Annotated in this window: 55 protein-coding genes (2 of these 55 cut by a window edge); 29 read left to right on the top strand and 26 right to left on the bottom strand. The window is 67.7% G+C overall.

From position 1 onward, the window contains the following. Positions 1–542 carry the 5' portion of an MOSC domain-containing protein gene (locus tag ACJ7IV_RS04745; RefSeq protein WP_483866003.1) on the bottom strand. It extends 307 nt beyond the left edge of the window, so 542 of the gene's 849 nt are visible here — the first part of the coding sequence; the start codon lies at positions 540–542; the stop codon falls past the left edge of the window. Between the two features lie 51 nt (positions 543–593). Beyond that, positions 594–944: a hypothetical protein gene (locus tag ACJ7IV_RS04740; protein ID WP_161432549.1), complete on the bottom strand. Its 351-nt coding sequence runs from the start codon at positions 942–944 to the stop codon at positions 594–596. 272 nt (positions 945–1,216) lie between these two features. On the opposite strand from ACJ7IV_RS04740, the gene ACJ7IV_RS04735 reads away from it, so the two are divergent. The 3 genes from ACJ7IV_RS04735 to ACJ7IV_RS04725 are packed head-to-tail and all read left to right on the top strand — an operon-like array spanning position 1,217 to position 3,253. After that, the gene (locus tag ACJ7IV_RS04735; protein ID WP_483866002.1) at positions 1,217–1,693 is read left to right on the top strand and encodes a redoxin family protein; all 477 of its coding nucleotides are present in this window, start codon (positions 1,217–1,219) and stop codon (positions 1,691–1,693) included. A gap of 27 nt (positions 1,694–1,720) precedes the next feature. Beyond that, positions 1,721–2,146 (top strand): VOC family protein, encoded by a 426-nt coding sequence (locus tag ACJ7IV_RS04730; protein WP_483866001.1) that lies wholly within the window; start codon positions 1,721–1,723, stop codon positions 2,144–2,146. Positions 2,147–2,200: 54 nt separating this feature from the next. Next, a complete protein-coding gene (locus ACJ7IV_RS04725) occupies positions 2,201–3,253 on the top strand; it encodes an NAD(P)-dependent alcohol dehydrogenase (protein ID WP_483866000.1) in 1,053 nt (350 codons plus the stop codon). A 57-nt stretch (positions 3,254–3,310) separates the two neighbouring features. Here ACJ7IV_RS04725 and ACJ7IV_RS04720 read toward each other — a convergent pair whose 3' ends face one another. From ACJ7IV_RS04720 to ACJ7IV_RS04690, 7 genes are all read right to left on the bottom strand, one after another. Continuing rightward, the gene (locus tag ACJ7IV_RS04720) at positions 3,311–4,126 is read right to left on the bottom strand and encodes a ZIP family metal transporter (RefSeq protein WP_483865999.1); all 816 of its coding nucleotides are present in this window, start codon (positions 4,124–4,126) and stop codon (positions 3,311–3,313) included. A gap of 76 nt (positions 4,127–4,202) precedes the next feature. Beyond that, positions 4,203–4,976, bottom strand: a complete 774-nt coding sequence (locus tag ACJ7IV_RS04715) for an enoyl-CoA hydratase-related protein (RefSeq protein WP_483865998.1) — start codon at positions 4,974–4,976, stop codon at positions 4,203–4,205. A gap of 176 nt (positions 4,977–5,152) precedes the next feature. After that, positions 5,153–6,001, bottom strand: coding sequence for a 3-hydroxybutyryl-CoA dehydrogenase (locus ACJ7IV_RS04710; RefSeq protein WP_483865997.1), 849 nt, complete (start codon positions 5,999–6,001; stop codon positions 5,153–5,155). A gap of 211 nt (positions 6,002–6,212) precedes the next feature. After that, a complete protein-coding gene (locus ACJ7IV_RS04705) occupies positions 6,213–7,844 on the bottom strand; it encodes an acyl-CoA synthetase (RefSeq protein ID WP_483865996.1) in 1,632 nt (543 codons plus the stop codon). A gap of 77 nt (positions 7,845–7,921) precedes the next feature. Continuing rightward, positions 7,922–9,715, bottom strand: a complete 1,794-nt coding sequence (locus ACJ7IV_RS04700; protein WP_483865995.1) for an acyl-CoA dehydrogenase — start codon at positions 9,713–9,715, stop codon at positions 7,922–7,924. A 98-nt stretch (positions 9,716–9,813) separates the two neighbouring features. Continuing rightward, positions 9,814–11,235: an MFS transporter gene (locus ACJ7IV_RS04695; RefSeq protein WP_483865994.1), complete on the bottom strand. Its 1,422-nt coding sequence runs from the start codon at positions 11,233–11,235 to the stop codon at positions 9,814–9,816. A 212-nt stretch (positions 11,236–11,447) separates the two neighbouring features. Further along, the gene (locus ACJ7IV_RS04690; protein ID WP_483865993.1) at positions 11,448–12,092 is read right to left on the bottom strand and encodes a class I SAM-dependent methyltransferase; all 645 of its coding nucleotides are present in this window, start codon (positions 12,090–12,092) and stop codon (positions 11,448–11,450) included. A gap of 55 nt (positions 12,093–12,147) precedes the next feature. Between ACJ7IV_RS04690 and ACJ7IV_RS04685 the strand changes: the two genes are divergently transcribed. The 4 genes from ACJ7IV_RS04685 (at position 12,148) to tenA (ending at position 14,634) form a co-directional block, all read left to right on the top strand. Next, a complete protein-coding gene (locus ACJ7IV_RS04685; protein WP_161432562.1) occupies positions 12,148–12,546 on the top strand; it encodes a VOC family protein in 399 nt (132 codons plus the stop codon). Positions 12,547–12,630: 84 nt separating this feature from the next. Then, positions 12,631–13,008 carry a magnetosome magnetite crystal formation protein family gene (locus ACJ7IV_RS04680; protein WP_213311225.1) on the top strand — a complete coding sequence of 126 codons (378 nt, stop codon included), beginning with the start codon at positions 12,631–12,633 and terminating at the stop codon, positions 13,006–13,008. A gap of 4 nt (positions 13,009–13,012) precedes the next feature. Then, positions 13,013–13,942, top strand: a complete 930-nt coding sequence (locus ACJ7IV_RS04675) for a lysophospholipid acyltransferase family protein (protein WP_483865992.1) — start codon at positions 13,013–13,015, stop codon at positions 13,940–13,942. Positions 13,943–13,965: 23 nt separating this feature from the next. Then, positions 13,966–14,634 (top strand): thiaminase II, encoded by a 669-nt coding sequence (tenA, locus tag ACJ7IV_RS04670; RefSeq protein WP_483865991.1) that lies wholly within the window; start codon positions 13,966–13,968, stop codon positions 14,632–14,634. Positions 14,635–14,753: 119 nt separating this feature from the next. Here tenA and ACJ7IV_RS04665 read toward each other — a convergent pair whose 3' ends face one another. After that, the gene (locus tag ACJ7IV_RS04665) at positions 14,754–15,254 is read right to left on the bottom strand and encodes an outer membrane beta-barrel protein (protein ID WP_213311074.1); all 501 of its coding nucleotides are present in this window, start codon (positions 15,252–15,254) and stop codon (positions 14,754–14,756) included. Between the two features lie 176 nt (positions 15,255–15,430). Here ACJ7IV_RS04665 and ACJ7IV_RS04660 point away from each other — a divergent pair, with 176 nt between their 5' ends. After that, on the top strand, positions 15,431–16,300 hold the full coding sequence (locus tag ACJ7IV_RS04660) for a diacylglycerol/lipid kinase family protein (RefSeq protein ID WP_483865990.1): 870 nt from the start codon (positions 15,431–15,433) through the stop codon (positions 16,298–16,300). Between the two features lie 7 nt (positions 16,301–16,307). Here the strand turns inward: ACJ7IV_RS04660 and ACJ7IV_RS04655 are convergent, their stop codons facing one another. After that, the gene (locus tag ACJ7IV_RS04655; protein WP_483865989.1) at positions 16,308–17,219 is read right to left on the bottom strand and encodes a DMT family transporter; all 912 of its coding nucleotides are present in this window, start codon (positions 17,217–17,219) and stop codon (positions 16,308–16,310) included. A gap of 133 nt (positions 17,220–17,352) precedes the next feature. Between ACJ7IV_RS04655 and ACJ7IV_RS04650 the strand changes: the two genes are divergently transcribed. The 3 genes from ACJ7IV_RS04650 (at position 17,353) to ACJ7IV_RS04640 (ending at position 21,962) form a co-directional block, all read left to right on the top strand. Continuing rightward, complete coding sequence (locus tag ACJ7IV_RS04650; protein ID WP_483865988.1) at positions 17,353–18,537, top strand: acetate/propionate family kinase; 1,185 nt, start codon at positions 17,353–17,355, stop codon at positions 18,535–18,537. Continuing rightward, complete coding sequence (pta, locus tag ACJ7IV_RS04645) at positions 18,534–20,699, top strand: phosphate acetyltransferase (RefSeq protein ID WP_483865987.1); 2,166 nt, start codon at positions 18,534–18,536, stop codon at positions 20,697–20,699. The genes ACJ7IV_RS04650 and pta overlap by 4 nt, the downstream gene beginning before the upstream one ends. 108 nt (positions 20,700–20,807) lie before the next feature. Then, on the top strand, positions 20,808–21,962 hold the full coding sequence (locus ACJ7IV_RS04640) for an aminotransferase class V-fold PLP-dependent enzyme (RefSeq protein WP_483865986.1): 1,155 nt from the start codon (positions 20,808–20,810) through the stop codon (positions 21,960–21,962). Between the two features lie 106 nt (positions 21,963–22,068). Here ACJ7IV_RS04640 and ACJ7IV_RS04635 read toward each other — a convergent pair whose 3' ends face one another. Then, positions 22,069–22,749 carry a CBS domain-containing protein gene (locus ACJ7IV_RS04635; RefSeq protein ID WP_483865985.1) on the bottom strand — a complete coding sequence of 227 codons (681 nt, stop codon included), beginning with the start codon at positions 22,747–22,749 and terminating at the stop codon, positions 22,069–22,071. A gap of 196 nt (positions 22,750–22,945) precedes the next feature. Here ACJ7IV_RS04635 and ACJ7IV_RS04630 point away from each other — a divergent pair, with 196 nt between their 5' ends. The 3 genes from ACJ7IV_RS04630 (at position 22,946) to cdd (ending at position 25,483) form a co-directional block, all read left to right on the top strand. Continuing rightward, positions 22,946–24,220 (top strand): NupC/NupG family nucleoside CNT transporter, encoded by a 1,275-nt coding sequence (locus ACJ7IV_RS04630; RefSeq protein ID WP_483865984.1) that lies wholly within the window; start codon positions 22,946–22,948, stop codon positions 24,218–24,220. 70 nt (positions 24,221–24,290) lie between these two features. After that, positions 24,291–25,076: a deoxyribose-phosphate aldolase gene (gene deoC, locus ACJ7IV_RS04625; RefSeq protein WP_483865983.1), complete on the top strand. Its 786-nt coding sequence runs from the start codon at positions 24,291–24,293 to the stop codon at positions 25,074–25,076. Then, entirely contained in the window at positions 25,073–25,483 is a 411-nt protein-coding gene (gene cdd / locus ACJ7IV_RS04620; protein ID WP_483865982.1) for a cytidine deaminase, read from the top strand. The genes deoC and cdd overlap by 4 nt, the downstream gene beginning before the upstream one ends. 20 nt (positions 25,484–25,503) lie before the next feature. Here cdd and ACJ7IV_RS04615 read toward each other — a convergent pair whose 3' ends face one another. Continuing rightward, entirely contained in the window at positions 25,504–27,009 is a 1,506-nt protein-coding gene (locus ACJ7IV_RS04615; RefSeq protein WP_483865981.1) for a hypothetical protein, read from the bottom strand. A gap of 38 nt (positions 27,010–27,047) precedes the next feature. Further along, entirely contained in the window at positions 27,048–29,405 is a 2,358-nt protein-coding gene (locus ACJ7IV_RS04610) for a mechanosensitive ion channel domain-containing protein (protein WP_483865980.1), read from the bottom strand. Positions 29,406–29,514: 109 nt separating this feature from the next. Here ACJ7IV_RS04610 and ACJ7IV_RS04605 point away from each other — a divergent pair, with 109 nt between their 5' ends. Together ACJ7IV_RS04605 and ACJ7IV_RS04600 are read left to right on the top strand one after the other, a co-directional pair. Then, entirely contained in the window at positions 29,515–30,522 is a 1,008-nt protein-coding gene (locus tag ACJ7IV_RS04605; protein WP_483865979.1) for an amidoligase family protein, read from the top strand. Further along, a complete protein-coding gene (locus ACJ7IV_RS04600; protein ID WP_483865978.1) occupies positions 30,519–31,187 on the top strand; it encodes a gamma-glutamyl-gamma-aminobutyrate hydrolase family protein in 669 nt (222 codons plus the stop codon). The genes ACJ7IV_RS04605 and ACJ7IV_RS04600 overlap by 4 nt, the downstream gene beginning before the upstream one ends. Positions 31,188–31,284: 97 nt before the next feature. On the opposite strand, the gene ACJ7IV_RS04595 is transcribed toward ACJ7IV_RS04600, so the two are convergent. Further along, positions 31,285–31,710 (bottom strand): OsmC family protein, encoded by a 426-nt coding sequence (locus ACJ7IV_RS04595; protein ID WP_205743471.1) that lies wholly within the window; start codon positions 31,708–31,710, stop codon positions 31,285–31,287. 155 nt (positions 31,711–31,865) lie between these two features. On the opposite strand from ACJ7IV_RS04595, the gene ACJ7IV_RS04590 reads away from it, so the two are divergent. Beyond that, positions 31,866–32,750 carry an aldo/keto reductase gene (locus ACJ7IV_RS04590; RefSeq protein ID WP_483865977.1) on the top strand — a complete coding sequence of 295 codons (885 nt, stop codon included), beginning with the start codon at positions 31,866–31,868 and terminating at the stop codon, positions 32,748–32,750. A gap of 11 nt (positions 32,751–32,761) precedes the next feature. Here the strand turns inward: ACJ7IV_RS04590 and ACJ7IV_RS04585 are convergent, their stop codons facing one another. Beyond that, on the bottom strand, positions 32,762–33,313 hold the full coding sequence (locus tag ACJ7IV_RS04585) for a DUF1415 domain-containing protein (protein WP_483865976.1): 552 nt from the start codon (positions 33,311–33,313) through the stop codon (positions 32,762–32,764). 72 nt (positions 33,314–33,385) lie between these two features. Continuing rightward, entirely contained in the window at positions 33,386–34,084 is a 699-nt protein-coding gene (gene nfi, locus ACJ7IV_RS04580) for a deoxyribonuclease V (RefSeq protein ID WP_483865975.1), read from the bottom strand. Positions 34,085–34,305: 221 nt separating this feature from the next. Here nfi and ACJ7IV_RS04575 point away from each other — a divergent pair, with 221 nt between their 5' ends. Then, complete coding sequence (locus ACJ7IV_RS04575) at positions 34,306–35,577, top strand: exonuclease SbcCD subunit D (RefSeq protein ID WP_483865974.1); 1,272 nt, start codon at positions 34,306–34,308, stop codon at positions 35,575–35,577. Next, positions 35,574–38,876: an AAA family ATPase gene (locus ACJ7IV_RS04570; protein WP_483865973.1), complete on the top strand. Its 3,303-nt coding sequence runs from the start codon at positions 35,574–35,576 to the stop codon at positions 38,874–38,876. The genes ACJ7IV_RS04575 and ACJ7IV_RS04570 overlap by 4 nt, the downstream gene beginning before the upstream one ends. Here the strand turns inward: ACJ7IV_RS04570 and ACJ7IV_RS04565 are convergent. From ACJ7IV_RS04565 to ACJ7IV_RS04550, 4 genes are all read right to left on the bottom strand, one after another. Beyond that, the gene (locus tag ACJ7IV_RS04565; RefSeq protein ID WP_483865972.1) at positions 38,866–40,119 is read right to left on the bottom strand and encodes an MFS transporter; all 1,254 of its coding nucleotides are present in this window, start codon (positions 40,117–40,119) and stop codon (positions 38,866–38,868) included. The two genes, ACJ7IV_RS04570 and ACJ7IV_RS04565, sit on opposite strands and share 11 nt — an antisense overlap. A gap of 55 nt (positions 40,120–40,174) precedes the next feature. Next, positions 40,175–40,849: an SDR family oxidoreductase gene (locus ACJ7IV_RS04560; protein ID WP_483865971.1), complete on the bottom strand. Its 675-nt coding sequence runs from the start codon at positions 40,847–40,849 to the stop codon at positions 40,175–40,177. 17 nt (positions 40,850–40,866) lie between these two features. Further along, positions 40,867–42,192: an IS200/IS605 family accessory protein TnpB-related protein gene (locus ACJ7IV_RS04555; protein WP_483865970.1), complete on the bottom strand. Its 1,326-nt coding sequence runs from the start codon at positions 42,190–42,192 to the stop codon at positions 40,867–40,869. 213 nt (positions 42,193–42,405) lie between these two features. After that, on the bottom strand, positions 42,406–43,770 hold the full coding sequence (locus tag ACJ7IV_RS04550; RefSeq protein WP_483865969.1) for a CHAD domain-containing protein: 1,365 nt from the start codon (positions 43,768–43,770) through the stop codon (positions 42,406–42,408). Between the two features lie 148 nt (positions 43,771–43,918). Here ACJ7IV_RS04550 and ACJ7IV_RS04545 point away from each other — a divergent pair, with 148 nt between their 5' ends. Further along, positions 43,919–45,202 carry a sensor domain-containing diguanylate cyclase gene (locus ACJ7IV_RS04545; RefSeq protein ID WP_483865968.1) on the top strand — a complete coding sequence of 428 codons (1,284 nt, stop codon included), beginning with the start codon at positions 43,919–43,921 and terminating at the stop codon, positions 45,200–45,202. On the opposite strand, the gene ACJ7IV_RS04540 is transcribed toward ACJ7IV_RS04545, so the two are convergent. After that, positions 45,196–46,293: a YkvI family membrane protein gene (locus ACJ7IV_RS04540; protein ID WP_483865967.1), complete on the bottom strand. Its 1,098-nt coding sequence runs from the start codon at positions 46,291–46,293 to the stop codon at positions 45,196–45,198. The genes ACJ7IV_RS04545 and ACJ7IV_RS04540 overlap by 7 nt on opposite strands. A gap of 327 nt (positions 46,294–46,620) precedes the next feature. On the opposite strand from ACJ7IV_RS04540, the gene ACJ7IV_RS04535 reads away from it, so the two are divergent. From ACJ7IV_RS04535 to ACJ7IV_RS04515, 5 genes are all read left to right on the top strand, one after another. Continuing rightward, a complete protein-coding gene (locus ACJ7IV_RS04535) occupies positions 46,621–47,028 on the top strand; it encodes a hypothetical protein (protein WP_483865966.1) in 408 nt (135 codons plus the stop codon). A 114-nt stretch (positions 47,029–47,142) separates the two neighbouring features. Further along, positions 47,143–47,490 (top strand): putative quinol monooxygenase, encoded by a 348-nt coding sequence (locus ACJ7IV_RS04530; protein ID WP_483865965.1) that lies wholly within the window; start codon positions 47,143–47,145, stop codon positions 47,488–47,490. Between the two features lie 64 nt (positions 47,491–47,554). Further along, positions 47,555–47,947 carry a gamma-glutamylcyclotransferase family protein gene (locus tag ACJ7IV_RS04525; protein ID WP_483865964.1) on the top strand — a complete coding sequence of 131 codons (393 nt, stop codon included), beginning with the start codon at positions 47,555–47,557 and terminating at the stop codon, positions 47,945–47,947. 37 nt (positions 47,948–47,984) lie between these two features. Beyond that, positions 47,985–48,734: a dienelactone hydrolase family protein gene (locus ACJ7IV_RS04520; RefSeq protein WP_483865963.1), complete on the top strand. Its 750-nt coding sequence runs from the start codon at positions 47,985–47,987 to the stop codon at positions 48,732–48,734. Then, the gene (locus ACJ7IV_RS04515; RefSeq protein WP_483865962.1) at positions 48,725–49,006 is read left to right on the top strand and encodes a DUF503 domain-containing protein; all 282 of its coding nucleotides are present in this window, start codon (positions 48,725–48,727) and stop codon (positions 49,004–49,006) included. The genes ACJ7IV_RS04520 and ACJ7IV_RS04515 overlap by 10 nt, the downstream gene beginning before the upstream one ends. A gap of 27 nt (positions 49,007–49,033) precedes the next feature. Here ACJ7IV_RS04515 and ACJ7IV_RS04510 read toward each other — a convergent pair whose 3' ends face one another. Then, entirely contained in the window at positions 49,034–50,365 is a 1,332-nt protein-coding gene (locus tag ACJ7IV_RS04510) for a carboxypeptidase-like regulatory domain-containing protein (RefSeq protein WP_483865961.1), read from the bottom strand. A 141-nt stretch (positions 50,366–50,506) separates the two neighbouring features. Here ACJ7IV_RS04510 and ACJ7IV_RS04505 point away from each other — a divergent pair, with 141 nt between their 5' ends. The 4 genes from ACJ7IV_RS04505 to ACJ7IV_RS04490 all read left to right on the top strand — a co-directional run bounded on the left by ACJ7IV_RS04505 (position 50,507) and on the right by ACJ7IV_RS04490 (position 52,744). Continuing rightward, positions 50,507–51,370: an SDR family oxidoreductase gene (locus ACJ7IV_RS04505; RefSeq protein WP_483865960.1), complete on the top strand. Its 864-nt coding sequence runs from the start codon at positions 50,507–50,509 to the stop codon at positions 51,368–51,370. A gap of 94 nt (positions 51,371–51,464) precedes the next feature. Next, positions 51,465–51,710, top strand: a complete 246-nt coding sequence (locus ACJ7IV_RS04500) for a type II toxin-antitoxin system CcdA family antitoxin (protein WP_161431127.1) — start codon at positions 51,465–51,467, stop codon at positions 51,708–51,710. Next, complete coding sequence (locus ACJ7IV_RS04495; protein WP_213311332.1) at positions 51,710–52,027, top strand: CcdB family protein; 318 nt, start codon at positions 51,710–51,712, stop codon at positions 52,025–52,027. Before ACJ7IV_RS04500 ends, ACJ7IV_RS04495 begins: the two co-directional genes overlap by 1 nt. A gap of 129 nt (positions 52,028–52,156) precedes the next feature. After that, positions 52,157–52,744 carry an NAD(P)H-dependent oxidoreductase gene (locus ACJ7IV_RS04490; RefSeq protein WP_483865959.1) on the top strand — a complete coding sequence of 196 codons (588 nt, stop codon included), beginning with the start codon at positions 52,157–52,159 and terminating at the stop codon, positions 52,742–52,744. 22 nt (positions 52,745–52,766) lie between these two features. Here ACJ7IV_RS04490 and ACJ7IV_RS04485 read toward each other — a convergent pair whose 3' ends face one another. The 3 genes in view from ACJ7IV_RS04485 to ACJ7IV_RS04475 are tightly spaced (each overlapping or abutting the next) and all read right to left on the bottom strand, a layout consistent with a single transcriptional unit that may run on beyond the window. Next, on the bottom strand, positions 52,767–53,231 hold the full coding sequence (locus tag ACJ7IV_RS04485; RefSeq protein WP_483865958.1) for a hypothetical protein: 465 nt from the start codon (positions 53,229–53,231) through the stop codon (positions 52,767–52,769). Next, positions 53,228–54,124 carry a PhzF family phenazine biosynthesis protein gene (locus ACJ7IV_RS04480; RefSeq protein WP_483865957.1) on the bottom strand — a complete coding sequence of 299 codons (897 nt, stop codon included), beginning with the start codon at positions 54,122–54,124 and terminating at the stop codon, positions 53,228–53,230. Before ACJ7IV_RS04480 ends, ACJ7IV_RS04485 begins: the two co-directional genes overlap by 4 nt. Further along, positions 54,121–54,251: the 3' portion of a virulence RhuM family protein/type II toxin-antitoxin system death-on-curing family toxin gene (locus tag ACJ7IV_RS04475; protein ID WP_483865956.1), read on the bottom strand. The gene runs 886 nt beyond the window's last position; 131 of the gene's 1,017 nt are visible here — the last part of the coding sequence; its start codon lies off the right edge, out of view — the gene reads right to left on this strand; its stop codon occupies positions 54,121–54,123. The genes ACJ7IV_RS04480 and ACJ7IV_RS04475 overlap by 4 nt, the downstream gene beginning before the upstream one ends.

Raw genomic sequence — 54,251 nt, 5'->3', positions numbered from 1 at the left:
CTCATGGGCACCGGATCGAGCCCCTTGGCGGCCAGGCGGTAGTTCACCTCGTCAAGCGAACCCTCGCTCACCACCAGCAGGGGGTAGCCGTCGGCGAATCCGGTATGGGCCCGCTCGCCGGGCGCCAGGTAGTGAGGCTCGACGGCGCGACGCTGTTCGGGAGCGAAGCGCACCAGGCGCAGCCCGCTGCCGCGCCAGTCGCCCAGTACCGCACCCAGCCAGTCGCGCGCCTCGGCGCCCTCGTCCAGGGCCTCACAGCGGTCCTCCCACACGTACACCGGGATCCGGGGAAGCGCCCCCACCGCCAGCGGCACGTGCAGCGACGCCGCCTCGGGATGGCTGAGCACCAGAGCATCGGCTTCGAGATGCACGCGGATGCGTGCCATCGCCGGCAGCTGACGCTGGGTCACGAAACGCCCCACGTCGTCCACCACCATCCAGCGGCGATCCCAGGCGAGACCCTCGGCGGTAAGCTCGGCCGCGTCCAGGGCGATGCCGCCCAACGACTTGACCGGATAGATGTTGAGCTGGGTGATCTTCACGGCGGGCTCCTGGCAGGGCGATGCCCAAAGCCTATCCCAGCCGAGGGGGGATTACAGCCGGCTGGTTTCGATCACATAACCGATGATGGGGTAGCCGGCCTTGCGCGCGGCCTTCTCGGCTTCCAGCTGGGCCTCGACCTTGGAGATGCTGGAGGAGACATGCTCGAACACGGTGTCCATCTCGAGCTGCTTGGTACGCACGGCCAGCTTCACCAGATGGCCGGTCTTCGGCGCTCCTTCGGGCTTGCTGCGCGGCGCCTTGGCCTTGGGCTCTTCGCCGGCTTCCCTGGGCCACTCGGGGGGCGCGGTAGCCGCCTTGCGCCGCGTTTCCTGCGCGTTGTCCATGAAGGCGTTGATGTCGCGGCGCATCTGCCGCTCGAACTCGCTCAATTCCGTTTCCATCGTGTCTCCGTCTACTTCAATGGTCGCGCGATTGTACCAGAACTCGTGCAGATGCCACCCGCCACGGTCTATACCTCAGGGTTATCGCAGTTAGCCATACGGCGATAGCAAAAGGCGCCGAGGAAGGCTGGGGCGGTATTTCCCTCTGCAACAGCCCTGCTCTACACCTGAGCAAACGTGAATTGGCCAGTTTGGTGTTAGCCGCACGACACAGGCAGACTGGCGAGGCAATGGTTTCCATCGACCTTTCCATCAGAAGAAGGAAGTACCCCATGACGATTGCCACCGGCGACCGGTTCCCCGACGTCACCATCAAGACAAACGGCCCGGAGGGCCCCGAGGACATCAACACCGGCGACTTCCTCGCCGGCAGGAAGGTGGTGCTGTTCGCCGTGCCCGGCGCCTTCACCCCCGGCTGCTCCAACACCCATATGCCAGGCTTCGTGGTCAATGCCGACAAGATCCTCGCCAAGGGGGTCGACGCCATCGCCTGTCTGGCGGTGAACGACGCCTTCGTGATGGGCGCCTGGCAGCGCGACCAGAATGCCGAGGCCATCACCATGCTGGCCGATGGCAACGCCGAGCTGACCCAGGCGCTGGGGCTCGAGAAGGACGCCAGCAGCGCCGGCATGGGCGTACGCTGCCAGCGCTTCGCCATGATCGTCGACGACGGCGTGGTGAAGTACCTGGGCATCGATGCCAAGGGTGTCGAGCAGAGCAGCGCCGAGACGGTGCTGGCCCAGTTGTAAGCGTTCCCCCTGCTTGAGGAGAGTTTCATGAGCCTTTCCCCCTTCCACCTGGCGATTCCCGTCCATGACCTGCCCGCAGCCCGCGCCTTCTATGGCGAGGTGTTCGGCCTCGAGGAGGGTCGCTCCAGCGAGCACTGGGTCGACTTCGACTTCTTCGGCCACCAGCTGGTGATCCACGAGCACCCGAAGATGCCCTACCAGGACAACGCCCATACCAACGCCGTGGACGGCCACGACGTGCCGGTGCCCCACTTCGGTGTGGTGCTCGGCTGGGACGACTGGGAGGCACTCGCCGAGCGGCTGCGCGGGCGCGGCACCGAGTTCGTGATTGAACCCTATGTGCGTTTTCAGGGTCAGGTAGGCGAGCAGGCCACCATGTTCCTGCTCGACCCCTGCGGAAACGCCCTGGAGTTCAAGGCGTTCAAGGACATGGGCCAGCTGTTCGCCAAGTGAGGCGGGCGACCCGCCACGCCTCACGAATCCGACGACCCGAGGAGAATCACTGACATGAGCCAGACCCGCGCCTATGCGGCCTTCGCCGAAGACAAGCCCCTGGCACCCTTCTCCTTTGAGCGCCGCCAGCCGCGCCCGGATGATGTATCCATCGAGATCCTCTACTGCGGCGTGTGTCACAGCGACCTGCACTTCGCCTACAACGACTGGGGCATGACCCGCTACCCCATCGTGCCCGGCCACGAGATCGTCGGTCGCGTCACCGCCGTGGGCGACGCGGTGAGCCACTTCAAGGAGGGCGACCTGGTGGGGGTCGGCTGCATGGTCGACTCCTGCCGCGACTGTCAGCCCTGCCGCGAAGGCGTCGAGCAGTACTGCGAGAACGGCTTCACCATGACCTACGGCAGCGATGACCGCCACGACGGCAGCCTCACCCAGGGCGGCTACTCCGACCGCATCGTGGTCAGCGAGCACTTCGTGCTGCGCATGCCGGAGGGCATCGACCTCCCCTCCGCTGCGCCCATTCTGTGCGCCGGCATCACCACCTACTCGCCGCTCAAGCACTACGGCGTGAAGGCCGGCCACAAGGTCGGGGTGATCGGCATGGGCGGCCTCGGTCACATGGGGGTCAAGCTGGCCAAGGCGTTGGGTGCCGAGGTGACGGTGTTCACCCGCTCCGAGGCCAAGGTGGAGGAGGCCAAGCGCCACGGCGCCGACCATGTGGTCGTCTCCAGCGACGAGGCGCAGATGGCGGCCGTGGCCGAGACCTTCGACTTCATGCTCGACACCGTGCCGGTGCAGCATGACCTCAATCCCTACCTGGCCACGCTGCGCTACGACGGCACCCATATCCTGGTGGGCCTGATGGACCCCATCGAGCCAGCAGTGGAAGGCTTCAACCTGATCTTCAAGCGTCGCGTGCTGGCCGGTTCGCTGATCGGTGGCATCCCCGAGACCCAGGAGCTGCTCGACCTGTGCGCCGAGCAGGGCATCACCTGCGACGTGGAGATGATCAACATCGACGAGATCAACACCGCCTTCGAGCGCATGCAGAAGGGTGACGTCCGCTACCGCTTCGTCATCGATATGCAGTCGTTGAAGAGGTGACAACGACGCGGCCGTGGCAGGAGTGCCACGGCCGCGTCGTTTCTGGGCATACGCCGATCAACCCAGTGAGACGTCCAGCATCATCATGATCGTGAAGCCGCTCATCGTGGCCATGGTCACCAGGTCGATGTTCTCGTTCTTGCGCTGGGATTCGGGAATCAGCTCCTCCACCACCACGAAGATCATGGCGCCGGCGGCGAAGCAGAGGGCATAGGGCAGGATCCCCTGCATCTTCATCACGAACAGCGCACCGATGACCGCGGCCAGCGGTTCGACGGCGCCTGACGCCTGCCCCATCAGGAAGCTCTTGCGCCGGCTCATGCCCTCACGCCTGAGCGGCATGGCGACGGCCGTTCCCTCCGGGAAGTTCTGGATACCGATGCCGATCGCCAGTGCCAGGGCGCCGCCCAGGGTGGCCGAAGGCAGGTCGGCGGCCACCGCACCGAAGGCCACCCCTACGGCGAGCCCCTCGGGGATGTTGTGAAGGGTGATCGCCAGCACCAGGAGCGTGCTGCGTTGCCAGGTCGTCTTGATGCCTTCGCTCTTGTCCAGGCCAAGGTCGGGATGCAGGTGGGGCAGCAGCCGGTCGGCCAGCCGCATGAAGATACCCCCGCCCATGAAGCCGATCACGGCCGTGAGCCAGGCGGTGTGTCCCAGCTGCTCGGCCATCTCGATTCCCGGCGCTAGCAGCGACCAGAAGCTCGCGGCAATCATGACGCCGGCGGCGAAGCCGAGCATGGCGTCCATGAACCGGCGATTGACCGCGCTGGTGAAGAACACCAGAGCCGCACCGGCCGCCGTGACGCCCCAGGTGAAGAGGGTAGCGAGCAGCGCCTGCAGGACGGGATCCAGTTGCACCAGGAAGTCGATCACGTGTTACCCCACAGATGCCACTCCGTGCAGAGAGCCCCCGCAGCCATGAAGGCCGCAGGGGATCGTGATGGAGGGCTCAGAAGTTCGGCTTGCGCTTCTCGACGAAGGCGCTCATGCCCTCGGTCTGCTCGTCGCCCGCGAAGCAGAAGGCAAACAGGGCGTTCTCCAGCGCCAGCGCGCTGTCGAGGTCCTGGTCCATGCCGTCGTGGATCGCCTGCTTGGCGGCGCGCACCGATTGCGGGCCATTGCCGCCCAGCTGCTTGGTGAGCTCCTCAACGTAGCTCTCGAGCTCGGCCTGGGGCATCACCCGGTTGACCAGGCCGATGCGCAGGGCCTCATTGGCATCGATCTTGCGCCCGGTGGTGCACAGGTCGATGGCCATGGCCGGGCCAACGCGGCGAGGCAGGCGCTGGGTGCCGCCAAAACCGGGGATCACGCCGAGCAGCACTTCGGGCTGGCCGAAGATGGCGTTATCGCTGGCCACCGCCCAGTCGCAGGCCAGCGCCAGCTCGCAGCCGCCGCCCAGGCAGAAACCGTTGACCAGCGCCACGGTGGGCACCGGCAGGGTCTCCAGGCGCTTGAAGGTATCCAGCGCCTGGCGGGCGAAGTCGCGGGCCTCTTCCGGGGTCTTCTCGCGCATCTCGGCGATATCGGCGCCGGCCACGAAGGACTTCTCTCCGGCGCCGGTGATCACCACCGCGCGCAGGTCGGCACGGCCCTCGAGCCCGGCCAGCACGCGCTCCAGCTCCGCCAGCACGGCCGTGTTCAGGGCGTTGAGTGCCTTGGGACGGCTGATGGTCAGGCGCACGATGCCGGCGTTGTCGACGACGTCGATCATGTTCTCGCTCATGGGGGCACTCCTCGGGTTGTTGTTGAATCGGTGTTGGGACGGTATTGGACGATACCGCCCAACCCTAGCGAACGCTTGGTTGGGCGGCAATGCTTCCTTGGTGGATCCAGTCCGGGCATGAGGCTCCCCGGGGGCGCCGGCCTCCCACAGGAGATACCGGCCCTCCAGGAGAGTGATCAGGAGTAGACGTGGAAGCCGCGTCCTGTCTTCCGCCCCAGATAGCCGGCGTCGACCATGCGCTTGAGAAGCGGGCAGGGGCGGTACTTGGGATCGCCGAAGCCCTCCTGCAGCACCTCCATGATGGAGAGGCAAACGTCCAGGCCGATCAGGTCGGCCAGGGCCAGCGGGCCCAGCGGGTGGGCGGCGCCCAGCTTCATGGCCGCATCGATGTCCTCGGCGCTGGCTACCCCCTCCTGGAGCAGGAAGGCGGCCTCGTTGATCATCGGCACCAGCAGGCGGTTGACGGCGAAGCCGGGGGAGTCACCGATGGCCACGGCGGTCTTGCCCAGGGACTCGGTGAGCGCCTCGATACGCGCCACGGTGGCGTCACTGGTCTGCTCGGCACGGATCACCTCGACCAGCTTGAGCACCGGCACCGGGTTGAAGAAGTGCATGCCCACCACCCGCTCTGGGCGCTCGCAGACGGCGGCCAGGCGGGTCAGCGACAGCGACGAGGTGTTGGAGGCCAGTATCGCTTCGTGGGTCAGGCGGCTCAGGTCGCGGAACAGCTTCTCCTTGAGGGCCGGCTGCTCGGGCGCGGCCTCGATGATCACCTCGCAGTCGCGCAGGGCATCCAGGGCCGTGGAAGTATCCAGGCGCTGCATGGCGGCGTCCTTGTCGGCCTCACCCAGCTTCTCCTTGGCCACCAGCTTTCCCAGCCCCTTGTCGATGGCAGCACTGGCGCGCTGCAGTTGCTCGTCGGCGACGTCGTAGAGCTTGACGGCGAAGCCGCTCTGAACCAGCACCTGGGCGATGCCCTGCCCCATGGTGCCGGCGCCCACCACGCCGATCACTTGCTCACTCATTGCACTCTCCTGATGCTCTGCCTTGATCTGCCATGGACTGTCGCTCGAAGCTTTTTCCGGCGACAAGCCCCGGAGCGCCGGACCGTCGAGGAGGCGCTGTGAACCCTTCCTTGGGCGCTACCGACGCCATCCCTGGCGTAGGACCTCACCTTTGGCTTGCCCCCGGACGCTCCTCGCTTGAGTCAAAGACGATTAGATTTGTGATCTGCTGTTACTGCTTGCGCGCTTCGTCGCGCAGCACGAATTTCTGGATCTTGCCGGTGGAGGTCTTGGGCAGCTCGGTGAAGACCACCGTCTTCGGCGCCTTGAAGTGGGCCAGGTGTTCACGGCAGTGCTTGATGATGTCCTGCTCGGTGATCTCGCCGTAGCCGATCTTCAACTTGACGAAGGCACAGGGGGTCTCGCCCCACTTCTCGTCGGGCTTGGCCACTACCGCGGCCTCCTCCACCGCCGGGTGCGAGTAGATGCAATCCTCCACCTCGATGGTGGAGATGTTCTCGCCGCCGGAGATGATGATGTCCTTGGAGCGGTCCTTGATCTCGATGTAGCCGTCCGGGTGCCAAACGGCCAGGTCGCCGGTATGGTACCAACCGCCTTCGAGCGCCTGTTCGGTGGCCGCCTCATTCTTGAGATAGCCCTTCATCACGTTGTTGCCGCGCATCAGGATCTCGCCGATGGTCTGGCCATCCTTGGGCACCGGCTCCAAGGTGTTGGGATCGGCCACGCAGAGCGCCTCCAGCATGTGGTAGCGCACCCCCTGACGAGACTTGAGCTTGGCTCGCTCCTCCATGGGCAGCTCGTTCCATGCCTCGCGCCAGGCGCAGGAGGTGACCGGACCATAGACCTCGGTAAGGCCGTAGACGTGGGTCACGTCGATGCCGAGCTTCTCGACGCCGGCGATCACCGAGGCGGGCGGTGCCGCACCCGCGGTGGTGACCTTCACCGGGTGATCGAAGTCGCGCTTCTCCTCGGCGGGCAGGTTGACCAGGCCGTTGAGAACGATAGGCGCGCCGCTGAAGTGGGTCACACCCTCGTCGGCGATCAGGTCCATCACCCGCTTCGGCTCCACCTTGCGCAGGCAGACATTGGTGCCGGCAGCGGCGGCGATGGTCCAGGGGAAGCACCAGCCATTGCAGTGGAACATCGGCAGGGTCCACAGGTAAACCGGATGGTGGGGCATCGCCCACACCAGGATGTTGCTGGTGGCGTTCAGGTAGGCACCACGGTGATGGTAGACCACCCCCTTGGGCTTGCCGGTGGTCCCGGAGGTGTAGTTCAGCGAGATCGCCTGCCACTCGTCCTCGGGCAGCCGGTAAGGGTGGGCCGGGTCACCCTCGGCGAGCAGCGCCTCGTACTCCAGCTCGCCGATGGCACGCCCCTCGGGCATGAATTCGGGGTCCGCCACATCGATGATCAGCGGCTTGTCGTCCAGCTTCGCCACCGCCTCCTCGATGACATCACTGAACTCGGGGTCAACCAGGATTGCCTTCGCCTCGCCGTGCTCCAGCATGTAGGCGATCGCCTCGGCATCCAGGCGGATATTCAGGGTATTGAGCACGCAGCCGGCCAGTGGCACGCCGAAGTGGGCCTCAAACATCGCCGGCACGTTGGGCAGCATGGCGGCCACCGTCTCGCCCGGCTGGATGCCGCGCTTCGCAAGCGCCGAGGCGAGCCGGCGGCAGCGCTCCCAGGTGGTACCCCAGTCGCGGCGGATCTCGCCGTGGACCACCGCCGGGTAGTCCGGATAGACCGAGGCGGTACGCTCGATAAAGGTCAGCGGCGAGAGCGCCACGAAGTTGGCGGGGGTCCTGGGCAGGCCCTGTTCGAAGATGCTCTGGCTCATGGTCGGCTCCGTGATAGAGATTACGTGTTCGGAAAGCGAGCCGCCGGCACGGGGCCGGCGGCGGATCATCTAGCAGTTCAGTCGGTGCTGGCGTCGAAGGCAGCCAGGCTCGCCATGCCGGCCTCGATCACCGCACGCTGGGCGCGGCCCACCGGCAGCCACTGGCGGATAGCATAGTCGGCACTCTGGCGCTTGGCCGAGTAGAACGGCTCCTCGCTGCCGCTGGCCTGGGCGGCACTGGCCTTGAGGGCCGCCCGGCCCATCTGCCAGGCACACAGCACGTGACCAGCCAGGCTGAGGAAGGGGGTGGCATAGGCCTGGACGGCATCGGCGCCGCTCTCGGGGTCGGCACCCGCCTCCAGCACCGCCGCCATGGCGGCACGCAGGTCGGCGGCACCCCCGGCCAGGCTCCTGCCGAGCTCGACGTGCTCGGCGCTCGCCTCGAGCTCCGCGGCGGTGGCTTCCACTTCACCGATCAGGCCCTCGAGGGCCGCCCCACCGTCACGCTGCAGCTTGCGCCCCGCCAGGTCCAGCGCCTGGATGCCGTTGGTGCCCTCGTAGATCGGCGCGATTCGCGCATCGCGCAGCAGCTGGGCGGCACCAGTCTCCTCGATGAAGCCCATGCCGCCGTGGACCTGCACGCCCAGCGAGGCGATCTCCACCGCCTGGTCGGTGGAGAAGGCCTTGACCACCGGGATCAGCACGTCGACCCGCGCCTGGGCTGCCTTGCGCTCGGCGTCGTCCCCGGCGTGGCGAGCCACGTCGAGCTGGGCGGCGCAGTAGAGGGCGAGCGCCCGCAGGGCATCGGTACGAGCCCGCATGGAGAGCAGCATGCGGCGCACATCCAGGTGGTCGCTGATGGTGCAGTCGCTGCGACCGGAGCGCGGGCTGCGCCCCTGGGTACGATCCAGGGCGTAGGCGAAGGCGTGCTGGCAGGCGCGTTCGGCCACGCCGATGCCCTGGATCCCCACCTTGTGGCGCGCCTCGTTCATCATGGTGAACATGTGGTTGAGGCCGCGCCCCTCCTCGCCCACCAGGTAGCCGATGGCGCCGTCGTTCTCGCCGAAGGCGAGGGTACAGGTGGGCGAGCCGTGAATACCCAGCTTGTGCTCGATGGAGGCGCAGGTGACGTCGTTGCGACTGCCCAGCGAGCCGTCCTCGTTGACCAGGAACTTGGGCACCAGGAACAGCGAAATGCCCTTGTTGCCCTCGGGGGCATCGGGCTTGCGTGCCAGCACCAGGTGGATGATGTTCTCGGCAGCGTCGTGCTCGCCCCAGGTGATGAAGATCTTCTGGCCGAAGAGCCGGTAGCTGCCATCCTCCTGGGGCACGGCGCGGGTGCGCACCTTGGAGAGGTCCGAGCCGGCCTGGGGCTCGGTGAGGTTCATGGTGCCGGTCCAGGTGCCCTCGACCAGCTTCGGCAGGTAGGTCGCCTGCTGCGCGTCGCTACCGTGGTGGGCCAGCGCCTCGATGGCACCGGCGGTCAGCATGGGGCACAGCCCCAGCGCCATGTTGGCGCCGTGGAGCATCTCCTGGACCGAGCTTGCCACCACCTCGGGCAGCCCCTGGCCACCCAGCGCCTCGGAGACGCCGATGCCGTTCCAGCCACCCTCGGCGTAGGCCTGATAGGCCTCGATAAAGCCGTCGGGTACGCTGACGCCACCATCGTCGCGCCGGGCGCACCCCTGGCGGTCGCCGCTGGCATTGAGCGGCGCCCACACCTCGCCGGCGAGCCTGGCGGCCTCTTCCAGCACGGCCTCCACCAGGTCGGGACTGGCCTCCTCGAAGCCGGGCAGCGCGAGCGAGCCGTGATCGAGCAGCTCCTCCAGCACGAAGCGGAGGTCACGGACGGGAGCGGCAAAGGAAATCATCAAAGCACCTCGGGAAAAATGATAACGCCGATAGTAGATTCACTACTTTTCGTCGACCATTATCCCAAGGTCTTAACCGCTGCCGCGCTCCTCCCGCATCAGGCGTGCCCCGCCGCGGGCTCGATGCCGGGCAGTTCCGCCTGGGCGGGCTCGTCACCTTCCACGCTTGAGGTTTCGTCGAAGTAGGCAACACGCGACTCATCGGCAGGGGGCGGGCCGACCAACGGCTCGGCCACCTCCACCTCGGGCACCACGTCGGAGAGGTCCTCCATGTGCTCGTGCTCGATGGCACCCTGCACCAGCTCCTCGGTTACCGCCAGCTCGGCACCGGCGGCCGACATCGGGGTGCTGGGCGAGAACGGCGCCACGGGAACCGGCGCCGGACGCACGCTGCGCCGCCAGCCGAAGAAGAGCACCAGGAAGACACCCATGCCACCGAAGCTCCAGAACAGGCCGGCATCGCCCAGCACCGCCATCACAGGCGAGATCAGCGGCGGGCTGAGTGCCGAACCGATGGCGTTGATCAGCAGCAGGCCCTGGCTCATGCGCACCAGGGCGCCCGCCGGGGCGCGGTCAGCGGCGTGGCCCACCGCCACCGGGTAGAGCGAGAAGACCCCGCCCCCCAGCAGGAACAGCAGCCCGGCCAGCGTCCAGGTCGTCATCGGCAGCCACAGCACGGCCGCGGAGATCAAGGTGCAGAAGGACCCGATCAGGATCAGCACCAGCTGGCGGTCATGGCGATCGGACCAGCGCCCCACCGGGTACTGCAGCAGCAGCGCCCCGAGCACCACCACCGCCATCATCTGGCCGATGCGATCCACCGGCAGGCCGGTGCGCTGCAGGTAGAGCGGCAGCAGGGAGTAGACCGCCGCCACGGCGAGTCCCGAACCGAAACTACCCATCACTCCGGTGGGGGTCAGGGTGATCAGGCGCAGCGGCGAGAGCGGTTCGGCCTTCTCGATCAACGGCGAGACCCGCGGGATCATCGCCATGGGTAGCACCGAGAGCGAGGCCAGCATGCCGATCACCATGAACGACGCCGCCCCGCCCATGGCCTCGGTGACACCCAGCAGCAGCTGGCCCAGTACCCCGGCGGCGTAGAGCGCGATCATGTAGAGCGCCAGCAGGCGGCCGCGGACCCCGGCATCGCCGGAGGCCAGCAGCCAGCTCTCGATCACCAGGTAGACTCCCACCGTGGCCCAGCCCCCGACCAGGCGCAGGGCGAACCAGGCCCAGGGGTGCTCCACCAGGCCCTGCAGCAGCACGGTGACCGCCACCAGCGAGGCGAAGCTGCCGTAGGCGCGGATATGACCGATGCGCAGTAGCAGCCGGTCGTTGAGCATGGCACCCAGCGCCAGGCCGATGAAGTAGGCCGAGGAGACCCAGCCGATCACCACCGCCGACTCGCCGGCAGCATCCAGGCGCAGGGTGATCAGCGTGGCCAGGAAGCCGTTGCCGATACCGAGGATGAAGAGCCCCAGCAGGGGAGCGAGGGCCATGGCCAGCAGTTGCCGCGACATTGCATGCCTCACACGGGAAGGAGGTCGAAGAGAAGGGTGGCAGATTCGCCGCAAAGGCGCCTGGCAGGCGGCATCGAGACGCTCTCGCCCGCCATGCTGAGCGCGCGAATCATACGCCCGATCATCCGCCAGTCAATCGCTTTTCCGGAGCAGGGGAAGATGCCAGCATTTTCTTCCGGCAACGGAGGGCATTTCGGCAATATCCTCCGCCATCAGCTCGGCCTCTTGTGCAGCAGCACCACGTCGGCGGCGGGAAACTCGATGCTCATCCCGAGTTCATCGGCCAACCAGCGGAAGGTCGCCTCGCTGAAGAAACTCACATGGGTGGGATCGAGAATATAGTGCCAGCGGGTGAAGGTGGCGTGGTCGGTGACCCGCTTGGTCATCAACCCGAGCCAGCCACCGGGCCGCAGCAGGCTCGCCAGCCTCGTCAGCTCCTTGCCGGGCGTGAAGAGATGCTCGACCACCTCGGTGGCGGTGATGAAATCGTAGGACTGTTCGAGTACCGAGGCGTCGGGGGCATAGAAGGGGTCAAAGATCGCCATGCGGTGACCGGCCTCCTCGAACATCACCGACAGCGTCGGCCCCGGCCCGGCGCCGAAGTCGAGCCCACGGGCACCGGGCTCGAGCCTGGCCTTAAGCGGTTCGAAGAGCCGCGACAGGAAGCGCCGGTAGCCGGGGTCGTCCGGCGAATTCTCGTGCTGGTCGTAGACCGCCCGCTCCGCTTCCGGGCCGAGCCGGAAGGCCGGCGGCACGAAGACCAGCGTGCAGCGTCGGCAGCGGTGGTACTCGCGCCGCGCATCGCGGTGGTAGAACGCCGTATCGGCGGATGCGCATAGCGGGCAGGTCGGCATCATCGTATCCTCTGTGGCAGAGCCATTTACGCCTGAACAATCCTGCAAGGAGAGACGAATGCTGTCAGGTCTGGACCATCTGGTCATCACCGTGACCGACATTTCCCGCGCCGTGGACTTCTACTCCCGGGTGCTGGGGCTGGAGGTACGCTACCGCGATCGCGAACGCGTCGACCTGATCCTCGGCGACCTGGCCCTGCGCCTGCACTGGACCGCCACCGATATCGAGCCCCGGGCCGCCACGCCGACTCCCGGCAGCCTGGACCTCTGCCTGCGCAGCCTGCTGCCGCTGGATGAGGTGGCCCGCCACCTCGAGGCACTGGACGTGGAGATCGAGCTGGGGCCGGTACAGCGCCAGGGCGCCACCGGGGCCATCGAGTCCCTCTATCTGCGCGACCCGGACGGCAACCTGCTCGAGATCAGCCGACCACTGCGCAGCGCACCCGACGCCGACTGAGACCACCGACACTGGCATTGCGGCCCTCGCCGGGTATCATGGGCGGCCAGCTTTCCATACCGAACCAGGACGTTAGCCCACGCCATGAGCGACAACCTGCAGAACGACAATGTGGTCATCGAGCGACCCGAGCCGGTAGACACTACCATCCCCATGGTCATCTATGCCCTCTACCTGGCGAGCATCGTCACCGGGGGACTCACCGCCCTGGTCGGCGTGGTGATCGCCTATGTCTACCGCGGCAAGGGGCCGGAGTGGCTCGACCAGCACTACCGCTACCAGGTACGCACCTTCTGGATCGGCCTGCTCTACTTCTGCCTGTCCGGCGTGCTGATGTTCGTGCTGGTCGGCTTCGTGCTGTGGCTGGTGGCCGTGGTGTGGCTGGTGATCCGCTGCGTCAAGGGCTTCAAGGGTCTGCAGGAGAAGCGCTCTCCCGAGAACGTGGACACCTGGCTGGTGTAACGGCATGGCCAAGGCTTCTTCCCGCACGAGTGCCCTGCAGGCCCGCGCCATCGAGACCCTGTGGCGATCGCTGGCCGGTCGCCGGCTCGCCACCCTGTGGCGCCTGGCGCGCCTGATCGGTCCGCTGGTGCGGCGTTTCAGTCGCCGCGAGCGCGAGGTCACCGAGGCCAACCTGGCCCAGGTCTACCCGGAGCAGGGCGCTGCCGATCGCCGCCGTCTCGCCGGCGAGAGCCTGACCCACTCCGCCGCCACCATGCTCGAGATCGGCTTCGCCTGGATGGGCGAGCCCGACCGGGTCGAGGCCTCGATCGTCGCCGTGCACGGCCGCGAACTGCTCGACGAGGCGCGTGCCGAGGGGCGTGGGGTCATCGTTCTCGCCCCCCACTTCGGCAACTGGGAGGTGCTCAACTTCTGGCTCTCCAGCCACTTCCCTTTCACCGCCATGTACGAGCCGCCCAAGATCGCCGAACTCGACGCCGTGACCCGTGCCGGCCGCGAGCGCATGGGAGCGAGCCTGGTGCCCACCAACCCGCGTGGCGTGGCCGCCCTGCTCAAGGCGCTCAAGCGCAGCGAGGCGATCGGCATCCTGCCCGACCAGGAGCCGAACTGGGGCAGCGGCGTGTTCGCGCCCTTCTACGGTCGCCTCGCCTACACCGCCACCCTGCTGCCCAAGCTCGTCGCCCGCACCGAGGCCCGCGTGGTCACCGGGGTGGCCAGGCGCCTCCCCGGCCGAGGCTTCGAGATCCACTTCCTGCCCGCCGACCAGCGGGTCTATCAGGCAGACGAGGTCGAGTCGGCCACCGGGGTCAACGCCTGCGTGGAGGCTGCCATCGCCCTGGATCCCGCCCAGTACCAGTGGGAGTACAAGCGCTACCGCAAGGTGATCCAGGAGCAGGAAGGCCATCCCGAGCACCGCCGCTTCCGGATCTACTGACCCCTCCCACTACGGAGACGACCATGGGTTATCGCTTCAGCGACCTTACCGCCGCCTGCCACGACGACTGGCGCGCCTATATCGAGCACGACTTCGTGCGCGACCTGGGTAACGGCACCCTCGCCTCAGACGCCTTTCGCCACTATCTGCAGCAGGACTACCTGTTCCTGATCCATTTCGGGCGCGCCTATGCCCTGGCGGCCTACAAGAGCCGTGATATCACCGAGCTGCGCCACAGCCTGGAGGGTCTCAAGACCATCATCGATGTCGAGCTTGGCCTGCATATCGACTACTGCCGGGACTGGGGTATTTCGGAGGCCGACCTTGCCGAGCTGCCCGAAGCGCGCGCCACCATGGCCTACACCCGCTACGTTCTGGATACCGGCAGCCGCGGCGACCTGCTCGACCTGCATGTGGCGCTGGCCCCCTGCCTGGTGGGCTACGGCGTGATCGCCGACTGGCTCAACTCACGCCCCGTCACCCTGCGCGGCGACGCCAATCCCTATGACGCCTGGATCGCCATGTACGAGAGCGAGGAGTTCCAGGACGCCCGGCGCGCCGAGGAGGCCTGGCTCGACGCCCGCCTGGCCGAGGTCACCCCGCGCCGCTTCGAGGAGCTCGTCCAGGTGTTCCGCGACGCCACGCGCCTGGAGATCGACTTCTGGCAGATGGGGCTGGACCGCAGCCTGTGATGGAGCCCGACCGGGAGCGACGACAGTCACGCCCGAAGTGACCCGGTGCCCCAGACGCAGGACGCCCCCGCTGCCAGGGCAGCGGGGGCGTCGCGTATTACGGCGGGTGGTGCCGAACGTCAGAAGCGGTAGCGTACGCCGACGCTCGCCGCATCGAAGTCGTACTGGTCCTCGTCGAGGTACCGCATGTAGTCGGCACCCAGCGCCAGGTTGGGCGCCACATCGAACTCGGCACCGGCGCCGTAGGAGAAGCCGGACTCGCTGTCGACGTCGAAGTCCACGTCGGTCATGCCGGCCAGGCCGTAGAGACGGAACTCCTGGGAAACCGGCAGGATGCCCTTGGCATAGAGGCCCACCAGGGAGTCGAGTTCCACGTCCCCATCGGAGCCGCCACCACCCAGATGGCCCTCTACGGCGAAGTAGTCATTGAACTTCAGACCGCCGTTGACGCGCAGGCCGGTGCCATCACGGCTGTCGGCACGACCATCGGGGTCGACCTCCCAGAACATGGCGTCACCACCCACATAGCCCTGGGGATAGGGAGGCTGCTGGGCCTGGGCGGCGGTGGCACCGGCGGCGAACAGGGCGGTAGTCAGAGCGGCAATGGTAAGGGTCTTCATGACGTACTCCTCATTAATGAACACCGTTTCCTAACGCCGTTAAGTGTGGTCCTTCTACGACAATGTATCAAGGGACAAATGTGTAAAGTTGCGCTACGCCGCGTCGGCGAGTGGCGACATGCCGCCCACCTGCCCTCCCGGCTATACTGAGCCTTCACGCTGGACAGGACACGAGGATGCGTCACTGGTTGATCGCCAATACCCAGGCCGGCAATGGTGCCCGCGGCATGGACTTCTGGCGGCCACGCCTCGCGCGCGTCGGCATCACTTCGCTGCAGGTGCGTGATCTCGCCGAGGATGATTGGGAGACGGCACTGGCGGCCGGCGACATCGTGCTGGTCGCGGGCGGCGACGGCTCGGTCAACCGGGCTGCCCGCGCGTGTCATGCCTGCGGGGCCATCCTGGGCGTGCTGCCGTCGGGTACCGCCAACGACTTCGCCAGGAACCTTGACCTGCCGGAGGACCCCGATGCCCTCTGCGAGCTGGTCGCGCGGGCCCCGATCGCGCGTGTCGATATCGGCTGGCTCGATGACCAGCTTTTCCTCAACGTGGTGCACGTGGGCCTCGGCACCCTCCCGGCTACCCAGGCCTCGCCGCGGCTCAAGCGCTGGCTGGGGCGCTTCAGCTACGCCGCCGTACTGCCGCAGCTGCGCCGCCTCGGGTTAATGCGCGGCTTCCAGGCGCGCCTGGAGACCGACGACGAGATCCTCGAGGAGCGCTGGCTGTCGCTGGCCATCGCCTCGGGGGCCTTCTTCGGCGGCGGATCAAAGGTGCCGGGCGCCTGTTCCCGGGATGGCCATCTGACCCTGGTGGCGGTACGCCCAAACCCCTGGTGGCGCCTGCTCTGGACCTTCATGGTCACTCGCCTGCTCGGCCACACGCCGCAGGATGACGACAGCGTGCTGATGTGCCAACCGACGACATGCCGCATCGCCATGCATCACGGGCACCGGGTGACTGCCGACGGCGAGTCGTTGGGCCACTTCCGGGAACTGACGCTACGCGTCGACCCTGCGGCGCTACGAGTGATTGTCGGGCCCTGCTGAGCCGCCCTCACTGCTGCTTCGACAACCCGAGGATAACGATGCCCGCTAGTACCATGCCGCCCCCCAGCAGCTGAATCGGCGACAGCGTCTGGCCGAGGACCAGGTAACCCAGGACCAGCGCCGCCACCGGCTCCATGTTCATCGCAGGGGCGTTGCGCGCCATGTCCAGGCGCGGCACGCTGATGAACAGGATGGAGAAGGCCACGCCATAGAAGAGTCCCAGCGCGGCCAGCCCCCAGGCACCGGCGAGGCTCTGTGGAAGATCCATGCCACCCGGAACCAGGCCGGCGGCGCCAGCCGCCAGCATGCTGACCAGCACCGTGAGCATGGTCAGCAGGCTGCGCAGGGTGCTGCCCACCTCGGCCAGGCGATGTTCGGTGATCCATAGCGCCCAGGCAAAGACGAAGGCGGCCGCCAGCCCCAGCCCCACGCCGAGGAACCAGTCGGGGCCCATGGCATCGGGGTCGGCGAGCCAGGTCGGCACGTCCAGCACCACCACCAGCCCGGCGAGAATCACCCCCATGATCAATGCCGCTCGCGCTGTCGGGCGCGGCCCGCCCATCGCCCAGCTGATCAACGCCAGCTGGATCGGCAGGGTATTCATCAGCAGCAGCGCCACCACCACCGGGATGCGTGCCACCGCCGAATAGAGGGAGAGGCTCTGCACCACCACCAGCAGCCCCACCAGCAGCTGCCAGCCAGCGGTACCTGCCGGCAGACGCAGCGACTTGCGCTGGAGCATCACCAGGGTACCGAGCACCACCACCGCCACGCTGGAGCGTACCAGGATCGCCAGCAGCAGCCCGGTGCCCTCATCGAAGGCGACCCGGGCGGCGACGTGATTGGTGGCAAACAGGGTGGCCACGCTGCACAGCAGCGCAATGGCCAGCGGGCGAGGGAGAGCGGAGGCTTGCGACATGGGGCGTCCTTGCGCGAACGGTCTGGTGGGCAGGGCCTTCGACCCGGAACATGACGGGCATCAAGCAACGGCCACTGCCGGTGGCGGGTCACCATGTTAGCCTAACGTCTCACCCTGTCCACGAGACTACCCGATGCGCGACCCGGTCCTGGTGATCAACTGCGGCTCCTCCTCCATCAAGTATGCCCTGGTACCCGAGGATCCGGCCCTGCCTCGCCAGTCGGGCCTGGCCGAGCGCCTGGGCGGCAACGATGCGCGCCTGAAGGGGGTCGATGCCGACGGACGCGAGTTCTCACAGCCCCTGCACGGCGCCGACCACGCCGAGGCCATGGCCGTGATCCTCGAGCGCCTGGGCGGCCCGCCCCCTGCCGCGGTGGGCCACCGTATCGTGCACGGCGGCGAGCGCTTCACCGGCGCCACCCGTATCGACCCCGCCGTGCTGCGCGCCATCGAGACCACCGGCGCCCTGGCACCACTACACAACCCCGCCAACCTGGTGGGGGTGCGCGCCACCCTGGCGCTGTTCCCGGCATTGCCCCAGGTCGCGGTGTTCGATACCGCCTTCCACCAGAGCCTGCCGCCGCGCGCCTACCGCTACGCCCTGCCCCAGCACCTCTATGCCCAGCACGGCATCCGTCGCTACGGCTTCCACGGCAGCAGCCACGCCTACGTCAGCGGGCGCGTCGATCACCTCTCCACCCGCGCTCATGGCGGCTGGCTGGTCGCCCACCTGGGCAATGGCTGCTCGACCTGCGCCGTGTGGCAGGGCCAGAGTGTGGATACCAGCATGGGCCTGACTCCCCTGGAGGGCCTGGTGATGGGTACTCGCAGCGGCGACGTCGACCCCGGCCTGCACGCCCACCTGGGCCGGCAGCTCGGCTGGTCGCTGGAGCGTATCGACACCCTGCTCAACAAGGAGAGCGGTCTGCTGGGCCTCTCCGGGATCTCCAACGACATGCGCCGCCTGGAACAGGCCGCCGCCGAGCACCATCCTGGCGCCGAACTCGCCATCGAGGTGTTCTGCTATCGCATCGCCAAGTCCCTGGCCGCCCTCTCCTGCGCCCTGCCGCGACTCGACGGTATCGTCTTTACCGGCGGCATCGGCGAGAATGCCAGCGCGGTGCGTGCCCGGGTGATTGAGGCCCTGCCCCACTTCGGGCTGCGCCTCTCGGCCACGGCCAACGCCGAGACCGTGGGCGGCCAGGAGGGGCGCATCGATGCCGGCGCCGCCGGACCCGAACTCTGGGTGATCCCTACCGACGAAGAGGGCCAGATCGCCTTCGAGACCCGCCAACTCCTCAGCGAGACTCCCGCATGACGCGTCCCGACCCCCGCACCCTGCTGCTGGTGCCCACCGGCACCGGTGTCGGCCTCACCTCCGCCTGCCTCGGGCTGATTCGCGCCCTGGACACCCTGGGCCTCAAGGCCAGCTTCCTGCGACCCTTCCGTCAGGATGAGTTCAACGGGCCCGGTCCGGACCGCTCAACGGCGCTGGCTCGCAGCACCCTGGGGCTGACACCCCCCGAGCCACTGCCCCAGGCGCGCGTGGAGCGGCTGTTGCGCGACGACCGCATCGCTGACCTGATGGAGGAGGCGGTCGCCAGGCATACGCGAGCCGCCGCCGGCGAGGAGGAGACACGCCCCGACCTGGTGGTGGTCGAGGGCCTGGTGGCCAGCCCTCAGAGCAGTTATGCCGGCCAGCTCAACGCCGAGCTGGCCCGCGCCCTGGATGCCAGGGTGATCCTGGTGGCCGACGGTGACCTGAGCGATCCTCGCCAGCTGGCGGAGCAGCTCGATATCCATGCCCAACCCTTCGACGGCGCGCGCTCCTCGCGCACCCTGGGCTGCATCCTGATGCGCGTGCGCCCGCTGCCGGAAACGGCCACCGCGCCCCCGCTCGCCGCTCCCGAACTGGCCGCGCACACCAACGGCGAACTGGCCGACACCCTGCGCCAGTACCTGCCCGCTCTGGATGGCCAGCAGTTCCGGCTGATCGGCGCCGTGCCCTGGCACGACGCCCTCTCCGCGCCGCGGGTCATCGATGTGGCCCGCGCGCTGGGCGCCCAGTTCCTGCACGAGGGCGAGGCCGCCACGCGCCGGGTGATGGGCACCAGCCTGTGTGCGCGCAGCGCCTCCCGGGCGCTTCACGTGTTCAAGCCGGGTCGGCTGATCGTCTCCCCGGGCGATCGCGACGACATCCTGCTGGCCGCCGCGCTCTCCACCATGAACGGCGTACCGCTGGCAGGCGTACTGCTCACCCATGGCGAGCGGCCCAGCGAATCGATGGTGGATATCTGCCGTCCCGCGCTGCGCAGTGGCTTGCCGGTGCTGGCGGTGGACTCGGACAGCTTCGACACCGCCAAGCGCCTCGATCGGATGGCCAACGACATCCCCATCGACGATGCCGAGCGCGCCGAGCAGGTGACCCGCTTCGTCGCCGGCCACCTCGACCTGCCGTGGCTCAAGGAGACCCTTAGCCGGGGCTATCCGCGCCGGCTCTCCCCCGCCGCCTTCCGTCACCAGCTGGTGCAGCTGGCCCAGCGTGCCGACCGGCGCATCGTGCTGCCGGAGGGTAACGAGCCACGCACCGTGGAGGCCGCGGTGATCTGTCAGCAGCGCGGCATCGCCCGCTGCGTGCTGCTCGGCAGGCGCGAGGAGATCGAGGAGGTGGCCCGCCAGCGCGGCATCGAGCTGCCCGGGGGGCTCGAGATCATCGACCCCGCCGCCATCCGCCAGCGCTACGTGGCGCCCATGGTGGCGCGTCGCGCCGGCAAGGTGAACGAGCTCACCGCCGAGGATCAGCTGCAGGACAACGTGGTGCTCGGCACCATGATGCTGGCCGAGGACGAGGTCGACGGCCTGGTCTCCGGAGCGGTGCACACCACTGCCAACACCGTGCGTCCCGCCTTCCAGCTGATCAAGACCTCGCCGGACTACCGCCAGGTGTCGTCGATCTTCTTCATGCTGCTGCCCGAACAGGTGGTGGTCTATGGCGACTGCGCGGTGAACCCCGACCCCGACGCCGAGACCCTGGCCGAGATCGCCATCCAGAGCGCCCGCTCGGCGGCGGCCTTCGGCATCGAGCCGCGGGTGGCGATGATCAGCTACTCCACCGGCGAGTCCGGTTCCGGCGCCGACGTGGAGAAGGTGCGCCAGGCGACCCGGCTGGCCCGGGAGCGCGCACCGGAGCTGTGCATCGACGGCCCGCTGCAGTACGACGCCGCAGCCATCGAGAGCGTGGGTCGCCAGAAGGCCCCCGACTCGCCGGTGGCCGGTCGCGCCACGGTGTTCGTGTTCCCCGACCTCAACACCGGCAACACCACCTACAAGGCGGTGCAGCGCAGCGCCCATGTGGTCAGTGTCGGCCCCATGCTGCAGGGCCTCAACAAGCCGGTGAACGACCTCTCCCGCGGCGCCCTGGTCGATGACATCGTCTACACCATCGCGCTGACGGCCATCCAGGCGGCCCAGGCAGACTGAGTCATTGAGGCAGCAGCCGCGGTGACTGGCCGCGGCTGGCCAATCGGAATATGCTTGAGGTACCCGTTGCCTTCGTCCTGGAAGGCCAGAACCAAGATGGAGAAAGAGATGCCCGGCTTGCTTCCCGATGTCGACCCCGATGGCCTGCTGGAATACTCGGTGGTCTATACCGACCGCTCGCTGAACCACATGTCGGCGCGCTTCCAGGAGGTGATGCGCGAGGTCTCCTCGCACCTCAAGGAAGTCTACAACGCCCATAGTGCGGTCATCGTGCCCGGCAGCGGCACCTTCGGCATGGAGGCCGTCGCCCGCCAGTTCACCAAGGGCCGCCGCGCCCTGATACTGCGCAACGGCTGGTTCAGCTACCGCTGGAGCCAGATCCTCGAGATGGGCCACATCCCCTCCGACATCAACGTACGCAAGGCGCGTCGCCTCGACGAGGATGATTCCACCTCGCCGTTCGCCCCTGCCCCGCTGCAGGACGTGATCGACACCATTCGCGACACCCAGCCCGACATCGTCTTCGCCCCCCACGTGGAAACCTCCTCGGGCATGATGCTGCCCGACGACTACATCCGTCAGGTGGCCGACGCCATCCACGAGGAGGGCGGCCTGTTCGTGCTCGATTGCATCGCCTCCGGGACCATGTGGGTGGACATGCAGGACCTCGGCGTCGACGTGGTGATCAGCGCGCCGCAGAAGGGCTGGAGCGCCTCGCCCTGCTGCGCCATGGTGATGCTGTCACGCCTGGCCCGCGAGACCATCGAGGAGACCACCAGCACCAGCTTCGCCTGTGACCTGAAGAAGTGGCTCTCGATCATGGAAGCCTACGAGAATGGCGGCCATGCCTATCACGCCACCCTGCCCACCGATGGCCTGGTGACGCTGCGCGACGTCATGCTCGAGATCGAGCAGTACGGCCTCGACAAGGTCCGTGACGAGCAGCAGGCGCTGGGCAGTGGCGTGCGTGAACTACTCGCCGACTTCGGCTACCAGAGCGTGGCCGCCCCCGGCTACGAATCCCCCGGCGTGGTGGTCTGCTACACCGACGACCCCGGCATCGTCGGCCGCTTCGCCGAGGCGGGGCTGCAGGTCGCCGGCGGCGTACCGCTGATGTGCGACGAAGGGGAAGGATTCCAGACCTTCCGCATCGGGCTGTTCGGCCTCGAGAAGCTGCACCATCACCAGCGCACCATCGACACCCTGCGCCAGGCTCTGGAGAAGGTCTCGGAGCCGGTTTCGACCCCGCCCGACGAGGCGTGAGGGGATCCGCAGGCGATCACGGCATGCATGATACGAAGAGGGCGGCCCCTGGGCCGCCCTCTTCACGTTGTCACGCGTCGCTTGCTGTCACTCGTTAATGCGACGATCAGGCTGCCCCGAAACCACGCGGTACGTAGCCCAAGTTGTTCTTGACCTCCTTGACGCCGGCGGTGTTCTCGGCCGCGACCTGCACCGCCATGCGCTCCTTGTCGCTCTCCACCAGGCCCCAGAGCTCCACCTTGCCCTGGCTGACGATAACGTTGATACGGTCGACCATCACGCCGGTGTTGTCGTCAATCTCCTTGAGGATCGCCTCGCGGATCTCGCGATCATCGGTACTGGCCGTGGTCTCGGGACCGGCTACGGCGAAGCCCTGCAACAGGTTGGCGCGGCTGACGATACCCACCAGCTTGCCCTCCTTCACCACCGGCACCCGCTTGATGTGGTGCTTCTCCAGCAGGCGCGAGATCTTCGCCAGCGGCATCGTCTCATCGATGGTGAGCGGGTCGGGGGTCATGATCTCGTGGGCGCGACGCCCGTGTGACTTGACGTACTCGCCGGGATCGTTGACGGCGAACAGCCGCAGCCACCAGGACTTGTTGCGCTTGTCGTCCTCGACGCGACGGATCAGGTCGCCCTCGCTGACGATGCCCAGCACCTTGTCGGCCTCATCCACCACCGGCACGGCACTGATGCCGTGTTCGAGCAGCAGGCTGGCGATCTCGCGCACTTCACTGTCTCGGCCTACGGTGATGACATTACGGGTCATGATATCGGCGGCTTGCATCGATGTTCTCCAGCGGGTTCAGGGGCTTGTACAAGCAACATAGCAATGCCCTGAACGCTTCGCCTTGATCCAGGCCAAAAACTGTCAACGCAGGATCGGGGGCTCCGGTCGAAGCCTGCCGGCCAGGCTGGTATATTTGCCCGCTTCGCTTGGCACCGTCTGCTGCAACAATCCACGACAAACGGGCAGGACTCCCATGACACTCTTCATGAGCCTCGTCGGGATGGTGACGCTGATAATCATCGCCCTGATCTTCTCCTACGACCGCCGGTCGATCCGCCTGCGCACGGTAGGCGGCGCCTTCGCCATCCAGGTCGGCATCGGCGCCTTCGTGCTCTACGTGCCCTTCGGCCAGACCGTGCTCAAGGCCATCTCCGACGCCGTCAGCCAGGTGGTGCTCTATGCCAACGACGGCATCGGCTTCGTCTTCGGCGGGCTGGCCGAGGTCGACAACATCGGCTTCGTCTTCGCCATCAAGGTGCTGCCGGTGATCATCTTCTTCTCTTCGCTGATTGCCGTGCTCTACCATCTGGGGATCATGCAGTGGGTGATCCGCATCCTGGGGGGCGCCCTGCAGAAGGCGCTGGGCACCTCGCGCACCGAGTCGCTCTCCGCCACCGCCAACATCTTCGTCGGCCAGACCGAGGCGCCACTGGTGGTGCGCCCCTTCATCGCCCGCATGACCCCCTCGCAGCTGTTCGCGGTGATGTGCGGAGGGCTGGCTTCGGTGGCCGGCTCGGTGCTCGCCGGCTACGCCGCCATGGGTGTGCCCATGGAGTATCTGGTGGCCGCCTCCTTCATGGCCGCCCCGGGCGGGCTGCTGTTCGCGAAGCTGATCATGCCCGAGACCCGCGAGCCCGCGGACAGCGTCTCGAAGATCGAGGAGGAGCACGAGGAGGACGTCGACAAGCCCAGCAACGTGATCGACGCCGCCGCCGCAGGGGCCTCCTCGGGGTTGATGCTGGCCGCCAACATCGGCGCCATGATGCTTGCCTTCATCGGCCTGATCGCCCTGATCAACGGCATGCTGGGGGGCATCGGCGGCTGGGTCGGCCTCGAGCAGCTCAGCCTGGAGTGGATCCTCGGCTGGCTGTTCGCGCCGCTCGCCTTCCTGCTCGGCATCCCCTGGGAGGAGGCCACCCTGGCCGGCTCCTTCATCGGCCAGAAGATCGTGGTCAATGAGTTCGTGGCATTCATCAACCTCGGCCCCTACCTGAGCGGCGAGGAAGTGGTGGCTGCCACCGGCCAGGTGATGACTCCTCACACCATGGCGATCCTGTCGTTTGCCTTGTGCGGCTTCGCCAACCTCTCTTCCATCGCCGTCCTGCTCGGCGGCCTGGGCAGCATCGCTCCCAGTCGCCGCCACGAGATCGCCCGCTACGGCCTCAAGGCGGTACTCGCCGGTACCCTCTCCAACCTGATGTCAGCCTCCATCGCTGGCTTCTTCATGGCGCTGGCGGCGGCCGGCTGATACCGGCGTCCGCCCCGCCTTCGCGCCCCGCCCCCGGGGCGCCACCAGACACCCTGACACCCCGCGACCAATGGATGCTTCCATGACCGATGACCTCCAGCGCACCGCCCGCCAGGCGCTGCCCCTGATGGACCTCACCAGCCTCAACGACGACGACACCGACCGCGGCATCGAATCGCTGTGCCGTCGTGCTCGCACCCCCGCCGGCACCCCCGCCGCGGTGTGTGTCTACCCGGCCTTCGTCACCACGGCCCAGCGCACCCTCAAGGCGCTGGATCTCGCCGGCAAGGTGCGGGTGGCAACGGTGACCAACTTCCCCCATGGCGGTGACGACATCATGGCCGTCGCCCGCGGGAGCCGCGAGGCGGTGGCCGCCGGGGCCGACGAGGTGGACGTGGTCTTCCCCTGGCGCACCCTGCTGGCCGGCGACGAGGAGACCGGTCGCGAACTGGTCGCCTGCTGCCACCAGGCCTGCGGCGATGCCACCCTCAAGGTGATCCTCGAGACCGGCGAGCTCAAGGACCCGGCGCTGATCCGCCGCGCCGCCGAGCTTGCCATCGAGGGCGGCGCCGACTTCCTCAAGACCTCCACCGGCAAGGTGGCCGTCAATGCCACCCTGGAGGCTGCCGAGATCCTGCTCGAGGTGATCAAGGCCAGCGGCCGGGACGTCGGCATCAAGGTCGCCGGTGGCGTGCGCACCACCGAGGATGCCCAGGCCTACCTGGCACTGGCCGAGCGGGTGATGGGCGCCAACTGGATCACCCCCGGACACTTCCGCTTCGGTGCTTCAGAGCTGTTCTATGACCTGCTGGTCGCCCTGGGCATGGCAGTGGCACCGGCCGGAGGCAAGGCATGAGCGCACCCGAAAAGACCCTGATCGAGGCACTGGTGGCGGTGCGCGATCGCGCCTACGCCCCCTACTCCCGCCACCCGGTGGGCGCGCTGGTAATCGGCGAGAGCGGTGCCCGCTATGCCGGCGCCAACGTCGAGGTGGCCCACTACAAGGGCATCTGCGCCGAGGCCTCGGCCATTTCCGCCATGGTCAGTGCCGGCGAGCGACGCCTGCGCGAGGTGTGGGTGATCGGGCCGGGTGCGCACCTCTGCACCCCCTGCGGTGACTGCCGCCAGCGCATCCGCGAGTTCGCCGACGAGCACACCCGCATCCGCGTGGTGAATGCCGACGGCGAGTTGCTGAAGGAGTACACCATGGCCGAGCTGCTCCCGGACGCCTTCGGGCCGGAGAACCTCAGCCAAGTCATCTGAGCGGCTGGCTTTTCGGAGACTCACCCGCCCGACTCGTCCTCATGCCCCGGCCCCTCGGCGTGGACCCGCTCCACGTCGACGATCCGCGAGCGGCTCATGACCACCTTCCAGCGCTGCAGGGTGGGTGGGCCATCGCCCTGGGTCTCGCGGATCACCAGATTGAGGAGGTGGCGCTTCTCCACCTCCTCGCGCACCACCTGGTCGCCCTCCTCCAGCCGGTAGACCCGGCGGCTGCCCTTGTCCATCAGTCGAGCGATCGGCGACAGGTCCAGGGCCAGTGTCTCGCGGGTGTGATCATAGCCGCTGAGGAAGCGCGTCGGCGACATCCGCGAACGGGAGCGGTAGTGCAGCACGATCTCCTCACGCTGGGCCACGCTGCGCTTGCGCACGCGCTTGATCTCCTCGTCGAGCCTGGGGTAGCGCTTGTAGTCGAACCACTCCAGCTGACGACCCACTACCTGATTGCGGGTCGGGTCCAGATACTGGCGGCGCCACTTGGGCCGGCCACGGCGCAGGAGGCGCCACAGGGTGTTGCGCAGGTCATCCTTGAAGACCTCGCGCAGCGCATAGATGCCGGCCATGGCCAGCACGAACAGCGCGGTGATATCGGCCAGGGTGTCGCGCACGCGAAGCAGACCCAGCGAGACGAACACCATCACCACCGCGGTGGCCAGCGCCTTCACTGCCTTCTGCTCGGCGTTACCCAGCTCCTGGGTCTTCTGCTTGAGGGTCACCGGGTATTCGATCAGCCGACGCAGCAGGCGCATCTTGTTGGACATCCTCGTGGGGTCACGCGTCACCCGCTCGGAGTTGTACTCGCGCTCGCGACGGTAGTCGTCCTCGGCGCGGCAGATCGCCACCAGGCGGGCGCGCACCGGCCGGAAACGCGCCCCCCGCGGCAGGCCGGCGAGCAGTGCCAGCAGGCGCTGCTCGGTGAACCAAGAGAGGTAGTTGTCGATGGTGGCGAAATAGCGGTGCAGGCTCTCCTCGCTGGGCTCATGACGGCGCAGGCGGCGCAGGATGCTCACCGCCAGGTCGACATGCTCGGCCAGGCGCTGCTCGAGGCTGGGGGGCTGCTCGCCCGCCTCTTCCTTCACCGGCTGGCTACGCCCCTCCGACGACCGCCCGTTGGTGGCTGTGTCTGCCTTTTCTCCCTTTTCCGCCTTCTCGGCTTTCTCTGCCTTCAGCGCACGACGGGCATCATCGATCAACGGCCCGGCGGCGCTCTCCATGGCCACCACGTACTGATAGGCGTAGAGGCTCAGGCTGAGACGGTAGTGCTCGGCATCCAGCCTGCCACGCTCGGCCAGGCGGCTGAGCACCAGCGGTAGCCGGTAGCGATCGCTGAAGTAGGTGCGCTTGACCTGGATCGCGGCGTGGTAGAAGTCCTCCTCGGCGATCACCTGGCCGGTCAGCCCCAGCTCGCCGGGCACGAACAGATAGAGATCGAGCCGGTGCGAGGTCTCCTCCTGCAGCACGCGGGAGACCTTGAGGTGGAGGCTGTCCTGGCGTTCGACGTGGATCACGCATGGGCCTCGCTGCCGGTTTCACGATACCTGCGCATCTACTGCCCCGGGTCCGGCGAGCCGCCGCTGCTGCTCGTCTGGTGATGAGGGTCGGCAACCCCGGCACGCCCCGGGGCGCGACCGGCGGCATCGCGCTCGTTGGCCCGTTCATCGCCATGCTCGCTGGAGCCATCCAGGCGGCCGCCGCCACGCCCCTCCATGCTGACGCTGAGCCTCGGCACGCCGAGGTCGACGCCCTGGGCCTCCATGCGCTGCTTGAGCAGCAGGTTGAAGGCCCGCGCCACGTCCCACTGCATCTCCGGTGCGGTGCGGAAGCGCATGCGCAGGATCGGGCAGCCATCCTCGAAGGCATGGATGCCCTGCATCTCCAGCGGTGACCAGATGTAGTGGCGCATCATGGGGTCCTGGCGCAGCGCCTGAGCGGTCTCCTGCATCAGGGTGATGGCATCGTCGATCTTCATTTCGTAGGGAATGCGGATCTTCATCAGCGCGATGCCGAACTGCCGCGACATGTTGTGGATCGAGTCGATGCGGCTGAAGGTGATGATATGCACGATGCCGTCGAGGTCGCGCAGGCGCACGGTGCGCAGGGTCAGCCCCTCCACCGTGCCCATGTGACCGTTGATCTCGACGAAGTCGTCCACCGCCAGGGAGTCTTCGATCAGGATGAAGATGCCGGTGATCAGGTCCTGCACCAGTGTCTGGGCGCCGAAGCCGAGTGCCAGGCCGATGACACCGGCACCGGCCAGCAGCGGTGTGACGTTCACCCCCAGGTTGGCCAGCCCGACGATGCCGGCGATGATCACGATGGCGGTGAAGATGACGTTGCGGATCATCGGCGTGATGGTCTGGGCACGGGCCTGGTTGACCCGCCGCCCGCGGGAACGCGCCGAGCTGGTCAACGCCCGCTGGATGGCGGTGTCGGCGAAGATCCACGCCAACCAGGCCAGCAGCAGGGTCAGGGCAATGGCCAGCAGGGCCTGGCCGATGCGCGCACTCGCCACGCCCTGGCTGCCGATGCCCAGCAGAGATCCGCTCCACACCTGCAGCGACAGCTCGGCGAAGGCCAGCCAGGTGGCGACGTGGGCCAGTACATAGCCGAAACGCTCGAGGCGAACGCGGTACTGGCTGACGCGCCGCCGGCGCTGCCGACGCTTGCGGCGTTCACCATGGCGACGCACCAGGCCGGTGACCACCAGGGCCAGGATCAGCAGCGCCGCCGAGATGATGGAGCGTGCCAGGGCGGTGCCCACATCACCGCCGGTGACGAAGATCGCCACCAGTGAGCCACCCACCAGCAGCAGCGCCGGCACGTGCCACAGGCTGCCCAGCACCTGCACGATGCTGGCACTGGCGCCGGGCTCGCGCCGCTCGCGCCAGGGGCGGTTGCGGATGATGTGCTCGATGGGACGCTTGAAGCTGAGGATGAAGCGCACGCTGAGCAGCGCCGCCAGCATATTGGCCAGCACCGAGAGCAGCCCGGCGAGTTCGGCACCGAGCAGGCCGGTGAGGCGCCCGGAATTGAAGGCATCGCCCAGCGCCACCAGGGCGCCGATCACGAACAGGGGGCGAAGACCATGGTTCTGCACCAGCTGTACCGCGACGAAACGGTGACCGCGGGTAAACTCCGAGACGAAGGTCTCCACTATCACCGACAGGGTGCGACCACACAGCGCGATATAGGCCACCACCAGCGCCAGCACGCGACCGCTGCTGGGCGGTACCAGCTGTGCGATCCCCAGGACCAGCGCGAAGGCCAGTGCCCAGGGCAGCATGCGGCGCAGGAAGTGCACGGTAAGCAGCCAGGCCCGCGGCTCGCGGGGCAGGTCCAGGGGCCAACCGCGACGCCTCGCCAGCAGGCGGCCCAGGGCGATCAGGATCACCAGCAGACCGCCCCAGATCACCAGCAGCACCGCCGCCTCGACCGCGAAGCGGATCAGGTCGGCATTGCCAGTCTCGGCCACCAGGGCACTCAGGTCACGCCAGCCCTGCTGCAGCTGGGCCTGCCAGCGCGCCAGCGGCGAATCCTGCCCCTCGGCCTGCTGGCCCAGGTCACTGATGGTCTCTGCCAGGGCGCCAAGCAGCCCCTCGCGCGGGGTGATGCCGCTCTCCTCGGTGGCCTCGCCGTGCACTTTCTGCAGGTCCTGCAGGCTCTCCAGCAACTGGCCGCGCCGCTCGGAGTCCTCGAGAGTCGCGATGATGCGCTCCAGCGACTCCTGGAAGGCCTGGGGGTCATGCTGCTGCTGATCTTCCGCGGAGGTCACCAGGCCCGGCAGATTGACCGCCTGGGCCTGAACCGCCGCCGCGGGCAGCAGCCAGACGGCCAGCCCCAGCAGCAGTCCGTAGAAAAGCATCCAGGCGGTGGTAAAGGAACCGAGGCGGCGGTGGGAGAACATCACATCTCCAGGTCGATGGCAGATTCAGGCAATGGGAATCGAGGCGTCGTGAGGAAAGGCCGATATGATACGCTCTCAGACGCTCCCATGTGACGCACAGGATGCCGCCATGACGCCGCTACCGCCACCCGAACCGCATACCCCCGACGGCGAGACCCGCCGCGTGGGGGTCGAGATCGAGTTTGCCGGCCTGCCTCCCCAGGATACCGCTGCGATGGTGTGCGAGCTGTTCGGCGGCGAGGTGAAGGTGATCAGCCCTCACCGCCTCAAGGTGGAAGAGACTCGCTGGGGCACCTTCACCATCGAGCTCGATACCCAGTATGCCCATCCCGATACGGAAGTGCTGGAGGCCATGCCCAGCGGCGACAGCGAGTGGGAGCGCCATCGCCACCAGATGCGCATCGACTTCCATAACCGCACCCGCGAGCTGATCGGCGACGTGGTCACCGGGCTAGTGCCCACCGAGATCGTCTGTCCACCGATCCCCTGGGACGAGCTCGGCGAGCTGGATGCGCTGTTCGAGGCGCTGCGCGAGCATGGCGCCAAGGGTACCGACGCCAGCCTGCTCTACGGCTTCGGGCTGCACCTCAACCCCGAGGTCCCCAGCCTCGAGGTGGAGAGCCTGCTCGACCACCTGCGTGCCTATCTGCTTACCGCCGAGTGGCTGCGTGAACAGATCGACGTAGATATCACCCGCGAGGTGCTGCCCCATGCCAACCCCTTCCCCAAGGCCTACGCCCTCAAGGTGCTGGCCGCCGACTACTCGCCGGACCTCGACACCCTGATCGGCGACTACCTGGCCGACAATCCGACCCGCAACCGCGAGCTCGACATGACCCCGCTGTTCGCCCATCTGCGACCGGATTACCCCCACGAGCTGTTCCGCAACAAGCTGGTCAAGTCCCGCCCCACCTTCCACTACCGGCTACCCGACGCGCGTCTCTCGCAGCCGGGCTGGGGCTCGGCGGTGGAGTGGAATCGCTGGCTGGAGGTGGAGAAGCTGGCCGCCGACAAGCCGGCGCTCCGCCAGCGTGCCGCCGGCTATGTCGCCAAGCACACCCGTTCGCCACTCACCCGCCTGTGGCTGCGCCTGCGCGGCTGGGTGAAGTCCACATGAGCGAGCGCCCGCTGATCGGCATCACCACCTCGGATCGCAAGAGCCATATCGCCTGGCTGTTCGACTGGTTTGCGGTGTGGCGCCACGGTGGCAGGCCACGGCGGCTGTCGCCGTCGCGGCCCTGGCCGGAGCGCCTCGATGGCCTGATCATCGGCGGCGGCGACGACATCCAGGCGCACCTCTACGATGCCGAGGTACAGATCGACGTGCGCGTCGACCCCCAGCGCGACGAGCTGGAGCTGGAACTGCTCGAGACCTTCATCCCCCGGGGCACTCCGGTGCTCGGCATCTGCCGCGGGGCCCAGCTGATCAACGTCTACCTGGGCGGCACCCTGGACCCGGACATCTACACCAGCCATGAGGGGCTCAAGCGGCGGCGCACGGTGCTGCCGCGCAAGACCGTGGATATCGTCGGTGACAGCCAGCTGCATCGCATCCTGCGGGTCAGCTGGTGTCGCATCAACAGCCTCCACCACCAGGCCGTCAGGCAGGCCGGACGCGGCATCGAGATCGTCGCCCGCGACCGCGACGGCCTGGTGCAGGGCATCGAGTCCCGCGACCACGACTTCCTGATCGGCGTGCAGTGGCACCCCGAGTGGCTGGTCTTCAACCGCCCCCAGCAGCGCCTGATTCGCGCCCTGGTCAGCGCCGCACGGGCCGCCTAGCGTCCGGCTGCACACCGCTTGCGATGATCCCAGAAAAAAACCGGGGCCACCCTTGGGTGGCCCCGGTGCATCGGGCGGTGGATGAGCGGCTCGGGCCTCAGCCCTCCAGCGTCGCCTCCAGGGTGATCTCGGCCTTAAGCAGCTTGGAGATCGGGCAGTTCTCCTTGGCGCCATTCGCCGCTTCCTCGAAGGCGGCCTGATCGGCACCCGGCACCCGGCCGACGGTGGTCAGGTGCACCGCGGTGACCGACAGGGTGTCCGGATCCAGGGTCACCTTGGCCTTGGTATCGAGGCTGTCGGCGGTGTAGCCCGCCTCACCGAGCACCAGCGACAGGGCCATGGTGAAGCAGCCGGCATGGGCCGCGCCGATCATCTCCTCCGGATTGGTGCCCTCGGCACCCTCAAAGCGCCGGCGGAAGTCATACGGCGTATCCTTCAACACCCCGCTTCGGGTAGAGAGCGTACCGCCTCCTTCCTTCAGGCTGCCCTTCCACTGTGCGCTGGCAAAGTTCTCGATCGACATATCGGCTCCTTGTGTTGTGCGATGGGATATCTCACCTTCACACCATAGATCATGGGGCCCGGATTCCCATGACTCAAGGGTTGATTGCAACGCCGTCGACCAGCACCCAGAATACATGGAAGAATTTTCCAAGATTATAAAAAAGGAGCCACGCCATGCTGTCCTCCACCAGCGTCACCCTGCCCGCTACCGCCCATGAACCCGCCATCGAGCTGCCGGCCATCGGCCAGGGCACCTGGTACATGGGTGAGGGGCTTGCCCCGCGCAGCGACGAGATACGCGCGCTGCAGCACGGCCTGGCCATGGGCCTGACCCTGATCGATACCGCCGAGATGTATGCCGATGGCGGCGCCGAGAGGGTGGTGGGCGAAGCACTGGCCGGGCGGCGCGACGAGGCCTTCCTGGTCTCCAAGGTCTACCCCTGGAACGCGGGCCGGGATTCGGCCATCGCCGCCTGCGAGGCGAGCCTGAAGCGCCTGCGCACCGACCACCTCGATCTCTACCTGCTGCACTGGCCGGGCAGCATCCCGCTGGATGAGACCCTGGAGGCCTTCGAGCGCCTGCGCGAGGCCGGCAAGATCCGCCGCTTCGGGGTCTCCAACTTCGACATCGACGAGATGCGCGCGCTGCACGCCCTGCCCGGCGGCGAGGCCTGCGCGGTGAACCAGGTGCTCTACCACCTGGGCTCCCGGGGCATCGAGCACGCCCTGCTGCCGTGGCAACGCGAACATGGCATGCCGACCATGGCCTACTGTCCGCTGGCCCAGGCCGGCGGCCTGCGCGAGGACCTGCTCGGCCACCCCGAGGTGCTGGGCATCGCCGCACGCCACGGCATCACCCCGGCCCAGGTGCTGCTGGCCTGGGCGATCCGCCCGCACGATGGCCGCCGGGACGTCATCGCCATCCCCAAGGCCGCGCGGACCGAGCACGTGGAGCAGAATGCCGCCGCCCTGCATGTCAGGCTCGATGACGACGTCCTGGCCCGCCTGAACGCCACCTTCCCGGCCCCGGACCGCAAGGTGCCGCTGGATATCGTCTAGCCCGGCAGCGGTCAGGAGGTGCCGCGCAGCCTGGCCAGCGCCTGCGCCAGGGCCTCATGGCCCACCTCGCGCAGCGCCGCGATATTGCGCTCGGGAATCGCCTCGGGATCCGGGTAGTGGGCCAGCGCCTGCTCCAGCCCCGCCTCGCGCAGCAGGTGCAGCATCGGGAAGGGCGAGCGGTTGGTGAAGTTGGCGGGATCCTCCGGCTCGGCATCCGCGAAGCGATACTCCGGATGGAAGCTCGCCAGCTGATAGGTGCCTTCATAGCCTTGGTCGGCCAGCAGCGCCTCGGCCACCTCCAGGAAGTCCAGGTAGTCGTCGAAGGCCTCGAGGCCCGGGGTGAGCACCAGCAGGGTGGTCTCGATAGCGCGTGTCTCGTCGAGGCGTTCGCACTCGGCCACCAGGGTCAGCAGGGCCTGCTCCCAGTCGCCGGCGTCCAGGATGACGTAGCGGACAGTGTCGCGGGCCACCTCGCGGCCGGCGAAGGGGCAGACATTGCGGGCGACCACGAAGGTCTCCACCCATTGGCGGGTAGCGGCGAGGGGATCAACGGCTTGGGTCATGGTCGGCTCGGCAGGAGAGTGGGTCGGCAGTATAGCGCAGCGCCTGCGTCCCCGAGGCCTGCGCCAAGCCTCCTAGCCACGTTCACCCCCGCGGCGAGAGGCCAGGCGATCCGCCAGCCGCGTGGGCTCCGGCAGCTTGGTACGCCCCAGGCATGCGACCACCCACGCCAGCGCCGTGGGCAGCGCGACCCGATGCCCCGGCGAGACGAAGAGCGGCTTCACCCCGCCCCGCGAGCGCAGCACCGCGCCGATCACCTCGTCCTCGGGGCCATCGACCAGCGGCGTCCAGTCGCCCCGCGCCGGGCCCGGCTCGCCATGGCGCCCGCACAACCGCGACTTGGCCACGCCGATGGTGGGCAGGTCGAGCCACAGCCCCAGGTGGCTGGCCACCCCGAGCCGTCGCGGATGGGCGATGCCCTGGCCATCCACCATCACCAGCTCGGGGCGCACGCTCAAACGATCGAAGGCGGCCAGCGCCGCCGGTACCTCGCGAAACGATAGCAGCCCCGGGATATAGGGCATCCGCGTTGGCTCGCGCTGCACCACCTGCTCCACCACCTCGAACCGCCTGTCCTCCCCGGGCGGCCAGGCCATCACCACCACCGCCGCCCGGGTGATCGCCCCACCGTCCTCGAAGCCGATATCCACCCCGGCGATATGACGCACTTCACCCAGGCGATCCTTGCGCTCGACGCGCCCGGAAAGACGCTTCTGCAGGGCGATGGCATCTGCCGGGGCAAGGTTCCATTCATGAAGGCAAGAGAGTGGCATGGGGGCTCCTGTTCCACGACGTGAGGAGCGCTGGGGACAAGCCGAAGAGGGGGTCCTACGCCAGGGATGGCGTCGGTAGCGCCCAAGGAGGGGTTCACAGCGCCCCCTCGCAGGCTTGTCGCCAGATCAGCTTCGACCAGAAGTACCGCAGGCCTCCTGAACAACCGCTTTCGAGTGACATAGACTATCGCCTTCAGATACCGGCAGGAAGGGAGACCACCATGAAGCTGATCCACACCGCCGACTGGCACCTGGGCCAGAGCTTCCACGGCCAGGAGCGCCACGCTGAACACCGCGCCTTCCTGACCTGGCTGCTCGATACCCTGGCCCAGCGCCAGGCCGACGCCCTGCTGGTGGCCGGCGATATCTTCGACGTGGTCAACCCCTCGCTGCGCGCCCAGGAACTGCTCTATAACTTCATCGTCTCCGCCCACGAGCGGCTGCCGAGCCTGGACATCGTGCTGATCGCCGGCAACCACGACAGCGGCAATCGCATCGAGCTGCCCGCCCCGCTGATGCGCCGCCTGCGTACCCACGCCCTGGGCCGAGTGAGCTGGCTGGACGACGGTCGCCTCGATGCCGAGCGCCTGCTGGTACCGCTCAACGACGCCACCGGCGAGACCCGCGCCTGGTGCCTGGCACTGCCCTTTCTGCGCCCAGCCGAGGTCACCGGCGCAAGAGTGGCCAGTGACGACGACGCCTCCCCCAAGGATGACGGCCCCAACGACTATGTAGCGGGCATCACCCGCGTGCACCGTCAGCTGATCGAGGCCGCTCGCGACCGACGCCAGCCCGGCCAGGCGCTGGTGGCCATGAGCCACGCCCACCTGCATGGCGCCGCGGTCTCCGAGGCCAGCGAGCGACCCATCGTGATCGGTGGCGAGGAGTCGATCTCCGCCGCCCTCTTCCCGGCCGAGATCGCCTACGTGGCCCTGGGCCACCTGCACCGCGCCCAGCAGGTAGGCGAGGCGCGCATCCGCTACAGCGGAAGCCCCCTGCCGCTGGACTTCAGCGAGGTCGCCTATCCCCACCAGGTAGTGGAGGTGACCCTCGATGGCGAGGCCCTGGGCAACACCCAGACGATCCCCGTGCCGCGCCCGGTGGCCATGCATCGCATCGGCCCCGGCCCGCTCGAGGCGGTGCTGGCCGAACTCGAGACGCTGGAAGATGACCCGGGACTGTCCAGGGAGCAATGGCCCTGGCTGGAGGTACGCGTGGAGCTGGACGCCCCGATTCCCGACCTGCGTGCCCGGGTGGATGCCGCCCTGGCGGGCAAGGCACTGCGCCTGCTGCGCCTGGAGCGTCGCCTGCCCCGCGTCGAAGGCAATAACGGCCCGGCGCGGGTCGACCTGGAGACCCTGGGCCCACGCAAGCTCTTCGAGCGCACCTGGGAGGGCCGCTGGGGCGAGCCACCGGACGCCGATGTTCTGGCCGACTTCGACCGTCTGCGCCAGGAGGTACAGGACGCCGACCACGGGGAGGAGCCGGCATGAAGATCCTCGCCCTGCGCCTGGAGAACCTGGCCTCCCTGCCCGGCCCGCTGGAGCTCGACTTCACCTCGCCACCGCTGGCCGATGCCGGCCTGTTCGCCATTACCGGGCCCACCGGTGCCGGCAAGAGCACCCTGCTCGATGCCCTGTGCCTGGCGCTCTACGGGAGCACCCCGCGGTTGCGCCAGGCACCGAGCCGCGACAGCCAGATCGATGACACCGCGGACTCCACCCTGACCACCGGCGATGCACGCACCCTGCTGCGCCGCGGCACCGCCGGGGGCCACGCCGAGGTGGATTTCCTGGGCCGCGACGGGCTTCGCTATCGCGCCCGCTGGGCGGTGCGCCGGGCCCGCCACAAGCCCGGCGGGCGCCTGCAGGCGGTGGAACAGTCGCTGACCGACCTCGATGACGACCGCCTGCTGACCGCCCAGAAGCGCGAGTTCGACCGTCTGCTGCCGGAGCGCCTGGGGCTCACCTTCGAACAGTTCACCCGCGCCGTGCTGCTCGCCCAGAGCGAATTCGCCGCCTTCCTGCAGGCCGACGACAACGCCCGCAGCGACCTACTCGAGCGCCTCACCGGCACCCGCGAATACTCCGAGATCTCCATGGCCGCCTACCGCCGCACCAGCCAGGCGAAGAAGGCCGTGGAGGCCCTGGAGACACGGCTCGCCGACGACCTGCCTGCCGCGCCCGAGGTCCGCGCCGAACTGGAGCGCACCGCCGAGGCCAGCCGCCGGGCCCTCGACGAGCTGCAGAAGCAGGCGGAATCGCTCAAGGCCGAGCGGCGCTGGCACGACGACGATGACCGCCTGAACAAGGCCTGGTATGACGGCCTTGCCCAGCGGCAGGCCGCCGAGGAGGAGTGGCAGGCACTCGCCGGGCAGCGCGCCGACCGCGGCTGGCACCGGCTGATCGCCCCGCAGCGCCACGCCCTCGGCCGCCAGGCCGAGCTGCCCGACGAGATCGCCGCCCTGCAGGCGACCCACGCCGGCACCCTGAAGGCGCGACAGGAGGCCGACACCGAGCAGCAGGCCGCCGGCCAGGCCCTCGAACAGGCAGAACAGTCGCTTGAGGCAACCGGCGAGGCCCGCCGACGGGCCGAACCCGAACTGCGCCAGGCCCGCGAACAGGCCCAGCGCCTGGCCACACTGGAGCAGCGACTCGGCGAACTGGAGGCGTCTCTGGACCGGCAGCGGCGACACGCCGATGAGCTGGCCGGTCAACACCGCCAGGCCCAGGCCGCACAGCAGGACCGCCAGCGCCAGCGCGACGACTGGCAGGCGACGCTGCACAGGCTGCTGGGCGGCCACGCCGACCTCGACAGCGCCCGCCAGGCCGCTCAGCAGGCTCATGACCAGGCTGCCCGGCGTCACCTCGCCTTGGAGGAGCTGGCCAGTCGCTGGCAGGAGTTCGGCCGCGCCACCCAGGCCCACACGCGGCTGACAGGCCAGCTCGACGAGCAGCGCTCACGGCGGGACAGGCTGCTGGCCGAGGGTCAGACCGCCCGTGAGCTCCTCGACCGCAGCCAGGCCCATTTCGAGAGCGTCAGTGCACTGATCGAGCGTAGCCGCGCCGTGCGCAGCGAAAGCGTGGTGCGCCTGCGCGAGGCCCTGAAGCAGGATGAGCCCTGCCCGGTATGTGGTGGACTCGACCACCCCTGGCGGCAGCGGCCACCGGCCACACCCGAGGCGGCCCAGCTGGCCGCCCAGGAGCAGGAGGAAGCGCGCCAGCTCGACGAGGCCCGAAATGCCCGCGATACCGCCCAGAAGCGACGCGACGAACTGGTGGGTGACTATCGCGGCGTGGAGCGCTCGCTCAAGCAGTTGGCTGCCGATCTCGAGGCCGCCGAGCAACGCCTGGACAGCGCCCGACAGGCGCTGGCGGGGCATCCGCTGCAAGGGGAGTTCACCGCCGTCGACGAGGCTCAGCGCGACGGCTGGCTGCAGGCCCAGCGCGAGCAGAGCGAGGCGCAGCGCCACCGGCAGCGCCAGGCACTGGACGAGCTGAACCGGGCCGAGGCGGAGCTGGCCCCGCTGGAGAAGGCGCTCCAGGAGGGGCGTCTCGCGCTGACCCGCCTGGAGACCGAGAAGACCGGCGCCGACCGACAGCTGGCCGAACTCGAGGGGCAGCTGCCACCCCTGCGCCAGCAGCGCGACGAGCTCGCCCGCACCCTCGCCGAGCGACTCGGCGACCACGCCTCACCCGACGCCTGGCAGCAGCAGCTCGAGGCGCACCAGGAGAGCACCCGCCAGACACGCGACAACGCCTTGGCGCACCTGCACGACGTCCAGCGAGAGAACCAGCGTCTCACCCAGCTGGCGGAGCATGAGGCCCGACAGCTGGAGCAGCGCCGCCAGGAGCAGCAGCGCCTGACGCAGCAGCTCGACGAGTGGCGCCGCGCCCACCCGGGGCTGGATGATGACACCCTGGCGAGGCTGCTGAGCCAATCCGAGGACGAGGCCAGGGAGGCGGAACGGCGGATCGAGGCAAGCGACCAGCAACGCCAGCGGGCCACCGCCACCCTGGCCGAGCGGCGTGACGCCCTGCTGCACCACCGTAGGGGCCAGGCGTTGACCGAGGGCGAGGATGATCAGGCGCTGCTGGATGAGGCGGTCGCCGGGACACTGCAGCAGCGCCGCGCGGCCCTCGACGAGGCCTGGGCCGAACTGGGCCCCAGGCTGGAGGCAGCCCAGCGGGCCCGGGATGAATCGGCCTTCGCCTTGAGTGACGACCAGCGCAGGCTCGAGCGCCAGAAGGCCGCCCAGGACGAACTGGAGGCCGCCCGCAGCGAATACCGCCGCTGGGGACGCATCAGCGAGCTGATCGGCTCCGCCGACGGCAAGGTCTTCCGGCGTATCGCCCAGGCCTACAACCTGGAGCAGCTGCTCGAGCACGCCAATACCCACCTGGCCGGGCTCAGCCGCCGCTACCGACTGATCCGCGGCGGCAGCGACCTCGGCCTGCTGGTGGTGGATCAGGACATGGCCGACGAACGCCGCTCGGTTCACTCCCTGTCCGGCGGCGAGACCTTCCTGGTCTCGCTGGCCCTCGCGCTGGGGCTCGCCTCCATGGCCTCGGGGGAGCTCACCATCGAGTCACTGTTCATCGACGAGGGCTTCGGCAGCCTCGACCCGCAGTCACTGGCCCTGGCCATGGATGCCCTGGACGGCCTGCAGGCGCTGGGCCGCCGCGTCGGCGTGATCTCCCACGTCCAGGAGATGCACGAGCGCATCCCGGTGCAGATCCAGGTGGAACCGCAGGGTAACGGCACCAGCCGGGCAAGCATCGTCAGCGCCTGAGGGGGGCGCCGCCGTCGTCGTGCGCGCCCTGCCGGGACGCCCAGGCAAAGCCGAGCAGGCCGAAGATCGGCCCGGGGACCAGCAGCCAGGCGGCGTTCAAACCGACCCGCTCGAACAGCGCCGTGGTGGCGGCGATCGAGACCACGGTAATCGCAAAGCCGATGGAGTTCTGGATCGCCAGGGCGGCCCCCACGAGCTCGCGCGGGCAGGCCTTGGCCGCCAGCGCCGAGAACTGTGGCGAGTCGGCGATCACGGTGGCCCCCCACACCAGCAGCAGCAGGCCCAGCACGGGGGCCGGCAACCCCTCCCAGAACAGTGCGAAGAGCAGGGCACAGAGGCCCGAACCGGCCAGGGCACCCAGGGCTACCCTGGCGCTGCCCAGGCGGCGCGACAGCAGGCCGCCGACCAGGCAGCCCAGCGCGCCCACGGCGATGATGCCGAACGCCATGCCGGAGACCCCGAGCACGCCATACTCAGCGGCCAGCACCGAGTGCGACACCAGCAGCGGCACCACCGTCCAGAAGGCGTAGAGCTCCCACATGTGGCCGAAGTAGCCCAGGGCGGCCGCGCGAAAACGCGGCAGCCTGAAGGCATCCAGGACCGTGGCACGACGCGCTGCCCCGCTGGCCGATGCCTGGCGCTGTCGGGCATCCGGCAGGTGCGGCCCATCCCCCAGCCACAGGATCAGCAGGGCTCCCAGCAGCGCCAGCCCCGAGGAGGCGAGGATGACGGCCTGCCAGGGGAGCTCGGCCCCCACCTCCCGCAGCCCATGGGGCAGCGCCGTGCCCAGCGTCAGCATGGCGACCAACTGCGCCAGCGCCTGGCCGGTTCGCTCCGGCGCCCAGCTGACGATCAGCTTCATGCCCACCGGGTAGATGCCCGCCAGCGACAGGCCCACCAGGAAGCGGAACAGCATGGCGCTGGCCAGCCCCTCCGAGAGCCAGACGAAGCCGGCGTTGAACAGCGCTCCGGCGATGGCACTGCACACGAAGATACGACTGGCACGATAGCGATCCGCCAGGCCGCCCAGCGCCATGATCAGGGTGCCGAGGATGAAACCGCTCTGCACCGCGCTGGTCAGCCAGCCGATATCGGCGGCGCTGGCCTGCCAGGCGCGCATCAGGTCATCCGTCGCACTGTTGGCGCTGAACCACAGCGAGGTGCCGAGCAGCTGGGCAAGGGCGATAATGGCCACCGGCCATGCCGGGCTGCCGGCGCTCATTGCGCCGTTCGCGGACGCCATGGCGCTCCTCCGGTTGTTCCCCGCGCCATGCCGGGCGCCGGAGCGCTGGACGGCGTCACCAGGGCAGCACCTCGCCGTTGCTGTGCCAGAAGCCACCGCTGTTCTCCAGGGTCAGCTCCTCGATGCGCTTGGCAATGCCCGCGGCGGCCTCCTCGGCGCTGATCATGCCGCCGAAGTTGACCATGCGCGTCTTCACATACCCGGGATGGATCTGGGCCACGGCGATGCCGCGCGGCTTGAGGTCCATGGCCAGCGACTTGCCGAAGGCATTGAGCGCCGCCTTGGAGGCGCGATAGCCGTAGCGGCCGCCGGAGTCGTTGTCGGCGATGGAGCCCATGCGGCTGGTGATGTTGGCGATCCTGGCGCCCTCACCCAGGTTGTCCAGCAGCGCCTCGCTCACCCGCAGCGGCGCATAGGCATTGATCTCCATCTGGCTGCGAATGGAGTCGAAATCGATCTCGCCCAGTGATTCATCCCTGAGCATCCCGGCATTGTTGATCAGCAGGTCCAGGCGGTGACCCGCCAGTTCCCCCTTGAGGCGATCAACGTCCTCGGCGCGGGTCACGTCGATGCCCTCGATCAGCGTCTCGGCGACGTCGCGCAGCTCGGCGGCCTCCTCGCCGCCACTGCGGCAGACGCCGATCACCGCCCAGCCGGCGGCGTGATAGTGGCGAGCCAGGGCCAGGCCGACGCCGCGGTTGGCGCCGGTGATCAGTACGGTGGCAGTCATGTGAACACTCCCACGCATCATGCGACGCATTGATGCGGGGCTTCAGGCTCTCGCCGCCAGAGCGTTGAGAGCGTGACCGGTGTTCTCGGTTTGCCAGGGGAGCTTCTGCCCGCTGACAACTGCCCGTCCTTGCGGCGGGTCAGCTTGTGTTTCCAAGCCCAATAGCGGGCACCGATGTTGTAGCTGGCGTTGAGGTCGGCGTTGTACTGCTTGCCGTTCGGAAAGGTAGCCAGTTCGTGCTGTGCCTTGTCCCGCTTGACGCGACCCGAGCCATCGAAAGCCCAGGAAGACGTGCCCCGGGCATAGACGTAGACAACCCGACCACCCGCCTCGGCCATTTTCTGCTCGATCAGCGTGGCCAGCCAGCGATGCAGCCACTGATGAAAGCGCTGGCGAAGTCCCGACCGCTTCTTGCCGGCTTTGGGGCGCCAGCCCTTCAGGTCTTCCAGCACGATCACATCGGCTCCCTGTGCCAGTGCGAAGTCGACCAGTCGACGGGAGGTCTGCTGGGCGATGTCCTCGTTGATGTGCTGGGCCTTGCGATACCATGTCCGCCCGAACCCTTTCGAGAGCCTGGCGGTCTTGCGCGCCTTGCGGCGAATCAGCGTGGCGCGCTTGTCGCGACGGTCTATGTCCGCGGCGGGGTGGAAGAATCCACGCGCTGCGACAGTGCCGTCCGGTGTCACGATGCTGGCCGTGGCCAGCGTATTGATCCCCACGTCCACGGCGCATGCGCGCTGCTGGTCAGGGAGGGATTGAGGCGCCAACGCCACCGGCACCGCCAGGTGGCAGCGTCGATTGAGCACCAGGGTGGGCGACTTCACCGTGCCGAGAAGATGGCGCTGACGTACCGCCTTGATCGCCACGTTATGCCACAGCCACTCCTTGCCATCCCACAGCTTCAGGCTGGCGGTGGTGAAGTCGGCATCGAACTTGACCAACTGCCCGCGATACATCGCCGGATAGCAGCCAGCCACGGGGTTGAAGCGCGGTGGCTGGGCATTTTTCCGCTGGCGATCTCCCGACTGCCAGGCCCAATAGCGGGTCAGGTAGCTCGATACCTGGCCCTTGACGAACTCGATGGCGGCTCGGCGCAGGTAAGACGGAAACTTATAGAAACGCTTGGCGAAGTAGTGGTGGCGAGGCGAGGGATTTTTACTGGTGGGGTGCATCAGCCGCTCCACGGCAGCGGCAAAGCTGGAGGCCTGCTGCAGCGACGGCCAGTTGGCCAGGACCACCACCGACAACGCACGGCAGAACTGGCGATACTCCGCCAGCGTCAAACGCATCAGGTGTCGCTGCTGCGTCGTGGCTTGTAGTGGCCACTTGTCCGTGCGAATCATGGTTCGAGTCATGGAAAAAGCCTAAGCCATTACCTGATATTTATCCAGCATTTGCCTTGACGTTCGCCAAGGCTCGCCGCTTAACTAGCGCATCACGCTTCGCGTCGATACGTAGGATGCGCGGCTGACTGGCTCAACTCCTGGATAGATGATGGGGACAGGTCAAAGGTGGAGGAGCCGGCCACGCAGTTCAACCCGGCCCTGCGCCTGGGCTCAGGATGCCAGCGGCGCGAGGGCGACAACCTGCTCACGCAGGTCGCGCTTCTGCTCCTCGAGGGCGGCACACCAGGCAGCGCACTCCTGCCGGCGCCTGGGAGCATTGCGGGAAGCGGCGGCAAAGGCCTCGATCCAGGCCTGGCGGCTGCACAGGTCCTGGAAATCGCCGAGCACTCCCTGGCGACGCTTCAGCCCTTTCAGCAGCCGCCGATGGCGCTTGGGGTCCAGTTCGGCCAGGTAGCGGATGCGCTTCACCCCCTTGCGCAGGTCATGGAAGGCCTCGTCGGGGCTGGCGACGCCGAGGGCGGCAAGCTCGCGATCGTGTTCGGCGATGCGCTCCACGAGCACCCTGTCGACGCGCCGTGAATCCAGGCCAGCCAGCGCCTGCTGGAAGCGGTTGCCATTGAGGAAGGCCTGCCATGCCGCCATCTCCTCGGCATACTCGGATTCACCGAGCTGCCGGCACAGCGCCTCATGCCGCTCCCGCTCGCGGGCGGCCAGCCAGTCATGCAGGGTCATCCGGATCCGCTCCGAGAGCGGCGCCGGCCGAGCATCCAGGCTCTCCAGGAAGACGTGAAGGTCGCGCAGCTCGCTGGTGGCCTGGGCACGGCGCTTGAGCCGCTTCAGCCGCTTCTTCAACCCGGGCACCCTGGCGATGGCGAGCAGAGACTCGCCGATGGCACGGCTGCGGCGCAGGTTGACCCGATACTGGTGCAGGAACTCGGGGTCGATGCCGGCGATCACGCCCGGCTCCAGGGCACGGACCAGGCGATACTGTTGGCACAGCAGCGCGTGAACCCGGCTCGCCGGGTCGGCCTTGCGCAGGTCGGGTGCGACCGGGGCCCGGCGCTTGAAGAGGGCATGGCTCGCCTCGGCGGGCGTCAGGCTGGCGGTGAGCTCGGCGCCGTGCCTGGCCAACGCCTGCCAGGAGGGAACAGGCAACGCCAGGCATACCAGGCCGCCGGTCGGCAGCGACGCCGGGGCCTCGGGACACAGCCAGCGGGCCAGCTGCAGCAGGGCCGGATTATGGCCGATCACCAGCACGCGCTCGCTCGCCTCCGGCAGGCGTCTCACCCACTCGAGAAGCGCCTGCCCCTCGAAGGTATAGAGATCATCGTGAAGCTGTACCCGATCGGCCACCCCGAGGCCGGGCAATACGCTGTCCACGGCCTCCAGGGTCTGCAGGCAGCGCCTGGCGCTGCTGACGTGGATGTCACCCTCAAGTGCACCCCATCGCTGCAGGGGAACGGCCATCGCCTCGGCCTGATGCCGACCTCGCCGCCGCAAGGGACGCCGATGATCGGCCAGGTCGGCACGTGACGACTTCGCCTTGGCATGGCGCATCAGGTAAAGATGTCGCATGGACTCGCTCCGAACCCCGGTGTGTGGTGCCTAGCGTAGACCACTCCCGCCATCACCACCTCGCCGGCAAGCCTGCTGGGCCGCGGCATGCGGCCCTGTGAGAGACTATCCTCCTGAGTGGTCCCACACTGCGCGAGGGAAGTCGCCCATGCCATCATCCAGGAAGAACGAAATCATCCTCTGGAAGGCCCTGTTCGAGGAGTCCTGGGATGGCATGGTGGTCCTCAGGCTCGACGGCAGCATCTACCGGGCCAACCGCCGCTATGCCGAGATGCTGGGCTACACGCTGGAGGAGCTGGGCTCACTGCATGTGTGGGATCTGGATGCCGGTTTCAGCAAGAGTGAGCTGCTGAACATGCTCCGCACCGTCGACAGCGCCGGAGCGCACTTCGAAACCCGGCAACGCCGCAAGGATGGCAGCGTCATCGACGTGGAGCTCAGCAACAACGGCGCCACCTATCAGGGCGACAAGCTGATCTTCTGCATCGTGAGGGACATCACGGCCCGCAAGGCCAACGAAGAGAAGCTTCGGCAGAGTGAGACGCTGCTGCGCGGCATCGCCTCCCAGGTACCCGGGGCGCTCTACCAGTACCGCATGGCACCGGATGGCTCACGCAGCTTCCCCTACTTCAGCGAGGGCATCGTCGAGCTGGGCGGCCTGCCGCTCGATGCGATTTCGGGGCCGGAAACGGATCCTGCCATGTCGAGGATCCTCCCCGAGGATGCCGCGCGCGTGGAAGCCCAGACCCAACACAGCGCCGCCACCATGGATAACGTCCACGTCGAGTTCCGGGCCCTTCACGCCGACGGGTCGATTCGTTGGGTCGAGTGCCGTTCGACACCGCAGCGGGAGGCCGACGGCGGCATCCTCTGGACCGGCATCCTGCTGGACATCACCCAGCGCAAGCGGGCGGAGGAGCGCGTGCAGGCCATGGCGATTACCGACGGCCTCACCGGCATCACCAACCGCCAGGAATTCAGCCGCCTGCTGGACAGGGAGATGGAGCGTGCCAGCCGCTACGCCTCGCCTCTCTCGCTGATCATGTACGACCTCGACCACTTCAAGCACATCAATGACCGCTTCGGCCATAACAGCGGCGACGATGTGCTGAAGAGGGTTGCCGGACTGGTCAACGACAGCATCCGTGGCATCGACCACCACGGGCGATGGGGTGGCGAGGAGTTCATGGTGATGCTGCCACACACCGGCCTCGAGGCGGCCAGCAGGGTCGCTGAGAAGCTGCGGCAGACGATCGCCAACCATCGCTTCGAAACGATCGGCAGTGTCACCGCCAGCTTCGGCGTAGTGGAACTGGCTGGCGGCGAGAACTCCCGGTCACTGGCCCAGCGGGTGGACGAGGCGCTCTACCGGGCCAAGGAGCTCGGCCGGAACCGTGTCGAGGCCCGGGCGAGTCATCAGGATGCTCAATAGCTGGACGAACTGGCCAGACCCGCCCTGGCCTCGCGGCGGGCGGTGTGCCAGCGGTAGCCCAGCGCCACGATCAGGACCAGCCCCACCACGCCCAGCATGGGATAGACGGTGCCGATCAGGGTGCTGAAGCCGAACTGGCTGAGCACCAGGCCCACAGTGGTAAATAGCACGCTGAACACCTTGAAACGGCTGGTCTCCGGCGTCGCGAAACGCGCCGTGAAGGCGAAGAACATGCCCACCGCCGTGCTGTAGATCATGCAGATCAGGGCCAGCGACATGACCATGGCCACCAGCGGAGACACCGCCGTGGCCAGCATCAGCGACGGCATATCGACCCCGACGAGGCGCTCGAGGTTGGCGAACAGGCCGATGTTGAGCAGGAAGATCAGCACGCCGAGGCCCACGCCGCCCAGGATGCCTCCCAGCGCCGCCTCGCGGGAATCGCGGGTCAGCCCGCCGATCACCGAGAGCATGGGGAAGCCCACAGCGATATTGAAGGAGGCGTAGAGCAGTGCGCCGATGAACCAGTGCGAGACCGGCCAGCCCTTGCTGATGGTCGGCACCTCGGTCGCTGCGGCCTCCAGCGTCTCCAGCGAGGCGCTGCTGGTGAAGAAGGAGTAGACGGTGATGGTCAGCACCAGCAGCAGCAGGACCGGCATGATCGCGCTGATCAGGTTGATGATTCCCCGGACCCGCAGGCACAGGGTCAGGATGACCAGCACGCTGAGCAGCACCCCGCCGAACAGCGGCGGCAGGCCATACTGCTGGGCGAAGATGGAGCCGCTGCCGGCCAGCATCACCACGCCGACGCCGAACAGGAAGAACGAGAGCACCAGATCGATGGCCAGTCCCGCCCGCGTGCCGAACAGCGCCACCAGCACCTCCTTGTGGGAGCGCGCCTGCATGCTGGAGCTCATCCGTGCGATCTGCATGCCGAGAAACGCGAACAGCAGGGCGCTGACCAGGGTGCCGGCGATCCCGATGACGCCGTAGCCGGTGAAGAACTGCAGCACCTCCTGGCCCGAGGCGAAGCCACCGCCGATAATGATCGACATGAAGGTCATGGCGATCAGGAAGGGTTGTTTGCTCATCAGAATTACCTCGTTGCACTGCGGGATCACGCCGTCCGCGGGGGATCGGGAACCCGGCTCGGGTCGGAAACCGGCGCGCGACGCTCCGGATCGGGGATGGACGGGCACCGAACACAGGGGTCCGGCGCCAATGGAAACTTAGCATGCACAGCATGCACAAAGTACACGATAAGAAAAATAGTTTCCTATCGTAAAATTGTCTTCCACCCCTCCCGGTCAAGTGCGCCGCATGCTGCGTCGCGATGTCGCCGATCGCGGCATTGACCCGGGACCCGGCAGCGGTCATTATCGATAACAATTCTTGTTTCCCTGAAAGGGCCGACCACCATGAGTCCGCAAAGTCCCAAGGCCTACTACACGGCGGTCTTCCTGCAGGTCTCCTTCCAGGCGATCAAGAACTCCATGGCCGGCAAGGCCAGCGACATAATGCCCTGCTGGCTCGACAGCAAGATGCTGATGATGCTCTCGCGGGAGCTTAAGGAGTGCCAGGCGCAGGCCGAGGACAACGACGCGGCCCGCCGCGCCCTGGCCCAGGCCAGCGACGAGTGCGACACCCTGCTGAAGCGCTGCCCGGGTGGCCTGGATGCCCCCCTCTGCCACCGCCACCTGGATGCCATCCTCGACGCCCTGCAGCGCGCCAGCGCGGCCCTGCCCAAGGCGCCTGCCGCACCGCCCGGTTCCCGCTGGGAACACGCCCGGCAGCGCTTCCGTGAAGGCTTCAAGCGCCTGAACTGAGGGCCTGGCGCCACACCTCTCCCCGGGTTCGGCCTGCACGCGGTTGCCCCGATTCGTTCGCTCTGCCTTGGGGTGGTATCGTCGGCGCCTTACTCACTCATCAGGACAGCCGCGATGTCACAGAAGATCTACTGCACCGCCAGCTTCAAGCCCAAGCCCGGTCGCGAGGAGGCGCTCTTCCGCGCCCTGCAGGCGCTGGAGTCCAACGCCCACCGGGAAGATGCCTGCCTGCTCTACACGGTGACCCGCAGGATCGACAACCCCTTCGCTCAGGGCGACAGCTACCCCATCGTCTTCCACGAGATCTGGGCCAACCGCGAGGCCTTCGAGGCCCACTGCCAGCGCCGCGAGATCCGCGAGTTCTTCGCCACCCACCTGGAAGACCCCGCCGGCGACATCGCGGACGCCAACGTCTGTGTCTATACCGACGAGCCGCTCAACTACGACGCACCAAGGCTGTAACGCCAGCCCCGTCGCCAGGCAGCGTGTTAGCATTCTGGCATCGACGGCTGACGAGAGACCCGACATGCCGCCCCCTGCGCTGGCCATCCCCCGCACGCCGCTGGTGGCCGTCTACGGCACCCTCAAGCGCGGCCTGCGCAATCACCACTGGCTTGATGGCGCCGGCTTCATGGGCAGCGATCGCCTGACAGACGTTACCCTCTATGACCTTGGCCCCTTCCCCGGGGCCAAGCTCGAGCCCTCGCACGGAGTGGAGATCGAGGTCTTCGAGGTGGATGTCCGGCTGCTGACCGACCTCGACCAGTTGGAGGACTACCGCCCCCACCAGCCCCGGCAGGGCCTCTATGATCGCGCCGTTCACCCCACCGCCTTCGGCCCTGCCTGGCTCTATCTCTACAATCCCGACGTGACGGGCTTCACGGCCATACGGCAGGGCGGATGGTGGCCGAGTCCCTGATGACCCCCACCCGCCATCGACATCCTGGAGTCCGCCCATGTCTCGCGCCATCGACATCACCACCGCCGACGGCACCCTCGATGCCCATATCGTCACGCCCGACAACGCCGACCGCCCCCTGCCCGCCGTGGTCTTGTTCACTGATATCGGCGGCCTGCGCCCCTGCTACCACGAGAAGGCGCAGCGGATCGCGGATGGTGGCTATGCGGTGCTGATGCCCAACATCTACTACCGCGATGCGCGCGGCACCGTCGTACCGGAGGGCAAATCCTTCCGCGACCCGGACGTGCGCCCGACACTGTTCGAGTATGCCGCCCACCTGACGCCCGAGGCACGGTCCCGCGACTTCGCCGCACTCCTCGACTGCCTCGAAAGCGAGGTCGAGTTCGCGAACGGCAGGATCGGTGTGGTCGGCTATTGCATGACCGGCGCCTTCGCGCTGCGCCTGGCAGCCGAATACCCGAGCCGGGTCGCCGCTGCGGCCGGCTTCCACTCGGCACGGCTGGCGGTGGCCGACGACCCGGCGAGCCCACTCCACGTGGTCGGCAGCATCCAGGGGCGCGTCTACCTCGGCCACGCCGACCAGGACGAACTGCTGCCCCCCGAGCAGATCGCCCGCCTGGACGAAGCGCTGGCCAGGGCCGGCGTGCACTTCACCACGGAGCTCTACAGGGGAGCCGCTCACGGCTTCACTGCCAAGGACGCCCCCTCCTATGATGCCGCCGCCGACGACCTGCACCATCGCCGCCTTGCCATGCTCCTGGAAGAGACGCTGTCATGCATATAGGAATCCTCACCCTGCACATCTCGCTGCCCGGCTGTCGGTCGCTGAAGGAGAAGCGCCAGCGTATGGGCGGCCTTCACGAGCGCTTCGGGCGCAACCCGGCGGTGGCGGTCTGCGAGAGCGGCGAACACCACCGGCTGGAGGCGAGCGAGTGGACCTTCGTGGTGGTGGACAACGAGGGCCCCAAGGTAGAGGCGCTGCTCGCAGAGATCGAGGACAAGATCCAGCGCAGCGTGGATGGCCGGATGATGGAGGCGACCCGGGAGATGCTCTGACGGTGAGCCGCCATGCGGCCGCAGTTCTTAACGACCCGGCCGGGGCGTCGTGATGCAGCCGGCGGGGCCTGCATCGCCAGGCAACTCCCGCAGGCGGAGACGAAGGTCATGGCGGCGATAGTCGAGATCGAAGGCCATCACCTCGAACACGGTATCGTCCCGTGTGCTGACCAGGCGTGGCGCGGAGTGGTGCACGAAGCGATCGCCATCCACCGTCAACTGCAGGTGCGGCAGGCCATCCGTGTCGTACTCCAGCCGCATCGCCTGGAAGCGCCAGGTCAACGGCGCCTGCCGGGCACAGCTTTCCACATCCAGCGGTACGCCTGGAGCCAGCTCGACGTGCTGGCGCTCCAGCTCCCTGCCCTCGGTATCGGTTACGACTAGCCGGTAGGCACGCGGCCCCGTGAAGGGCGCTCCCTGCTCGGGCAGGGAAGCCAGCAGCGCGCCGCGAACGGGCTCCACCGGCCGTAGCGGTGGCTGGTACACCACCGAGCTCCCCGGCCCGGGACGATAGACGAAGCGCAAGGAGAGCAGTCGCTCGCTACTGATATCGAGTCCCGGCACGCTGCCGGACATCGCCAGCGCCTCGCCGGGCTCCCAGGCGAGCTTGGCGTGGCGATCCCGGGCGGTGCGCAGGAAGAGCGTGCCGGGGGTGTCGCCCAGGGTCAGCCGCGGTTCGGCAGGCGGCTCGGGCGAGGCGTCCCGATAGCGCAGCAGGTAGTCGTAGGAGGGATGGGTGATTCCCTGTGCCTCGGACGAGACGAAGTGCAGCCCGCCCCCATCGGCGGCGGCCAGGGTGACCCGCAGCGGCTCGCGCTCCAGGGCAACGGGGAAGAGGTCGGCCCGGGCCGGGTCACGCACCGGGGCGTGGTCGATGAAGGACCAGCCGAAGGGCTCGCCGGCCTCGTCCCAGCCCAGGTAGGCGATCCCGCCGGGCAGGCGCTCCTTCCGTTCGGCCACCGTCTGCAGGGTCAAGGCCGCGCCAGGGGCCACATAGCCCGCATCGAGCCGCTGAAAGCCCTGCGCCTCGGCCACGAGATGGCCGCTGCCGTTGCCCAGCAGCCACACCGGGCCGGGCAACGGCAGGCGAAAGCGCCCCTCGCCATCGGTGGTCGCGCTAGTTTCGTAGCGCTTGTCCCAGACTAGCTGTCGATCCGCGCCGCTCAAGCCCCAGCCCTGGCGGCTCAAGGTCAGGGTGGCGCCAGCCACCGGTGCATCACTGTGATACTCGATCAACCGCCCAGTCACCGGAGCGGGGGTAAGCCACTCGAGCACCAGCCACACCGCCAGCACCAGCCCCGAGACCGTGGCCCCCGATATCACCACCCACCACCAACGGCGCCTGGCATGCTCGCTCATGGTTCGCCTCCCCTCCTCGCCACCGGCAGCGTAGCACTCCGTCCAACGCCACACGCTCCCTTTCGGCCACCATTGCCGAATCGGCTCCCGGGCCCTATGGTCGAGGCCGACCTCGCTCTCCCGCAATGAAAGGAAAACTGCATGCCAGCCACCCCGCCGCAGACGACCCGAAGCCTGCTGATCACCGGCTGCTCCAGCGGCATCGGGCATGCCGCGGCCCACGCCATGTCAGAGCGAGGCTGGCGGGTCTTCGCCACGGCGCGCAAGACAGAGGATGTGGCCCGGCTACGCGAGGAGGGCTTCGAGGCACTTACGCTGGACCTGGACAGCAGCGCCTCCATCGAGGCGGCGGTGGCAGATGTGGCACAGCGCACCGGTGGCACATTGACGGCGCTCTTCAACAACGGCGCCTACGGCCAGCCCGGCGCAGTGGAGGACCTCTCCCGCGACGTGCTGAGACAACAGCTCGAGACCAACCTGCTCGGCACTCACGAGCTCACCACCAGGCTGCTGCCGATGATGCGTGCCCAGGGGCATGGGCGCATCGTGCACAACAGCTCGGTGCTGGGCTTCGCCGCCCTGCCCTACCGCGGCGCCTATGTCTGCTCCAAGTTCGCCCTCGAAGGCCTCGCCGACACCCTGCGCCAGGAGCTTGTCGGCAGCGGCATCCATGTCAGCCTGATCCAGCCCGGTCCCATCAGCAGCCGCTTTCGCGAGAATGCCTACCGCGCCTTCCGCGCCAACATCGATACCCGGCACAGCGCCCATGCCGAGACCTACCGCAAGGTGGAGGCGCGCCTGGCCAGCCAGGACGGCAAGGGTGCCTTCACCCTGGGCCCCGAGGCCGTGGTGGCCAAGCTGATCCACGCCCTGGAACACCCGCGACCCAGACCGCGCTACGCGGTGACCCTGCCCACCCACCTCTTCGCCGCCCTCAGGCGGGTACTCAGTACTCGCGGCATGGATCGGGTGCTGCTGCGCGCGACGCGGGATGAAAGGGAGTGAATGCCCGAGGGATAACCCGCAGATAGCCCTCTTGCCGGGCAATCTCGGTGCGCATACGCTATGCGCATAGCCCTTCGAAACAGGAGACTTCTCCATGTCGCCACTCTTCGATGTCACGGCACCCAAGAAGGCCACCAACGTCAGCATCAACAGCGACCTGCTCCAACGTGCAAGGCGCCTGGGGATCAACCTCTCGGCCACCTTCGAAAGCGCGCTGACGGAAAAGGTACGTGCAGAGCAACGCGCACGGTGGCAACAGGAAAACACCGATGCCATTCGTGCCTACAACCAGTTCGTCGAAGAGAACGGCACCTTCGGTGATGGCGAACGGCAGTTCTGATGGCTCAGTTCAACGCCTACGAAAACCGGAATCCGGCCTCGCGACATCGATACCCCTACCTGCTTGATATCCAGAGCGATCTGCTGGAAGAGCTACGCACCACGGTTGTCGTGCCCCTCTGCCCTGTCACTCAAGCCGAAAGTGTGCGAATGACCTACTTGAATCCCGTCATCGAGATAGATGGTGAACATTACATCGCCATGACGCAGGAGCTCGCCGGAATCGAAAGGAAGCGACTCGGCGAATCCGTGCATGACCTTGGCATCTATCGCGATCGGATCATGGCCGCCGTCGACTTCCTGATCACTGGCATCTGATTCAACCAGCGGCCACCTGATGCGGCCGCAGTTCCCGCGCTGCCCATGCCTTGATGTCGATCAAGGTGATCGCCGGACGGGCGACTACGCTGAGGGCCAGGCCCCCTGCCTCACCTAGAGGTCGTCGTCATGCACCAGCGCATCCTGATCCTGCAGGGTCACCCCGACCGCAGCGAAGCCCACCTCTGCCACGCCCTGGCCGAACACTACCGCGCCGGTGCGGAGGAGCATGGCCATGAGATCCGCCAGATCGACCTGGCCAGCCTCGAGTTTCCCCTGCTTCGCAGCCAGAAGGAGTGGGAGCACTCGCCCCTCCCCGACAGCCTGGCCGAAGCCCAGCAGGCCATTGGCTGGTGCCAGCACCTGGTACTCATCTTTCCCCTGTGGCTTGGCGACATGCCGGCGCTGGTCAAGGGCTTCCTGGAGCAGGTGCTGCGCCCAGGCTTCGCCTTCGAGTACGAGGAGGGCAACCCCCTGGGCAGGAAAGGGCTGACAGGTCGCTCGGCTCGAGTCATCGTGACCATGGGCATGCCGGCAGCCATCTACCGCCACCTCTACCGAGCCCATAGCCTCAAGTCGCTGGAGCGCAACATCCTCGGCTTCGTCGGACTGTCACCGATACGCGAGACGCTGATCGGCGGTGTGGAGGGGGTGAGTCAGAAAGAGGTCGACGACTGGTTCCGCGAGATGCACACCTTCGGCGCCGAGGGCCGGTAGGCAGGCTCCGCTACGCTTCCGCCTACCGATCCAGCCCCAGCGATCGGGCCCGGCGATAAAGCGCAGTGATGCTACCGTTGCCCAGCATCATGCCGAGGCCCAGCACCACCACGACCAGGGCGTCATAGGCCACAGCGCCCGCGCCCGTGTAGGCTGCCACCAGCATGCCGACGTGACGCACCACCAGGTACACGCCGATCAGGAAGGTGCCCGCACGCACCAGGTCCTCGTCCGCGATGCGAGCGCCAGCGTCGGCCTTGACTCCGCCATGCAGCCTCTCCGCCAACCGGCCGGCGAAGCACCACAGGAGCACGCCACCGAGAATCGGCACCCCCACCGTCGCCAAATAGATCAGCAGCAACTTCCCGACCCCGGGCTCGGCGGCATTGGGCCCCAGCAACGCCAGCGCCGGTACCACCGAGAACAGCGTCTTCAGGAAGAGATAGAGACCCAGCAGCCGGATCAGCAGGATGGAAAAGGGCTTCATGGGGCCTCCCGGGAAAGCGTCAGTCCGCCTGGCAGGTGCAGAGTCCCGCTTCCCACAATCACCGCCTCTCCCGCGATGCGAATCGAAAGATCATCTTCGGTGCGCTCAGCCTCTGCAAGGATGCGGCTTGGGCGACCCATCTCGACCCCCTGCTCAATCTGCCAGCGCCATCGACCAACTCCTCTGTTCTGTGCCAGGTGCCCAGCCAAGGCCGCGGCCGCACTGCCGGTTGCCGGATCCTCACGCACGCCACCCGGCGTGGAAAACATACGGGCCCTCACGATGTGTGATGCACCAGCCTCCTTACCGGCCACATAGAGATAGACCTGATCGTGGCCGCTGGGTGACACCCGGTCCGACCAGATGCCCGGCGATGGCCGTGCCCACTCGAGGGCCTCAAGCGACGCGAGCTCGACCAGATGATAGGGCAGCCCGCAGGAGGCCAGTACGGGAGAACCGATAACCAGGTGCTCCTCCAAACCGAGCAGTTCAGCGGCGGAGATCCGAGTCAGGGGACTCGGCAGGCTGCTGAACGGCGCCGCCGTGGTAAATCGAGCCAGCTCGTTCTCGAACTCCACTACGATAGGACCGACGTCGGCCTCGAGAATCAGCGGGCAATCCCGTGCGGCCAAGCCCAGCGCCACCAGCAGGTGGGCGGTACCTACTGTCGGATGGCCTGCGAAGGGCAGCTCCTCCGTGGGTGTAAAGATGCGGATGGGGTAGCGATGATGGCCGGTTGCCCCTCCGACGAACACCGTCTCGGAGAGGTTCAGCTCGTTGGCGATGGCCTGCATCGTGCCAGAGGCGAGGCCCTCGGCGTGGGAAAAAACCGCCAGCGGGTTGCCAGCAAAGGCTCGGTCGGTGAAGACATCGAGCAGGAAATACTCGGTCATAAAGACTCTCCGGAAACTCGAGCTTCAGGGCTGGCCAGCATGTTCATGATTAACCGGACCATGGTCTCTTTGTTGGCCGGGTCGGACTCGGCGATCAGCAGCGTCAGGGCGGCGAGGCCCACGTCGT

Source organism: Halomonas sp. C10-5, assembly GCF_057169305.1.
The sequence above is the reverse complement of the archived record's forward strand: the minus strand, read 5'-3'. Positions and strand labels throughout refer to the sequence as shown.

Excerpts from the sequence above, each read along its gene's own strand:
- ACJ7IV_RS04515 (WP_483865962.1), top strand. The coding sequence starts at position 48,725 with ATGCATATAGGAATCCTCACCCTGCACATCTCGCTGCCCGGCTGTCGG.
- nfi (WP_483865975.1), bottom strand. The coding sequence starts at position 34,084 with ATGCCACTCTCTTGCCTTCATGAATGGAACCTTGCCCCGGCAGATGCC.
- ACJ7IV_RS04630 (WP_483865984.1), top strand. The coding sequence starts at position 22,946 with ATGACACTCTTCATGAGCCTCGTCGGGATGGTGACGCTGATAATCATC.
- ACJ7IV_RS04655 (WP_483865989.1), bottom strand. The coding sequence starts at position 17,219 with ATGTCGCAAGCCTCCGCTCTCCCTCGCCCGCTGGCCATTGCGCTGCTG.
- ACJ7IV_RS04480 (WP_483865957.1), bottom strand. The coding sequence starts at position 54,124 with ATGACCGAGTATTTCCTGCTCGATGTCTTCACCGACCGAGCCTTTGCT.
- ACJ7IV_RS04550 (WP_483865969.1), bottom strand. The coding sequence starts at position 43,770 with ATGCGACATCTTTACCTGATGCGCCATGCCAAGGCGAAGTCGTCACGT.
- ACJ7IV_RS04715 (WP_483865998.1), bottom strand. The coding sequence starts at position 4,976 with ATGAGCGAGAACATGATCGACGTCGTCGACAACGCCGGCATCGTGCGC.
- ACJ7IV_RS04525 (WP_483865964.1), top strand. The coding sequence starts at position 47,555 with ATGCCGCCCCCTGCGCTGGCCATCCCCCGCACGCCGCTGGTGGCCGTC.
- ACJ7IV_RS04650 (WP_483865988.1), top strand. The coding sequence starts at position 17,353 with ATGCGCGACCCGGTCCTGGTGATCAACTGCGGCTCCTCCTCCATCAAG.
- ACJ7IV_RS04510 (WP_483865961.1), bottom strand. The coding sequence starts at position 50,365 with ATGAGCGAGCATGCCAGGCGCCGTTGGTGGTGGGTGGTGATATCGGGG.
- ACJ7IV_RS04635 (WP_483865985.1), bottom strand. The coding sequence starts at position 22,749 with ATGCAAGCCGCCGATATCATGACCCGTAATGTCATCACCGTAGGCCGA.
- ACJ7IV_RS04730 (WP_483866001.1), top strand. The coding sequence starts at position 1,721 with ATGAGCCTTTCCCCCTTCCACCTGGCGATTCCCGTCCATGACCTGCCC.
- ACJ7IV_RS04595 (WP_205743471.1), bottom strand. The coding sequence starts at position 31,710 with ATGTCGATCGAGAACTTTGCCAGCGCACAGTGGAAGGGCAGCCTGAAG.
- ACJ7IV_RS04495 (WP_213311332.1), top strand. The coding sequence starts at position 51,710 with ATGGCTCAGTTCAACGCCTACGAAAACCGGAATCCGGCCTCGCGACAT.
- ACJ7IV_RS04710 (WP_483865997.1), bottom strand. The coding sequence starts at position 6,001 with ATGAGTGAGCAAGTGATCGGCGTGGTGGGCGCCGGCACCATGGGGCAG.
- ACJ7IV_RS04685 (WP_161432562.1), top strand. The coding sequence starts at position 12,148 with ATGCTGTCAGGTCTGGACCATCTGGTCATCACCGTGACCGACATTTCC.
- ACJ7IV_RS04585 (WP_483865976.1), bottom strand. The coding sequence starts at position 33,313 with ATGACCCAAGCCGTTGATCCCCTCGCCGCTACCCGCCAATGGGTGGAG.
- ACJ7IV_RS04560 (WP_483865971.1), bottom strand. The coding sequence starts at position 40,849 with ATGACTGCCACCGTACTGATCACCGGCGCCAACCGCGGCGTCGGCCTG.
- ACJ7IV_RS04700 (WP_483865995.1), bottom strand. The coding sequence starts at position 9,715 with ATGATTTCCTTTGCCGCTCCCGTCCGTGACCTCCGCTTCGTGCTGGAG.
- ACJ7IV_RS04570 (WP_483865973.1), top strand. The coding sequence starts at position 35,574 with ATGAAGATCCTCGCCCTGCGCCTGGAGAACCTGGCCTCCCTGCCCGGC.
- ACJ7IV_RS04575 (WP_483865974.1), top strand. The coding sequence starts at position 34,306 with ATGAAGCTGATCCACACCGCCGACTGGCACCTGGGCCAGAGCTTCCAC.
- ACJ7IV_RS04505 (WP_483865960.1), top strand. The coding sequence starts at position 50,507 with ATGCCAGCCACCCCGCCGCAGACGACCCGAAGCCTGCTGATCACCGGC.
- tenA (WP_483865991.1), top strand. The coding sequence starts at position 13,966 with ATGGGTTATCGCTTCAGCGACCTTACCGCCGCCTGCCACGACGACTGG.
- ACJ7IV_RS04540 (WP_483865967.1), bottom strand. The coding sequence starts at position 46,293 with ATGAGCAAACAACCCTTCCTGATCGCCATGACCTTCATGTCGATCATT.
- ACJ7IV_RS04565 (WP_483865972.1), bottom strand. The coding sequence starts at position 40,119 with ATGGCGTCCGCGAACGGCGCAATGAGCGCCGGCAGCCCGGCATGGCCG.
- ACJ7IV_RS04640 (WP_483865986.1), top strand. The coding sequence starts at position 20,808 with ATGCCCGGCTTGCTTCCCGATGTCGACCCCGATGGCCTGCTGGAATAC.
- ACJ7IV_RS04500 (WP_161431127.1), top strand. The coding sequence starts at position 51,465 with ATGTCGCCACTCTTCGATGTCACGGCACCCAAGAAGGCCACCAACGTC.
- ACJ7IV_RS04665 (WP_213311074.1), bottom strand. The coding sequence starts at position 15,254 with ATGAAGACCCTTACCATTGCCGCTCTGACTACCGCCCTGTTCGCCGCC.
- ACJ7IV_RS04590 (WP_483865977.1), top strand. The coding sequence starts at position 31,866 with ATGCTGTCCTCCACCAGCGTCACCCTGCCCGCTACCGCCCATGAACCC.
- cdd (WP_483865982.1), top strand. The coding sequence starts at position 25,073 with ATGAGCGCACCCGAAAAGACCCTGATCGAGGCACTGGTGGCGGTGCGC.
- ACJ7IV_RS04690 (WP_483865993.1), bottom strand. The coding sequence starts at position 12,092 with ATGATGCCGACCTGCCCGCTATGCGCATCCGCCGATACGGCGTTCTAC.
- ACJ7IV_RS04600 (WP_483865978.1), top strand. The coding sequence starts at position 30,519 with ATGAGCGAGCGCCCGCTGATCGGCATCACCACCTCGGATCGCAAGAGC.
- ACJ7IV_RS04520 (WP_483865963.1), top strand. The coding sequence starts at position 47,985 with ATGTCTCGCGCCATCGACATCACCACCGCCGACGGCACCCTCGATGCC.
- pta (WP_483865987.1), top strand. The coding sequence starts at position 18,534 with ATGACGCGTCCCGACCCCCGCACCCTGCTGCTGGTGCCCACCGGCACC.
- ACJ7IV_RS04660 (WP_483865990.1), top strand. The coding sequence starts at position 15,431 with ATGCGTCACTGGTTGATCGCCAATACCCAGGCCGGCAATGGTGCCCGC.
- ACJ7IV_RS04725 (WP_483866000.1), top strand. The coding sequence starts at position 2,201 with ATGAGCCAGACCCGCGCCTATGCGGCCTTCGCCGAAGACAAGCCCCTG.
- ACJ7IV_RS04675 (WP_483865992.1), top strand. The coding sequence starts at position 13,013 with ATGGCCAAGGCTTCTTCCCGCACGAGTGCCCTGCAGGCCCGCGCCATC.
- ACJ7IV_RS04735 (WP_483866002.1), top strand. The coding sequence starts at position 1,217 with ATGACGATTGCCACCGGCGACCGGTTCCCCGACGTCACCATCAAGACA.
- ACJ7IV_RS04705 (WP_483865996.1), bottom strand. The coding sequence starts at position 7,844 with ATGAGCCAGAGCATCTTCGAACAGGGCCTGCCCAGGACCCCCGCCAAC.
- ACJ7IV_RS04535 (WP_483865966.1), top strand. The coding sequence starts at position 46,621 with ATGAGTCCGCAAAGTCCCAAGGCCTACTACACGGCGGTCTTCCTGCAG.
- deoC (WP_483865983.1), top strand. The coding sequence starts at position 24,291 with ATGGATGCTTCCATGACCGATGACCTCCAGCGCACCGCCCGCCAGGCG.
- ACJ7IV_RS04490 (WP_483865959.1), top strand. The coding sequence starts at position 52,157 with ATGCACCAGCGCATCCTGATCCTGCAGGGTCACCCCGACCGCAGCGAA.
- ACJ7IV_RS04555 (WP_483865970.1), bottom strand. The coding sequence starts at position 42,192 with ATGATTCGCACGGACAAGTGGCCACTACAAGCCACGACGCAGCAGCGA.
- ACJ7IV_RS04485 (WP_483865958.1), bottom strand. The coding sequence starts at position 53,231 with ATGAAGCCCTTTTCCATCCTGCTGATCCGGCTGCTGGGTCTCTATCTC.
- ACJ7IV_RS04545 (WP_483865968.1), top strand. The coding sequence starts at position 43,919 with ATGCCATCATCCAGGAAGAACGAAATCATCCTCTGGAAGGCCCTGTTC.
- ACJ7IV_RS04680 (WP_213311225.1), top strand. The coding sequence starts at position 12,631 with ATGAGCGACAACCTGCAGAACGACAATGTGGTCATCGAGCGACCCGAG.
- ACJ7IV_RS04740 (WP_161432549.1), bottom strand. The coding sequence starts at position 944 with ATGGAAACGGAATTGAGCGAGTTCGAGCGGCAGATGCGCCGCGACATC.
- ACJ7IV_RS04530 (WP_483865965.1), top strand. The coding sequence starts at position 47,143 with ATGTCACAGAAGATCTACTGCACCGCCAGCTTCAAGCCCAAGCCCGGT.
- ACJ7IV_RS04605 (WP_483865979.1), top strand. The coding sequence starts at position 29,515 with ATGACGCCGCTACCGCCACCCGAACCGCATACCCCCGACGGCGAGACC.
- ACJ7IV_RS04695 (WP_483865994.1), bottom strand. The coding sequence starts at position 11,235 with ATGTCGCGGCAACTGCTGGCCATGGCCCTCGCTCCCCTGCTGGGGCTC.
- ACJ7IV_RS04610 (WP_483865980.1), bottom strand. The coding sequence starts at position 29,405 with ATGTTCTCCCACCGCCGCCTCGGTTCCTTTACCACCGCCTGGATGCTT.